The organism is Geodermatophilus dictyosporus (assembly GCF_900115505.1).
GTDB lineage: Bacteria > Actinomycetota > Actinomycetes > Mycobacteriales > Geodermatophilaceae > Geodermatophilus > Geodermatophilus dictyosporus.
In genome coordinates this window covers 57,672-115,342 of sequence record NZ_FOWQ01000005.1, presented here as the reverse complement: position 1 = coordinate 115,342, position 57,671 = coordinate 57,672, and the positions used below count along the sequence as shown (strand labels likewise).

49 protein-coding genes and 1 riboswitch (2 of these 50 cut by a window edge) are annotated in these 57,671 nt (G+C 74.7%); of the genes, 34 read left to right on the top strand and 15 right to left on the bottom strand.

The window, feature by feature from the left end; all coding sequences use genetic code 11:
• Together BMZ33_RS13440 and folP are read left to right on the top strand one after the other, a co-directional pair.
• Positions 1-1,359: the 3' portion of a GcvT family protein gene (locus BMZ33_RS13440; protein ID WP_091111273.1), read on the top strand. Its footprint begins 1,110 nt before the window's first position; the window shows 1,359 of its 2,469 coding nt (coding positions 1,111-2,469); the start codon falls outside the window, past its left edge; its stop codon occupies positions 1,357-1,359.
• Between the two features lie 39 nt (positions 1,360-1,398).
• Positions 1,399-2,274 (top strand): dihydropteroate synthase, encoded by an 876-nt coding sequence (gene folP / locus BMZ33_RS13435; RefSeq protein ID WP_091111271.1) that lies wholly within the window; start codon positions 1,399-1,401, stop codon positions 2,272-2,274.
• Positions 2,275-2,344: 70 nt separating this feature from the next.
• Here folP and BMZ33_RS13430 read toward each other — a convergent pair whose 3' ends face one another.
• The gene (locus tag BMZ33_RS13430) at positions 2,345-3,013 is read right to left on the bottom strand and encodes a GntR family transcriptional regulator (RefSeq protein WP_169064289.1); all 669 of its coding nucleotides are present in this window, start codon (positions 3,011-3,013) and stop codon (positions 2,345-2,347) included.
• Between the two features lie 142 nt (positions 3,014-3,155).
• On the opposite strand from BMZ33_RS13430, the gene BMZ33_RS13425 reads away from it, so the two are divergent.
• Both BMZ33_RS13425 and purU read left to right on the top strand, forming a co-directional pair.
• Positions 3,156-4,529, top strand: a complete 1,374-nt coding sequence (locus BMZ33_RS13425; RefSeq protein ID WP_091111267.1) for an L-serine ammonia-lyase — start codon at positions 3,156-3,158, stop codon at positions 4,527-4,529.
• A 10-nt stretch (positions 4,530-4,539) separates the two neighbouring features.
• Complete coding sequence (gene purU, locus BMZ33_RS13420) at positions 4,540-5,388, top strand: formyltetrahydrofolate deformylase (RefSeq protein WP_091111264.1); 849 nt, start codon at positions 4,540-4,542, stop codon at positions 5,386-5,388.
• Between the two features lie 39 nt (positions 5,389-5,427).
• Here the strand turns inward: purU and BMZ33_RS13415 are convergent, their stop codons facing one another.
• Positions 5,428-6,831, bottom strand: a complete 1,404-nt coding sequence (locus BMZ33_RS13415; RefSeq protein ID WP_091111261.1) for a threonine/serine exporter family protein — start codon at positions 6,829-6,831, stop codon at positions 5,428-5,430.
• A 527-nt stretch (positions 6,832-7,358) separates the two neighbouring features.
• Here BMZ33_RS13415 and BMZ33_RS13410 point away from each other — a divergent pair.
• Together BMZ33_RS13410 and BMZ33_RS13405 are read left to right on the top strand one after the other, a co-directional pair.
• On the top strand, positions 7,359-7,799 hold the full coding sequence (locus BMZ33_RS13410) for a heavy metal-responsive transcriptional regulator (protein WP_169064288.1): 441 nt from the start codon (positions 7,359-7,361) through the stop codon (positions 7,797-7,799).
• Positions 7,800-8,092: 293 nt separating this feature from the next.
• On the top strand, positions 8,093-9,304 hold the full coding sequence (locus tag BMZ33_RS13405) for an NAD(P)/FAD-dependent oxidoreductase (protein ID WP_091111254.1): 1,212 nt from the start codon (positions 8,093-8,095) through the stop codon (positions 9,302-9,304).
• 252 nt (positions 9,305-9,556) lie between these two features.
• Here BMZ33_RS13405 and BMZ33_RS13400 read toward each other — a convergent pair whose 3' ends face one another.
• The 5 genes from BMZ33_RS13400 to BMZ33_RS13380 all read right to left on the bottom strand — a co-directional run bounded on the left by BMZ33_RS13400 (position 9,557) and on the right by BMZ33_RS13380 (position 14,186).
• Complete coding sequence (locus tag BMZ33_RS13400; protein WP_091111251.1) at positions 9,557-9,832, bottom strand: type II toxin-antitoxin system RelE family toxin; 276 nt, start codon at positions 9,830-9,832, stop codon at positions 9,557-9,559.
• A complete protein-coding gene (locus BMZ33_RS13395; protein WP_169064287.1) occupies positions 9,829-10,104 on the bottom strand; it encodes a type II toxin-antitoxin system Phd/YefM family antitoxin in 276 nt (91 codons plus the stop codon). Before BMZ33_RS13395 ends, BMZ33_RS13400 begins: the two co-directional genes overlap by 4 nt.
• A gap of 268 nt (positions 10,105-10,372) precedes the next feature.
• Positions 10,373-11,440 (bottom strand): DNA polymerase domain-containing protein, encoded by a 1,068-nt coding sequence (locus BMZ33_RS13390; RefSeq protein ID WP_091111247.1) that lies wholly within the window; start codon positions 11,438-11,440, stop codon positions 10,373-10,375.
• A gap of 65 nt (positions 11,441-11,505) precedes the next feature.
• Positions 11,506-13,065 carry an alpha/beta hydrolase gene (locus BMZ33_RS13385; RefSeq protein ID WP_091111830.1) on the bottom strand — a complete coding sequence of 520 codons (1,560 nt, stop codon included), beginning with the start codon at positions 13,063-13,065 and terminating at the stop codon, positions 11,506-11,508.
• Positions 13,066-13,118: 53 nt separating this feature from the next.
• A complete protein-coding gene (locus BMZ33_RS13380) occupies positions 13,119-14,186 on the bottom strand; it encodes an ATP-dependent DNA ligase (protein ID WP_091111245.1) in 1,068 nt (355 codons plus the stop codon).
• A 103-nt stretch (positions 14,187-14,289) separates the two neighbouring features.
• On the opposite strand from BMZ33_RS13380, the gene BMZ33_RS24490 reads away from it, so the two are divergent.
• Both BMZ33_RS24490 and BMZ33_RS13370 read left to right on the top strand, forming a co-directional pair.
• A complete protein-coding gene (locus BMZ33_RS24490; RefSeq protein WP_280139219.1) occupies positions 14,290-14,415 on the top strand; it encodes a type II toxin-antitoxin system Phd/YefM family antitoxin in 126 nt (41 codons plus the stop codon).
• Positions 14,416-14,417: 2 nt separating this feature from the next.
• A complete protein-coding gene (locus tag BMZ33_RS13370; protein WP_091111242.1) occupies positions 14,418-14,819 on the top strand; it encodes a DoxX family protein in 402 nt (133 codons plus the stop codon).
• On the opposite strand, the gene BMZ33_RS13365 is transcribed toward BMZ33_RS13370, so the two are convergent.
• The 5 genes from BMZ33_RS13365 to glgX form a co-directional block, all read right to left on the bottom strand.
• A complete protein-coding gene (locus BMZ33_RS13365) occupies positions 14,801-15,523 on the bottom strand; it encodes a dihydrofolate reductase family protein (RefSeq protein ID WP_091111239.1) in 723 nt (240 codons plus the stop codon). The two genes, BMZ33_RS13370 and BMZ33_RS13365, sit on opposite strands and share 19 nt — an antisense overlap.
• A complete protein-coding gene (gene treZ, locus BMZ33_RS13360; RefSeq protein WP_091111236.1) occupies positions 15,523-17,274 on the bottom strand; it encodes a malto-oligosyltrehalose trehalohydrolase in 1,752 nt (583 codons plus the stop codon). The genes BMZ33_RS13365 and treZ overlap by 1 nt, the downstream gene beginning before the upstream one ends.
• Before the next feature lie 112 nt (positions 17,275-17,386).
• Positions 17,387-17,956, bottom strand: a complete 570-nt coding sequence (locus tag BMZ33_RS24485) for a LysM peptidoglycan-binding domain-containing protein (RefSeq protein ID WP_169064286.1) — start codon at positions 17,954-17,956, stop codon at positions 17,387-17,389.
• A gap of 66 nt (positions 17,957-18,022) precedes the next feature.
• Positions 18,023-18,108, bottom strand: a riboswitch (cyclic di-AMP (ydaO/yuaA leader).
• Between the two features lie 302 nt (positions 18,109-18,410).
• On the bottom strand, positions 18,411-20,735 hold the full coding sequence (treY, locus tag BMZ33_RS13350; protein ID WP_091111231.1) for a malto-oligosyltrehalose synthase: 2,325 nt from the start codon (positions 20,733-20,735) through the stop codon (positions 18,411-18,413).
• The gene (gene glgX / locus BMZ33_RS13345) at positions 20,732-22,837 is read right to left on the bottom strand and encodes a glycogen debranching protein GlgX (RefSeq protein WP_091111228.1); all 2,106 of its coding nucleotides are present in this window, start codon (positions 22,835-22,837) and stop codon (positions 20,732-20,734) included. The genes treY and glgX overlap by 4 nt, the downstream gene beginning before the upstream one ends.
• Positions 22,838-23,316: 479 nt before the next feature.
• Here glgX and uvrB point away from each other — a divergent pair, with 479 nt between their 5' ends.
• The 8 genes from uvrB (at position 23,317) to BMZ33_RS13305 (ending at position 33,782) form a co-directional block, all read left to right on the top strand.
• Positions 23,317-25,437 carry an excinuclease ABC subunit UvrB gene (gene uvrB, locus BMZ33_RS13340; protein ID WP_091111225.1) on the top strand — a complete coding sequence of 707 codons (2,121 nt, stop codon included), beginning with the start codon at positions 23,317-23,319 and terminating at the stop codon, positions 25,435-25,437.
• Positions 25,438-25,830: 393 nt separating this feature from the next.
• Complete coding sequence (locus BMZ33_RS13335; RefSeq protein WP_091111223.1) at positions 25,831-26,973, top strand: TerC family protein; 1,143 nt, start codon at positions 25,831-25,833, stop codon at positions 26,971-26,973.
• A 231-nt stretch (positions 26,974-27,204) separates the two neighbouring features.
• Complete coding sequence (locus tag BMZ33_RS13330) at positions 27,205-27,786, top strand: TerD family protein (RefSeq protein WP_091111220.1); 582 nt, start codon at positions 27,205-27,207, stop codon at positions 27,784-27,786.
• Positions 27,787-27,957: 171 nt separating this feature from the next.
• Complete coding sequence (locus BMZ33_RS13325; protein WP_091111218.1) at positions 27,958-29,328, top strand: VWA domain-containing protein; 1,371 nt, start codon at positions 27,958-27,960, stop codon at positions 29,326-29,328.
• A gap of 59 nt (positions 29,329-29,387) precedes the next feature.
• Positions 29,388-30,584, top strand: a complete 1,197-nt coding sequence (locus BMZ33_RS13320) for an HpcH/HpaI aldolase/citrate lyase family protein (RefSeq protein ID WP_091111216.1) — start codon at positions 29,388-29,390, stop codon at positions 30,582-30,584.
• A complete protein-coding gene (locus tag BMZ33_RS13315; RefSeq protein WP_169064285.1) occupies positions 30,581-31,858 on the top strand; it encodes a phosphoribosyltransferase domain-containing protein in 1,278 nt (425 codons plus the stop codon). Before BMZ33_RS13320 ends, BMZ33_RS13315 begins: the two co-directional genes overlap by 4 nt.
• Positions 31,855-32,979: a cysteine protease StiP family protein gene (locus BMZ33_RS13310; protein WP_091111211.1), complete on the top strand. Its 1,125-nt coding sequence runs from the start codon at positions 31,855-31,857 to the stop codon at positions 32,977-32,979. Before BMZ33_RS13315 ends, BMZ33_RS13310 begins: the two co-directional genes overlap by 4 nt.
• Complete coding sequence (locus BMZ33_RS13305; protein WP_169064284.1) at positions 32,976-33,782, top strand: HAD family hydrolase; 807 nt, start codon at positions 32,976-32,978, stop codon at positions 33,780-33,782. Before BMZ33_RS13310 ends, BMZ33_RS13305 begins: the two co-directional genes overlap by 4 nt.
• Here the strand turns inward: BMZ33_RS13305 and BMZ33_RS13300 are convergent.
• The gene (locus tag BMZ33_RS13300) at positions 33,779-35,080 is read right to left on the bottom strand and encodes a hypothetical protein (protein ID WP_091111208.1); all 1,302 of its coding nucleotides are present in this window, start codon (positions 35,078-35,080) and stop codon (positions 33,779-33,781) included. The genes BMZ33_RS13305 and BMZ33_RS13300 overlap by 4 nt on opposite strands.
• 278 nt (positions 35,081-35,358) lie before the next feature.
• On the opposite strand from BMZ33_RS13300, the gene BMZ33_RS13295 reads away from it, so the two are divergent.
• From BMZ33_RS13295 to BMZ33_RS13250, 10 genes are all read left to right on the top strand, one after another.
• A complete protein-coding gene (locus tag BMZ33_RS13295) occupies positions 35,359-36,477 on the top strand; it encodes a DUF475 domain-containing protein (protein WP_169064283.1) in 1,119 nt (372 codons plus the stop codon).
• Positions 36,478-36,613: 136 nt separating this feature from the next.
• Positions 36,614-37,231, top strand: a complete 618-nt coding sequence (locus tag BMZ33_RS13290; RefSeq protein WP_091111206.1) for an AIM24 family protein — start codon at positions 36,614-36,616, stop codon at positions 37,229-37,231.
• A 3-nt stretch (positions 37,232-37,234) separates the two neighbouring features.
• Entirely contained in the window at positions 37,235-37,879 is a 645-nt protein-coding gene (locus BMZ33_RS13285) for an AIM24 family protein (RefSeq protein WP_091111203.1), read from the top strand.
• 10 nt (positions 37,880-37,889) lie between these two features.
• Positions 37,890-38,849 (top strand): AIM24 family protein, encoded by a 960-nt coding sequence (locus BMZ33_RS13280; RefSeq protein ID WP_091111201.1) that lies wholly within the window; start codon positions 37,890-37,892, stop codon positions 38,847-38,849.
• 67 nt (positions 38,850-38,916) lie between these two features.
• Positions 38,917-40,674 (top strand): alpha/beta hydrolase family protein, encoded by a 1,758-nt coding sequence (locus BMZ33_RS13275; protein WP_091111199.1) that lies wholly within the window; start codon positions 38,917-38,919, stop codon positions 40,672-40,674.
• 70 nt (positions 40,675-40,744) lie between these two features.
• Entirely contained in the window at positions 40,745-41,491 is a 747-nt protein-coding gene (locus BMZ33_RS13270; protein WP_091111196.1) for a TerD family protein, read from the top strand.
• 74 nt (positions 41,492-41,565) lie between these two features.
• Positions 41,566-42,780, top strand: a complete 1,215-nt coding sequence (locus BMZ33_RS13265; RefSeq protein WP_091111194.1) for an alpha-hydroxy acid oxidase — start codon at positions 41,566-41,568, stop codon at positions 42,778-42,780.
• Between the two features lie 45 nt (positions 42,781-42,825).
• Entirely contained in the window at positions 42,826-43,827 is a 1,002-nt protein-coding gene (locus BMZ33_RS13260) for an acetamidase/formamidase family protein (protein WP_091111191.1), read from the top strand.
• 22 nt (positions 43,828-43,849) lie between these two features.
• Positions 43,850-44,602: an SDR family NAD(P)-dependent oxidoreductase gene (locus tag BMZ33_RS13255; RefSeq protein WP_091111188.1), complete on the top strand. Its 753-nt coding sequence runs from the start codon at positions 43,850-43,852 to the stop codon at positions 44,600-44,602.
• A 188-nt stretch (positions 44,603-44,790) separates the two neighbouring features.
• Positions 44,791-45,219 (top strand): ester cyclase, encoded by a 429-nt coding sequence (locus BMZ33_RS13250; RefSeq protein ID WP_091111186.1) that lies wholly within the window; start codon positions 44,791-44,793, stop codon positions 45,217-45,219.
• A 19-nt stretch (positions 45,220-45,238) separates the two neighbouring features.
• Here the strand turns inward: BMZ33_RS13250 and BMZ33_RS13245 are convergent, their stop codons facing one another.
• Positions 45,239-45,895: an MBL fold metallo-hydrolase gene (locus BMZ33_RS13245; RefSeq protein WP_091111183.1), complete on the bottom strand. Its 657-nt coding sequence runs from the start codon at positions 45,893-45,895 to the stop codon at positions 45,239-45,241.
• 48 nt (positions 45,896-45,943) lie between these two features.
• Between BMZ33_RS13245 and BMZ33_RS13240 the strand changes: the two genes are divergently transcribed.
• Positions 45,944-47,386 (top strand): amidase, encoded by a 1,443-nt coding sequence (locus BMZ33_RS13240; protein ID WP_091111181.1) that lies wholly within the window; start codon positions 45,944-45,946, stop codon positions 47,384-47,386.
• A gap of 139 nt (positions 47,387-47,525) precedes the next feature.
• Entirely contained in the window at positions 47,526-50,423 is a 2,898-nt protein-coding gene (uvrA, locus tag BMZ33_RS13235) for an excinuclease ABC subunit UvrA (RefSeq protein ID WP_091111178.1), read from the top strand.
• Between the two features lie 56 nt (positions 50,424-50,479).
• Here the strand turns inward: uvrA and BMZ33_RS13230 are convergent, their stop codons facing one another.
• Positions 50,480-51,115 carry a copper resistance CopC family protein gene (locus BMZ33_RS13230; RefSeq protein WP_169064282.1) on the bottom strand — a complete coding sequence of 212 codons (636 nt, stop codon included), beginning with the start codon at positions 51,113-51,115 and terminating at the stop codon, positions 50,480-50,482.
• Between the two features lie 187 nt (positions 51,116-51,302).
• On the opposite strand from BMZ33_RS13230, the gene BMZ33_RS13225 reads away from it, so the two are divergent.
• The 6 genes from BMZ33_RS13225 to whiA all read left to right on the top strand — a co-directional run.
• A complete protein-coding gene (locus BMZ33_RS13225) occupies positions 51,303-51,590 on the top strand; it encodes a hypothetical protein (protein ID WP_091111175.1) in 288 nt (95 codons plus the stop codon).
• Between the two features lie 74 nt (positions 51,591-51,664).
• Positions 51,665-52,576: an alpha/beta fold hydrolase gene (locus BMZ33_RS13220; protein WP_091111172.1), complete on the top strand. Its 912-nt coding sequence runs from the start codon at positions 51,665-51,667 to the stop codon at positions 52,574-52,576.
• A gap of 58 nt (positions 52,577-52,634) precedes the next feature.
• On the top strand, positions 52,635-54,737 hold the full coding sequence (gene uvrC / locus BMZ33_RS13215; RefSeq protein ID WP_091111169.1) for an excinuclease ABC subunit UvrC: 2,103 nt from the start codon (positions 52,635-52,637) through the stop codon (positions 54,735-54,737).
• Complete coding sequence (gene rapZ / locus BMZ33_RS13210; protein ID WP_169064281.1) at positions 54,734-55,717, top strand: RNase adapter RapZ; 984 nt, start codon at positions 54,734-54,736, stop codon at positions 55,715-55,717. Before uvrC ends, rapZ begins: the two co-directional genes overlap by 4 nt.
• Entirely contained in the window at positions 55,717-56,721 is a 1,005-nt protein-coding gene (locus tag BMZ33_RS13205) for a gluconeogenesis factor YvcK family protein (protein ID WP_091111167.1), read from the top strand. The genes rapZ and BMZ33_RS13205 overlap by 1 nt, the downstream gene beginning before the upstream one ends.
• Before the next feature lie 43 nt (positions 56,722-56,764).
• A protein-coding gene (whiA, locus tag BMZ33_RS13200; protein ID WP_425283686.1) for a DNA-binding protein WhiA crosses the window boundary here: on the top strand, positions 56,765-57,671 show its 5' portion. 68 nt of this gene lie beyond the right edge of the window; only the first 907 of its 975 coding nucleotides appear in the window; it begins with the start codon at positions 56,765-56,767; its stop codon lies beyond the right edge, outside the window.

Here is a 57,671-nt window from a genome sequence, read left to right as displayed (position 1 = left end):
GCCCAGCTGCTCGTCGACGGCCGCAGCGAGGTGGACCTGCACGGCTGCGACGTGCACCGCTTCGAGGAGGTCCAGCTCGCGCCGGAGTACGTCCGTGAGACCTCACAGCAGAACTTCGTCGAGGTCTACGACGTGATCCACCCGCTGCAGCCGCGACTGTCTCCCCGTGACCTGCGGCTCAGCCCCTTCCACACCCGGCAGCGGGAGCTCGGCGCGGTCTTCCTCGAGGCCGCCGGCTGGGAGCGGCCGCACTGGTACGAGGCCAACGCGCACCTGGTGGGCGAGCTGCCCGCGGAGTGGGTGCCGCCGGAGCGCGACGCGTGGGCGGCGCGGTTCTGGTCGCCGATCGCGGCGGCCGAGGCGTGGCGGACCCGCACCGCCGTCGCGCTGTACGACATGACGCCCCTCAAGCGGCTCGAGGTCAGCGGCCCCGGCGCTCTGGCGCTCCTGCAGCGGCTCACGACCGGGGAGATGGACAAGTCCGTCGGGTCGGTGACCTACACGCTGGCCCTCGACGAGGGCGGCGGCATCCGCAGTGACCTCACCGTCGCCCGGCTCGGCGAGCAGCTCTTCCAGGTCGGCGCCAACGGCCCCCTCGACCACGACCTCCTGCTGCGCGAGGCGCCGGACGACGGCAGCGTGCAGGTCCGGGACGTCACCGGCGGCACGTGCTGCATCGGGCTGTGGGGCCCGCGCGCCCGCGACCTGGTGACGCGGGTCAGTGCCGACGACTTCACCAACGACGGGCTGAGGTACTTCCGCGCCAAGCGGGCCCGGATCGGGGGAGTGCCGGTGACGGCGATGCGGCTGTCCTACGTCGGGGAGCTCGGCTGGGAGCTCTACACCAGCGCCGACCACGGACAGCGGCTGTGGGACGTGCTGTGGCGCGCCGGCCAGGACCTCGGCGTCGTCGCGGCCGGCCGGGCGGCCTTCAACAGCCTCCGGCTGGAGAAGGGCTACCGCGCCTGGGGCCACGACATGACCACCGAGCACGACCCCTACGAGGCCGGTCTCGGGTTCGCGGTGCGCAAGCAGAAGACCGCGGACTTCGTCGGACGGCAGGCGCTCGAGGGGAGGGGCGACGACACGGTGAGCCGCCGGCTGTCGTGCCTGACGGTCGACGACGGCCGCAGCGTCGTCCTCGGCCACGAGCCGGTGTTCGTCGACGGGCGCCCGGCCGGCTACGTGACGAGCGCGGCCTTCGGGCACACCGTCGGCCGGCCCGTCGCCTACGCCTGGCTGCCGGCCTCGGCGACCGTCGGCACGAGCGTCGAGATCGGGTACTTCGGCGCCCGCATCCGCGCGACGGTCGCCGCCGAGCCGCTCGTCGACCCCGGGATGTCCCGGATCCGGGGCTGAGGGAGGACCTGCCGGACGCCGAGGAGACGGAGCAGCCAGATGACCGGCACGGCGTTGGCCGACCGCACGCCCGCGGCCACCGGCACCTCACCGCACCCCCTCGACCGGGTGCTCGCGACCAGAGCGCCGCTGGTCTGCGGCGTCCTCAACGTGACCCCCGACTCCTTCTCCGACGGCGGGCGCTTCGTCGACGTCGACCGGGCCGTCGAGCACGGGCGCACCCTGGCCGCCGAAGGGGCCGACCTCGTCGACGTCGGCGGGGAGTCCACCCGACCCGGCTCGCGCCCGCCGACCCTCGCCGAGGAGCTGGACCGCGTCGTCCCGGTGGTCGAGGCCCTGAGCCGGCAGGTCCCGGTACCGCTCTCCGTGGACACCTCGCGTCCCGAGGTCATGAGGGCAGCCGTGGCGGCCGGGGCGAGCATGGTCAACGACGTCCGGGCGCTGCGGTCGCCGGGAGCTCTCGAGGCCGCGGCGGAGCTGGGCGTGCCGGTGTGCCTCGTGCACGTGCAGGGGTCGCCGGAGACCATGCAGGAGGACCCGCGGTACCGGGACGTCGTCGTGGACGTGCGCACCTTCCTGGCCGAGCGGGTGCGTGCCTGCCTCGGTGCCGGCATCCGGCAGGAGCACCTCGTGGTGGACCCGGGGTTCGGGTTCGGCAAGACGCTGACGCACGACGTCGCACTCCTGGCGTCGCTCGACGCGTTCACCTGCCTGGGCGTCCCGGTCATGGTGGGGCTGTCCCGGAAGTCGGTGCTCGGGCAGCTCACCGGGCGGACCGTGGCGGACCGGCTGCCCGGCTCCCTGGCCGCGGCCGTCGTGGCGGTCCAGCGAGGAGCCACCCTGCTCCGCGTGCACGACGTCGCGGCCACGCGGGACGTCCTCGCCGTCCTCGACGCCGTTGCTCCGGCCCGGTGACGTGCTGGAACGGCCCCCTGCAGGGTCCTGCCGCGAGCTTGCGAGCGGTGGGGGGCAGGGGGGTCCTTCCTCAGATCACCGCGCGGATCGCCTGCTCGAACCCCAGCACGTGCTCACGGGCGAGGTCGTCGGCCCGGTCGGCGTCGCCGGCGGCGATCGCGCGGAGCAGCTCGACGTGCTCCCCGACGTGCTCGTCGACCGTGGGCAGCCGGTCGAGGAACAGGCAGAAGATCCGCGTCGCCAGGTTGTCGTAGCGGATCAGGACGTCCTCCAGGTGGGGGTTGCCGGCGGCCCGGTAGATGGCCCGGTGCACGGCGAGGTCCCAGCGCATCAGCTCGGTCCGGTCGGTCCGGGCGACGTCCAGGTGCTGGATGCGTGCGGCCAGCTCCTCCAGCTCGGCGAGCGACGTGCGCACGGCACGCTCGGCGGCACGGCGCGCCGCCAACGGCTCGAGCTGGGCGCGGATGTCCGAGATGTGCGCCAGGTCGGAGATGTCCATGCCGGTCGCGAAGGTCCCTCGCCGGGGGTAGGACACCACGAGCCGGTCCCCCTCGAGCCGCTTCAGCGCCTCACGGACCGGCGTCCGGCCCACCCCGAGGTCCTTGGCCAGCTCGTCGTCGTCGATCGGGTCGCCCGGGCGGATGGCGAGCATGATCAGCCGGTCCCTGATCGCCACGTAGGCCTTGTCCGCCAGCGACGCGACGGCGGACGAGTCGAGATCCAGGGGCGCAGCGGTCACGAGCAGATCGTAGAGGCTGTCGGCCGACGGGCCTTGCCTCGTCAGAGGGATCGACATACCGTGACTCTACATCTGATATACCAACTGTGTACCTGGCTCCGCAGGGGGTGGCGGCGCACCGGCGGGGGAGAGGGAGGCACGGGTGACCATCAGCGCCTTCGACCTGTTCAAGGTCGGCATCGGCCCGTCGAGCTCGCACACGGTCGGCCCCATGCGCGCGGCCTGCACCTTCGCCTCCCGGCTCCGCGACGAGGGCCTGCTGGGACGGGTGAGGGGGGTGCGCTGCGAGCTGTTCGGGTCGCTGGGAGCGACCGGGCACGGACACGGCAGCGTTCCGGCGGTCGTCCTCGGCCTCGAGGGGGAGCAGCCCGACCTGGTCGACCCGGTCGCGGCCGGGCCGCGGGTCGACGCCGTCCGCCGCGCGGGCGAGCTGGCGCTGGCCGGAGAGCACCCCATCGCGTTCTCGGTCGACGACGACGTCGTGCTGCACCGTCGCAAGCGGCTGGACTTCCACAGCAACGGCATGCTCTTCCGGGCCCTGGACGCCGGAGGGGACGAGGTCGACCGGCGCGAGTACTACTCGGTGGGCGGCGGGTTCGTCCTCGACGAGGACGACGCCGGCAACCCGGCCGTCGTCGAGGACGCCACGCCCGTCCGGCACCCGTTCCGGACCGGTGAGGAGCTGCTGGCCCGGACGCGGGAGACGGGCCTGCGGATCAGCGACGTGATGCTGGCCAACGAGCTGGCCTGGCGGGGCGAGGCGGAGGTCCGCGCCGGCCTGCTGCACGTCTGGTCGGTGATGCAGGAGTGCGTCGAGCGGGGCACGCGGACCACCGGCGTCCTCCCCGGCGGGCTGAGGGTCCGCCGGCGCGCGGCTGCGCTGCGCGCGCAGCTGGACAGTTCCCCGGACGAGGCCGACCCGCTCCGCGCGATGGACTGGGTCACCCTCTACGCACTGGCGGTCAACGAGGAGAACGCCGCCGGCGGCCGCGTGGTGACCGCACCGACCAACGGCGCCGCCGGCATCGTGCCCGCCGTCCTGCACTACTACCGGGACTTCGTCGACTCCTACGGCGAGGACGGCGTGGTGCGGTTCCTGCTCACCGCCGCGGCGGTCGGGCTGCTGTTCAAGGAGAACGCCTCCATCTCCGGTGCCGAGGTCGGGTGCCAGGGCGAGGTGGGCTCGGCCTGCTCGATGGCCGCAGCGGGCCTCGCGGAGGTGCTCGGGGGGACGCCCGAGCAGGTGGAGAACGCCGCCGAGATCGGCATCGAGCACAACCTCGGACTCACCTGCGACCCGGTGGGTGGGCTGGTGCAGATCCCGTGCATCGAGCGCAACGCCGTCGGCTCGGTCAAGGCCATCACCGCCGCGCGCATGGCCGTGCGGGGGGACGGCCGGCACCACGTGCCGCTGGACAAGGCGATCAAGACGATGCGCGAGACCGGTGCGGACATGAAGGACAAGTACAAGGAGACCGCCCGTGGCGGGCTGGCGCTCAACATCGTCGAGTGCTGAGGAGGCACCCGTGTCCCACCCGTTCACCCTCACGCTCAGCTGCCAGGAGCGCCCGGGCATCGTGCACGCGGTCAGCTCGTTCCTGTTCCAGCACGGCTGCGACATCGTCGAGCACCAGCAGTTCGACGACCCCGTCCGCGGCCAGCTCTTCCTGCGCACGGCCTTCGTGTGCGCCGAGGACACCGACTGCGAGCGCCTCTCGGCGGACTTCCGGGCGGTGGCCGACGAGTTCGGCATGGGCTACCGGGTCAGCGGGGAGCAGCCGCAGCGGGTGGTGGTCATGGTGTCCAGGCTCGGTCACTGCCTCAACGACCTGATCTTCCGGTGGCGGGCCGGCAGCCTCGGCGCCCAGCTCGTCGCCGTGGTGTCCAACCACGAGGACCTGCGCCCGATGGCGGAGGCCGCGGGTCTCCCGTTCGTCCACCTGCCCGTGACGCCGGCGACCAAGCGGGAGGCCGAGGCCCGGCTGCTCGAGCTGGTCGACGAGTACCGGGCCGACCTGGTCGTGCTGGCCCGCTACATGCAGATCCTCTCCGACGAGACGTGCGCCGCCCTGTACGGCCGGGCGATCAACATCCACCACTCCTTCCTGCCGGGGTTCAAGGGCGCCAAGCCCTACCACCAGGCCTTCGACCGCGGGGTCAAGCTGGTCGGCGCGACGGCCCACTACGTCACCCCCGACCTGGACGAGGGCCCGATCATCGAGCAGGAGGTCATCCGCATCGACCACACCTACGACCCCCGCGCACTGGCGACGGTCGGCCAGGACGCCGAGGCGCTGGCGCTGTCGCGTGCCGTCCGGTGGCACAGCGAGCAGCGGGTGCTCCTCAACGGGAACAGCACCGTGGTCTTCCGGTGAACCGGCCGCCGGGTCCCCCTCCCGGACCGGGCGAGGGGCTCACTCGGTGGTCATCGCCCGGCGGCGGACGCGCTCGTCGTAGCGGTCGCGCTCGCCGCTGAGCGGCCTGCCGAGGTACTCGCCCAGCGTGACGCCGGCGGCGAGGGCGAGCCCGACCGCGCCGGCTCCGACGAGGGCGCCGAGCCCGTCGTCGATCCGTGCGTCGACGACGATGGTGAACAGGCCGTGGTAGATGGCCAGCCCGGGCAGCAGGGGGACGATGCCGCAGACCGCGACGAGCTGCGGGGGGATGCGGAGCCGCTCGGTGAGCACCTCCCCGCAGAACCCGAGGACGACGGCCGCGACGCCACTGGCCAGCGCGGGACCGGCGCCCAGCTCGCCGGCCACCCGGAACGTCGCCCAGGCCAGCGCCCCGGCGGCCGCGGCGAGGGCGACGGCGCGTGGCCGGGCGTGGCTGGCCAGGGCCCAGAACCCGGCGATACCGGCTGACGCGGCCAGCGCGACGCCGAAGCGCACCGGGGTCGGTGTGGTGTCGACGACGGCCAGCGGGAGCTGGGCGCGCTGGGCCAGGTCGAGCACGCCGGCGATGCCCACGACGATGCCGGCGGTCAGCGTCACCACCTCGAAGGCCCGCGCCGCGGCGGTCACCGGGAACCCGCTGATGGCGTCCTGGGCCGCGCTGACCAGGGAGAGTCCGGCGAGGAGCACGACGATGCCGGCGGCGACGACCAGGGAGGTCCGCACGTCGACGTCCGAGGCCAGGAGGAGGACGGCGACGCCCGTCGCGAGCGCGGCCCCGGCCACCTGCTGGAAGAACAGCGGCAGGCTCCGCCGGTTGAGCACCCGCAGCACCTGCTCGACCAGGGCGGTGGTCAGGGCGGCGAGGAGGGCCTCCCGCCAGCCGCCGCCGAGGACCAGTCCGAAGCAGGCGGCGACGCCCGCCCAGCCGAGCGCGGTCACGCTCCGGCGGTAGGTGGCGGGTGCCGAGACCACGCGGTCCAGCCGGCGGTGCGCCTCCTCGACGTCGAGGTCGCCGGCGCCGACCGCACGCGCCAGGTCGGTGATGCCCTGCAGGCGGGGGTAGTCGAGTCGGCTCGCGGTCACGATCCGCATCGCGGTGAGCGGCACCGCGTTCTCGCGGTCGTAGCTGACCGTGATCGAGGTGAAGGTGATGTCGATCTGGCAGCTGGTGAGCCCGTAGGCGGCGGCGACCCGCAGCACGGTCGCGGTCACGTCGGCCGCGGAGGCCCCGACGGCCAGCATCGACGCCCCGATGCGCAGGGCCAGCCCGAGCGCGGCGTGCGCGGTGAGGTCGTCCATCCGGCTGGCCTGGGCCCGCAGGCCGATCGGTGCGGTCGGCGGGCTGGTCCCGGCGATCGCCCGCCAGGCCCGCTCGGGGATGCGCGCGTACGGCACGTGACGGTTCGGGGGCCAGGTGGGCACGCCTCCACGGTAGGTGCGGTCGGCGCGCCCACCGCGCGACTGGCCGGCTCGTCCAGCGACGCCGGCCCGTCACGGTCGGTCAGCCGGCGGCTGGAGTACTCGACGCTCTCGCCACGAGACCGCGCCGGTCATCAATCGGTGGCCGGGGCAGGCTTGCGGGCGCGGCTGGGCTGGACCCGCAGCGGCTCGCCCGGCATCTTCGGGGAAGCGAACCGCGAAAGCGCTGTTCAGAGCGGCAGAACCGCAGGTGGAGCTGAGCGTGAGTGGGTGGGTCATCGGGCGAGTCCCCACCTCTCGCGCCCGCATGGGCAGACACTCGTCGTGCTCCATCGCTGACCCGACTGCGTGGGGAGGTGATCCGCTGGGACCGACGCGTGCTCTGAGATCAGCACTCGCGGCGAGAGCACCCGGGGCTGTTGCTGAGTGCGGCCCACGGCCAGGCGCGCGGGTCGGTCGAGGTCCGGAGGATGCGGCGAGCTGGCTCAGGCTTGACCTTGGACCCTGCTCCAAGGTCTAGCGTTCTTGCCGTGCTTCCCACCGTTGCACGAGCGCTGCGCGTGTCGGAACTGGGTTCGGTCGTCGGGGTGCGGCCCGACACCATCCGCTACTACGAGCGGGTGGGCCTCCTGCCGCCTCCGAACCGCACCCCGGGTGGCTACCGGGCCTACGACGCCGCCGCCGTCGACCGCCTCCGGTTCATCCGAGGCGCGCAGCGGCTCGGGCTGCGCCTCGTGGACATCCGACACCTGCTGGCGGTCCGGGACACGGGGATCTGCCCCTGTGAACCCGCCGAGCACCTCCTCCGGCGCCGGCTCGCGGAGGTCGATGCAGAGATCGCACGACTGACCGCGCTCAGGACGGAGATGGCCGCGATGGCCGCCGCGTTGCCGGTCACCGGATGCCCTCCGCCGAGCCCCGGTACCTGGTGCCCGTCGATGGAGGGAGGTGACCCCACGTGTTCGTGCTGACCTGCGTCTGCGACCCCGACTGCGACGACTCGTGTGACTGCGACTGCGGCTGAGCGCCGGTGGGTGACGGCGGGTGCCGGACCCGGGCCGGTACCTGTCCGGAGGACCGGTGAGGACGCGCCCTCGCTGCGGACCGCAGAGCTCTCGGTCGCTCCCCATGGGTCCGGAGTCGCATGTTCCCGTCCTGCCGGGCGCTGTGACCAGGATGACTCCGCGGCGATCCGGCACCACACCTCCACACGCTGGACCCGCGACGTCCGCGGTCGCCAGCTCCACCGTCTGGGCGGTGCGACGTGCATGAGAACCAGTACGACGTGATCGTTGTCGGCGCTCGGTGTGCCGGCTCCTCCACCGCGATGCTGCTGGCCCGCTACGGCCACCGGGTCCTGGTCGTCGACCGTTCGACCTTTCCCAGCGACACGATCTCCACCCACCTGATCCATCCCCCAGGGATGGCGGCGCTGCAGCGCTGGGGCCTCCTCGATCGTGTCATCGCCACGGGATGTCCGCCGATCGACACGTACGCATTCGACTTCGGACCCTTCACCCTCTCCGGTTCACCTGCAGCCCCGGGGTCCCCCGTCGCGTACGCCCCGCGGCGGACGGTGCTGGACGAGCTGCTGATCGAGGCAGCGGCCGACGCGGGCGCCGAGATCCGTGCAGGCTTCACGGTCAGTGAACTGGTCACTGAGGACGGCGCAGTCGTCGGGATCCGCGGCCACGGCAGGAACGACCGCCACACCGTCGAGGAGCGCGCCGGGGTGGTCGTCGGCGCGGATGGCCTGCACTCGCTCGTGGCCCGCCTCGTGCGACCGGATCGGTACCACGAGCACCCGCCGTTGCTGTGCGGCTACTACACCTACTGGAGCGGCCTGCCGATGGGCGGCCGATGGGAGGCGTACGACCGGCCGAATCGAGCCTTCGCCGCCTGGCCCACGAACGACGACCTGACGTTGGTCATCGCCGGGTGGCCTCACCGGGAGTTCGAGGTCAACAAGAAGGACCTCGAGGGCCACTACCTGCAGACGCTCGAATCGGCTCCGCTGTTCGCCGAGCGGCTCCGCTCGGCCACCCGCGAAACCCGCCTCGTCGGCGCCGTCGTGCCCAATTTCTTCCGTAAGCCCTACGGGCCCGGCTGGGTCCTGGTAGGCGACGCCGGTCACAACAAGGACTTCGTGACGGCGCAGGGCATCCAGGACGCCTTCCAAGACGCGGAGCTGTGCGCCGTCGCGTTGCACGAGAACTTCTCGGGAGGACGTTCCTTGGACGCCGCCTTGGGCGAGTACCAGTCGCGACGGGATGAACGCGTCCTCCCGATGTACGAGTTCACCCTGGAACTCGCGGCTCTGGAGCCGCCGCCGCCTGAGCTACTGCGCCTGCTCACGGCCGCCCATGGCAACCAGGAGGCGATGGACCAGTTCGCGCGGGTCAACGCGGGAGTCGAGTCACCGGCGGACTTCTTCGCACCGGACAACGTCGAACGCATCCTGGCCGCAGCTGAGTGACCACCGGTCGTCGCGCGTCTGACGGTCCGGTCGGGGTCAGCTGACGAGCCGGTCGGCTCCGTCGTGAACTGTCTCGCCCCCTTCGCGCAGATGCCCGTCCCGTGTCCTCCCGGTCCTGACGCCGTCGAGCCGGCCACTCAGCGGTCTCGCGTGGGGCGTGGAGGGGGGCACCGGCCACGGGCCTCCCTGCTGTGTCCGAGGGGGAGGAGCACAGCGCTCCGCAGGTGCCGGTGCCGGTGCCGGAGGTGCCGGTCAGCCGTAGACGTCGGCGCGGTGCGAGATGCGGACCACCCGGACGAGGACCTCGTCGTCGTGGATCGAGTAGACGACGCGGTACTGGCCCCGTCGCGCGGACCAGTAGCCCTCGAGATCGAAGCGCAGCGGCTTCCCGACGCGGTGCGGGTCCGCAGCCAGCGGCCCGTAGAGGAAGTCGACGACCGCGACAGCCACCGGCTCGGGGAGGTCGCGCTCGATGGCCCGCTTGGCCGCTGCCGAGAGGACGACGGTGTACCGAGGAGGGCCGGTCACCGCCGGCGGGCCGCGAGTGCGGCCCGCACCTCGGCCTCGCCGTAGACCTCGCCAGCGGCCATCGCTTCCTCCGACTGCCTGATCTCCGGGCGCGCTCGGGGGTCGGAGAGGATCTCCAGGGTCTCCATGAGGGACTCGTAGTCCTCGACGGCGAGGATGACCGCGACCGGGCTGCCGTTCCTGGTGACGGTGACGCGCTCGTGCGTGCCGGCGACCTCGTCGATCACCTGACTGAAGTGCGCCTTGACCGCCGCCAGGGACCGCGTCGCCATGACCACAATCATGGTCAGTCAGGGGGCGGCGGTCAAAGAGCTCGGCCGGGAGGCCCGGCAGCTCGTCGGGCACTTGCTCGCGGCCGAGGGGCGATCAGCGAGCAGGAGGAACAGTGGACGCTCCAGCCGCTGCGCTCGATGGTCCACGGTGTGTCGAAACTCGGTCCCAGGAGCCCGGGGAGGCGACCGGAGGAGTACGCCCGATTCACTGCAGGACGTGGGTTGTCCGTCGAGTGATCGCTGTGCTCCCCTGACGTTGAGCGCCGACTCATCCGTCCGCGCCGGTGGGACGCCTGGCGCGGCTCGGCTGGACCCGCATCGGCTCGCCCGGCATCTTCGGGTAGTCGGGGGGATAGGGCAGGTCACCCAGACCGTCGTCCGCGGCCTGGCGCTCGGCGAGCTCGAGCAGCGGCTCGATGCCGAAGGCGTGCCCGGCCAGGCCGGCGTGCTTGTCGCCGACCGCCCGGAACCGTTCCGGCATGGTCAGCACGGTGAAGTCGGTGGGGTGGACGTCGGGCAGCTCGTCCCAGTCCAGCGGCGCGGACACGGGGGCGTGCGGCCGGGGCCGGATGGAGTACGCCGAGGCGATCGTGCGGTCCCGGGCCATCTGGTTGTAGTCGATGAAGATCTTCTCGCCGCGCTCCTCCTTCCACCACGACATCGTCACGCGGTCGGGGAGGCGTCGTTCCAACTCGCGGCCGAAGGCGATGACCGCCCGGCGCACGTCGGTGAAGGTCCACCGCGGCTGGATCGGCACGTACACGTGCACGCCGCGCCCGCCGGAGGTCTTGGGCCAGCCCTCCATGCCGAGCTCGTGCAGCAGCTCGCGCACGTGCGGGGCCACCCACACCGCGTCGGAGAAGTCGGTGCCCGGCTGCGGGTCGAGGTCGATGCGGATCTGGTCGGGCGACTCGACGTCGGTCTTGTCCACCGGCCACGGGTGGAACGTCAGGGTGCCGAGGTTGGCGCACCAGGCGACGACGGCGACCGAGTCCGGCGCGATCTCGTCGGCCGTCCGCCCGCTGGGGAAGGTGATGTGCGCCGTCGGCACCCACTCGGGCGCGTTCTTGGGCACCCGCTTCTGGTAGAAGGCGTCGCCGGTGTTGTCCATCCGCGTCGACAGCCGGGCGCCCTCGAACACCCCGCCGGGCCAGCGCTCGAGCGTCGTCGGCCGGTCCCGCAGGGCGAACAGGACCCCCTCACCGACGGCGAGGAAGTACTCGACGACGTCGATCTTGCGGATCCCGCGCTCGGCGAAGTACGGCTTCTCCGGGTTGGAGACCCGCACCTCGTGCCCGTCGACGGTCAGGACGACGGCGTCCTTGCTGCTGGCCATGGGCTCCTCGTCTCGGGCGCGGCGGGCCGGGCTCCGGTCGGGCCCCGAGGGCCGGGCCGGAGAGGTCAGGCGGGGCAGGTCAGGCCGTCCTGCGGCACGGTCAGGTCGATCAGGTAGGCGTTGACCGCGTCGGTGACGCAGGGCGTCTTGGGGTAGGCGGTGTGCCCCTGGCCCTGCCAGGTCAGCAGCACGCCGGCGTCGAGGTCCTCGGCCATGTCGACCGCGCCGGGCAGCGGCGTCACCGGGTCGCCCTCGTTGCCGACGACGACGATCGGCGCGCTGCCCTCGGCGTCCCGCTCGGGCAGCGGGGTGCGCGGGGCGTCCCACGCGCCGCAGGTGTAGAGGCTGGACGCGGCGCCGGCGCCGAACAGCGGGTAGCGCTGGCCCCAGTCCTGCGCCAGCTGCAGCACCTGCTCCTCCGAGAAGGCCTCGTCCTCGGGGGTGTCGGCGCAGGTGATGGCCAGGTTGGCGTCCTGCAGGTTGGTGTAGCTGCCGTCCTCGAGCCGGCCGTTGTAGGCGTCGGCGAGGGAGAACAGGCCGGCGGAGTCCCCGCTGCCGGCCGCGGCGAGGCCCTGGGAGAGCTGCGGCCACGAGCCCGGGTCGTACATCGCGGCGAGGACGGCGGTCAGGACGACGCCCGGGGTCGCGGTGCGGGTCTCGCCCGCCGCGCTGCTCGGGACCGGGTCGGCGGCGGCCGCGGTGAGCAGGTCCTCGACGAAGCGGCGCGGGTCGTCGCCGATCGGGCAGCCGGAGACCAGGCCGGTGCAGTTCGCCGCGAAGGCGTCGAAGCTGGCCTCCAGCCCGGCCGCCTGCGACTCGGTCCGGGCCTGCCGGTCGGCGTCGGGGTCGACCGCGGCGTCGAGCACCAGTGCCCGCACCCGGTCGGGGTAGAGCTCGGCGTAGGTGGAGCCCAGCGTGGTGCCGTAGGAGTAGCCGAGGTAGGTCAGCTGCTCGTCGCCGAGCGACTCGCGCAGCAGGTCCATGTCGCGGGCGGTGTCGACGGTGTTGAAGGTGCCCAGGGCCTCGCCGTACTCCTCCTCGCACGCGGCGGCGACCTCGTCGGTCAGCGCGAGCACCTCGTCCATCTGCTCCTGCGTCGTCGGCCGCGGCTCGGCGGCGAGCGAGCGGTCCTTGAGCTCGGCGGGGATGCACTCGACCGGCGTCGACAGGCCCACCCCGCGCGGGTCGAAGCCGACGAGGTCGAAGCGGCGCAGCACGTCCTCGGGCAGCGACAGCGCCAGGCCCAGCGCGGCGTCCGCGCCGGAGCCGCCGGGCCCGCCCGGGTTGACCAGCAGCGAGCCGATCCGGTCGGTCTGGCCGGCGAGCTTCGCGCGGACGAGGAACAGCGGCAGCGTCTCGCCGTCGGCCTCGTCGTGGTCGATGGGCACCTCGGTGCGGCCGCACTCGAAGGCGATGTCGCGCTCGCTGCCCGGCGTCCCGGCGATGAGCCCGGTGATCTGGGCGTCGCAGTCGGTCCAGGTGATCGGGGCGGCCTCCGGCTCGGCCGGGGTCGTCGTCGCGGCCGACGACTCCGAGGCCGACATCGACTCGGAGAAGGAGGTGCACCCGGTGACCGCGAGGAGCAGTCCGGTCGAGGCGGCGAGCAGGCCGCGGCGCAGACGCATGATCACGAGGTTATGAGCCGTGCGGCGCGAGCGCAGGCGTCGTGTCCGGTCTCTCAACCGTCGAACACCTCGGCCAGGTCGTAGCGCACCGGGACCTCGAGCTGGTCGTAGGTGCAGCTGCGCGGGTCGCGGTCGGGCCGCCAGCGCAGGAACTGGCCGGTGTGCCGCAGCCGCCGGCCCTCCAGCTGGTCGTACTTGACCTCGACGACGAGCTCGGGGCGCAGCGGCACCCAGGACAGGTCCTTCCTGGCGTTCCACCGGCTCTGCGCGCCCGGCATGCGGTGCTCGCCGTCGGCCTGCTGCTCGGCGTCGGCCCACTCCCGCCAGGGGTGGGTGTCCAGCGCGTCGGTCCGGTAGGGCGCCAGCTCCTCGACCAGCTCCGCGCGCCGGGCCATCGGGAAGGACGCCGCGACGCCGATGTGCTGCAGCCCGCCGTCGTCATAGAGGCCCAGCAGCAGCGAGCCGACGATCGGCCCGCTCTTGTGCCACCGGAACCCGGCGACCACGGCGTCGGCGGTGCGGACGTGCTTGACCTTGACCATCAGCCGCTGGTCGGGGCCGTAGGGCAGGTCGGGGGCCTTGGCGACGACGCCGTCGAGGCCGGCGCCCTCGAACTCCTCGAACCAGCGCTGCGCCGTCGCCACGTCGCGGGTGACGGCGGTGACGTGCACCCGCTCGGTGGCGGTGACCGCCTCGTGCAGCCGGGCCTGCCGTTCGGCGAAGGGCGTCTCCAGCAGCGACTCGTCGTCCAGCGCCAGCAGGTCGAAGGCGACGAAGTGGGCCGGCGTCTGCTCGGCCAGCAGGTCCACCCGCGACTTCGCGGGGTGGATGCGCTGCAGCAGCGACTCGAAGTGCAGCCGGTCGCCCTGCGGGACGACGATCTCGCCGTCGACGACGCAGCGCCCGGGCAGCGCCTCCTTGACCGCGGCGACCACCTCGGGGAAGTAGCGGGTCAGGGGGCGCTCGTTGCGGCTGCCCAGCTCCACCTCGTCGCCGTCGCGGAAGACGATGCAGCGGAAGCCGTCCCACTTCGGCTCGTAGAACAACCCCTCGTCGGTGGGCAGCTTCGTGACGGCCTTGGCCAGCATCGGCTTCACCGGCGGGAGGAGGGGCAGGTCCATGCCGGTCAGTCAATCAGCGGGGGACGACCGCGCACACGACGACGTCGACCGGACGGGTGGCCGGACCCCCTGGGGAGCGACGGCCCTCGGTAGGTTGGCCGACGTGACCAGGACGGTCGGGGTGCACGAGGCCGGGACGCACCCGTCCCGGCTGCTCGAGCAGGTGGCCGCCGGCGAGGAGGTCGGGACCGCCGATCGCGGACGCGTGGTCGCCCGACCGGCCGGCTGACCGTGTCCCGCCCGAGGACGGAGGACGCGGCGGCGTGGGCGCTGGCGGCGCTCATGGTGGGCAGCGGGGTCACCCACTTCACGAGGCCCGGCTACTACCGGGGGCTGGTGCCGTCGTGGCTGCCGGCGCGCTCGGCACTGGTCGCGGTGAGCGGGCTGGCCGACGTCGTCGCCGGTGTCCTCGTCGCGGTGCCGGCGACCCGGGCGGCCGGCGCGCGGGCGACCGCCGCGCTGATCACGACCTACCTGCCCGCGCACCTGGAGCCGCTGCGCCACCGCCGCACCGCGCAGCGCGCGTTCGACCGGCCGGCCGGTGTCGCGGCACGCGTGGCGGTGAACCTGGGCTACGTCGCCTGGGCGGTCGGGGTCGCCCGGCGGGGGAGCGGTCAGCGGTCGACGGCGTAGCGGGTGAACAGCACCCCGTCCTCCTCCAGCACCTGCAGCAGCCGGGGGCGGACGACGGCGGGCAGCGCGCCGGTCACCAGCCGGCCCTCCCCGCCGACGAGGGCGGGGGAGACGGTGAGGTCCAGCTCGTCGACCACCCCGGCGGCCAGCGCCGCGGTCAGCAGCGCCGGTCCGCCCTCGCAGACCAGCTGCGCCAGGCCGCGGTCGGCCAGCCGGTCCAGTGCCAGCGGCAGGTCGACGTCGTCGTCCCCGCAGACGAGCACCTCGACCCCGGCGCCGGCCACCGCGGCCCGGCGGGCGGTGTCGGCCGCCCCGCAGGTGACCAGCACCGTCGACGGGACGGCCAGCCGGTCGCCCGGTGCCAGCGACGCCCGCCGCGAGACGACCACGACCGGTGCCGTGCCCGGCCGGCCCAGCGCCGCGCGCAGCCGCCCGACGGCGGAGTCGGCGGACACCGGCCGGTAGCCCTCGGCGGCGGCGGTCCCGTGCCCCACCAGCACCCCGTCGGCCAGTGCGCGCAGCACCCGGAACACCCGCTTGTCGCCGGGGGAGCCCAGCCCCGCGCTGCGACCGTCCACGGTGACCGCGCCGTCCAGCGAGGTCACGAAGTCCACCCGCACAAACCGGCCCGGCGGCAGCGCGTACGCCGCCGCCAGGTCGTCGTCGGAGAGGTCCTCCGCGTTTGACGGGTGCAGCCGGCGCATCAGGTGGTCAGGACGACGGCGCTCTCGGCCGGCACGGTCACCGCCGTCCCGTCCAGCCCGGGGGAGTCCCCGGTGGCGAACAGCACGCCGGTGACCGCCCGGTCCAGGTCGACCTCCCGCGGCTCGCCCGACAGGTTGGCCAGCACCCGCAGCGACCCGCGGTGCACCACCAGCACGCGGTCCTCGTCGTCCCAGCCGGCCTCGACCGCGGAGAGGTCCGCGTCGACCAGCTCGGGCCGGGAGTGCCGCAGCGCCAGCAGCGTGCGGTGCACCTCGAGCAGCCGGGCGTGCGGCTCCCGCCCGACCTCCGACCAGTCGAGCTTCGACCGCCGGAAGGTCTCGGGGTCCTGCGGGTCGGGCACCTCGTCCTCGTCCCACCCGTGCTCGGCGAACTCGCCCTTGCGCCCCTCGGCGGTGGCCCGGCCGATCTCGGGGTCGGTGTGGCTGGTGAAGAACTGCCACGGCGTCGAGGCGCCCCACTCCTCGCCCATGAACAGCATCGGGGTGAACGGGCTGGTCAGCACCAGCGTCGCGCCGACGGCGAGCAGGCCGGGGGACAGCGACGCCGAGACGCGGTCGCCGACGGCGCGGTTGCCGATCTGGTCGTGGTCCTGCAGGTAGCCGAGGAACTTCCAGCCCGGCAGCGCCGCGGTGTCGACCGGCCGGCCGTGGTGCCGGCGGCGGAAGCTCGACCAGGCGCCGTCGTGGAGGAAGGCGCCGGTGAGGGTCTTGGCCAGCCCGCCCAGGCCGGCCGCCGCGAAGTCGGCGTAGTAGCCCTGGCCCTCGCCGGTGAGCGAGGCGTGCAGCGCGTGGTGGAAGTCGTCGCTCCACTGGGCGGACATGCCCAGGCCGCCGGCCACGCGCGGCGTGACCATCCGCGGGTCGTTGAGGTCGCTCTCGGCGATCAGCGTCAGGGGCCGGCCGACGGCGACCGACAGCCGGTCGACCTCCTGTGCCAGCTCCTCGAGCACGTGGGTGGCCCGCTCGTCGACCAGCGCGTGCACGGCGTCGAGGCGCAGCCCGTCGACGTGCATGTCGCGCAGCCACATCAGGGCGTTGTCGATGACGTACCGGCGCACCTCGTCGGAGTCGGGGCCCGAGAGGTTGACCGACTCGCCCCAGGTGTTCGCGCCGCCCTCGGCGAAGATCGGCATGAACAGCGGCAGGTAGTTCCCCGACGGGCCGAGGTGGTTGTAGACGACGTCCTGGACCACGCCCAGGCCCCGCTGGTGGCAGGCGTCGACGAAGCGCTGGTAGGCCGCGGGCCCGCCGTAGCTCTCCTGGACCGTGTACCAGAGGACGCCGTCGTAGCCCCAGTTGTGGGTGCCGTCGAAGCCGTTGACCGGCAGCAGCTCGACGAAGTGGACGCCGAGGTCGACGAGGTGGTCGAGCCGCTCGATCGCCGAGTCCAGCGTGCCCTCGGGGGTGAAGGTGCCGACGTGCAGCTCGTAGACGACGCCGCCGGCGAGCGGACGGCCGGTCCAGGCGCGGTCGCCCCAGTCGTACGCGGCCGGGTCGAAGCGGCGGGAGAGCCCGTGCACGCCCTCGGGCTGGCGCCGGGAGCGCGGGTCGGGCCGCGGGGTGTCGTCGTCGCCCAGCAGGTAGCCGTAGTCGGCCTCCGGGCCGGCCTCGACCTCGGCCCGCCACCAGCCGGCGTCGTCCCGGCGCATCTCGTGCACCGAGCCGTCGACCTGCAGCCGGACCCGCTGGGGGACCGGTGCCCAGACGGCGAACTCGACGGGTGCGGACATGCGGGCGCCTCCAGGGGACAGGGGGGTGACCGGTGGGTCTTGCCCGCGTGCCGCCCGGCCAACCACCGGCGGCGGCAGCCGGGGGAGCGCGTCCCCCGGCTGCCGCCCCGGATCACGGCAGGTGCAGGTGCTGGCCGGCGAAGATCCGGTTCGGGTTGCCCAGCACGTCGCGGTTGGCGGCGTACAGGGCCCGCCAGCCGCCGTCCACGCCCTGCGACCGGGCGATCTTGCGGAGCGTGTCGCCCCGCTCGACGGTGTAGCTGCCGCCGTCGGCCTCGGCGGAGGCCGGCGCCGCCGCCGGGGCGGCGGCGGGAGCGGCGGCCGGGGCGGGAGCGGCGGCCGGGGCGGGAGCCGGGGCCGGGGCGGGAGCCGCGCCGGCCTCGGGAGCGCTCGGGTCGAGGCTCTTGCCGCAGGTCGGCCAGGCGCCGGGGCCCTGGGCGTCGAGCGTGCGCTCGGCGACGGCGATCTGCTGGGCCTTGGTGGCCAGGTCGGCGCGCTGCGCGTACTCCAGGCCGCCGAACGCCGACCAGGTGCTGGCGCTGAACTGCAGGCCGCCGTAGTAGCCGTTGCCGGTGTTGATCGACCAGTTGCCGCTGGACTCGCACTGGGCGACGGCGTCCCAGTCGTTGGGCGCGGCGGCCGAGGCGGGGCCGGCGGCCACACCGAGGGCGACGGCGGTCACGCCGGTCGTGAGGAGGGCACGGCGAAGCAGGGACGAGGACATGGCTGTACTCCGATCCGCCGCCGGCGAGGTGAGCTGTCGGGTTCGGAGCGATCGGTGCCCCGGCCGCACGACGTGCGGCTTCACCCCGAGACGGTGCGGCTCGGCCCCCGTGACCACGGCCGCGCCCCGTCGAAGTGGTTCCCCCACCCCCGTCCTGGCTGTGCAGGAGGAACGGACACCGGCGGACGGGGTTGGGCGGACCGGCTCCGGCACCCCGCTCTCGGTCGGCCGGGTGCGGGGGCAAAGGTAACGGCCGGATCACGGCACGGCACGTCCCGCCCCACGGACCCCAGGCGTGTCGCGCCCCGTCCCCGGGTCGGCGCGGGACGTCCGCGCAGGTCACGTCCCCGTCGACGACGGGGACGTGACCTGCGTCGCACCCGGCCTCACCGGGCGGCGGCGAGGCCCGTCGTCAGTCGCGGACGAGCAGGGCCACCGGCAGTCGCGCGAGCAGCTCGCCGACCGGCGCGCCGCCGGCGTCGGAGACCACCCGCGTGCCGGTGAGCACGTCGCGCCAGGCGCCGGTCGGCAGCGCCAGCGCGGTGCCGCCCCAGCCGGTGCCGGACAGGCCGACCGGCAGCCGGGTCGCGACGGTGACCGCCCCGCCCCGGTGGAAGGCGACGAGGTGCCCGGCCGCCTCCCCGGTCACCTCGACCGGCGTGTAGCCGCTGAACAGGTCCGGCCGGTCGCGGCGCAGCCGCAGCACCCGCGACACGACCAGCAGCTTGGCCGCGCCGCCGTCGTCCACCTCCGGCACCTCGCCGCCGTCGAGCCGGGCCAGCAGCGCGCGGCGGGCGGCGTAGTCGACCGGCCGGCGGTTGTCCGGGTCGACGAGCGAGTGGTCCCACAGCTCGGTGCCCTGGTAGACGTCCGGGACCCCCGGCATCGTCAGCTGCAGCAGCTTCTGCGCCAGCCCGTTGGACCGCCCGGCCGGACCGATCCGCGCGACGAACGCCTCGATCTCGCGGTGCGTCGCCTCGTCGTCGTAGGCGGCGTCGACCATCGCGTGCAGCCGGGTCTCGAACGCCTCGTCGACGTCGGTCCACGTGGTGGAGGTCCCCGCCTCCCGGGCGGCCTTCTCGGCGTAGGCGTGCGCCCGCTCGCGCGACAGCGGCCAGGCGCCGACCAGGTTCTGCCACACCAGGTGCGCCAGCGGCCGGTCGGGCAGCGGGTGCCGCGACAGCCAGCCGCGGACCAGGTCGGCCCACTCGGTGGGCACCTCGGCGAGCACGGCCAGGCGGGCCCGGGTGTCCTCGCTGCGCTTGGTGTCGTGCGTGGTCAGCGTGGTCATCGACTCGGCCTTGCGCTCGAGCCGCCGGACCTGGGCCTCGTGGAACTCCGCCGCGGTGCTGCCGAACCGCGCCGGGTCCCCGCCCACCTCGTTGAGCACCGCGAAGCGCGCCCACCGGTAGTAGGCGCTGTCCTCGACGCCCTTGGCCATCACCGGGCCGCTGGTCTGCTCGAAGCGGGTGGCCGCCTCGGTGCCGGCCTGCGCCAGCACCGGGTGCAGCGCGTCGACCGCCGCGACCAGGTCGGGCCGGCGGTCGCGGACGGCGGCCACCGCGGCGTCGAGGTGCTCGCGGCCGTCGGGCAGGTAGGTGCGGTACACCGGGAAGCCCGCCAGCAGCTCGGCCAGCGCCTCGACCTGCTGCTCCCGGTCGATGCCGGGCAGCTCGCCCATCACCCGCACCAGCCGAGCGACCTCCGAGCCCAGGCTGCCGTCGGTCACCTCGCGCTTGCAGTCGTGCACCAGCTGCGCGTAGTCGACCTCGCGGCCCGACAGCTCGGTGTCCAGTGCGGTCAGCGCTGCCTCGCCGGCCGGGTCGACCAGCACGTCGTCGACCTCGGCGAGCGCGTCGTAGCCGGTGGTGCCCGCCGTCCGCCAGCTCCCGGGCAGGTCCTCGCCGGGCTCGAGGATCTTCTCGACGACCGTCCACCGCCCGCCGGAGGCCTCGGCCAGCCGGTCGAGGTAGCCCTTCGGGTCGGCGAGGCCGTCGGGGTGGTCGATGCGCAGCCCGTCGACCGCGCCGTCGGCCACCATGCGCAGCACCAGCTCGTGGGTCGCGTCGAAGACCGCCGGGTCCTCCACCCGCAGTCCCGCGAGGGTGTTGATGGCGAAGAAGCGGCGGTAGTTCAGGTCGGAGTCCGCGCGCCGCCAGTCGACCAGCTCGTAGTGCTGCCGGTCGTGCACCTCCTGCGGCGTCCCGTCCCCGGTGCCGGGGGCGAGCGGGAAGCGGTTGTCGTAGTACCGCAGCTCCCCGTCCACCACCTCGAGCTTCTCGACGTCGTCGGCCGAGCCCAGGACGGGGATGCGGATCCGACCGCTGCCTGCGTCCCAGTCGACGTCGAACGCCGGCGCGTGGGCGCTGTCGCGCCCGTGCTGCAGCACGTCCCACCACCAGGGCGCCTCGGCCGGGTCGGCCACGCCCATGTGGTTGGGCACCAGGTCGAGCACCAGGCTCAGGCCGTGCTCGTGGAGCGCGGCCACGAGCCGGTCGAAGCCCTCCTGCCCGCCGCGCGACTCGTCGACGTGCGCGTGGTCGACGGTGTCGTAGCCGTGCGTGCTGCCCGCCGCCGCCCGCAGGAGGGGGGAGGAGTACGCGTGGCTGACGCCCAGGTCGGCGAGGTAGCCGGCCACGGCCGCGGCGTCGTCGAGGGTGAAGTCGGCGGTGACCTGCAGCCGGTAGGTCCCGGTGGGGACGGCGCGGCGCCGCTCCTCGGTCAGCGGCTCGCTCACGTCGCCGCCTGCAGGACGACGGTGGCGCGGGCGGCCACGGTGACGACGTCGCCGGCCTTGACCTGCACCGGCTCCACGGCGCCGAACTCGGCGGTGTCGACGACGACGGTCCAGCCCTCGGCGTACTCCGCCGGCGGCACGGTGTAGTCGATCGGCTCGTGGTGGGCGTTGAAGGCGAGGTAGAAGCAGTCGTCGACGACGTCCTCGCCGCGCTCGTCGGTCTCCCGGATGCCGTGGCCGTTGAGGTACATGGCCAGCGACTTGGCGAAGCCGGCGTCCCAGTCCTCGTCGCTCATCAGCTCACCGGCGGGGGTGAACCAGGCGACGTCCTGCACCGGGTCGCCCTCCTCGCGGCGCACCGGCCGGCCGTGGAAGAACCGGCGACGGCGGAACGTCGGGTGTTCGGTGCGCAGCCGGGTGACCAGCTTGGTGAACTCCAGCAGCCCCTCGTCGACGTCCTCCCAGTCGATCCAGGTGAGCTCGGAGTCCTGGCAGTAGCCGTTGTTGTTCCCCCGCTGCGAGCGGCCCAGCTCGTCGCCGTGCAGCAGCATCGGCACGCCCTGGGACAGCATCAGCGTGGTGATGAAGTTGCGCCGCTGCCGCGCGCGCAGCGCCAGCACCTCGGCGTCGTCGGTCTCGCCCTCGACCCCGCAGTTCCAGCTGCGGTTGTGGCTCTCGCCGTCGTTGTTGCCCTCGCCGTTGGCCTCGTTGTGCTTCTCGTTGTAGGAGACCAGGTCGTTGAGGGTGAACCCGTCGTGCGCGGTGACGAAGTTGATGCTGGCCACCGGCCGGCGCCCGGAGTGCTTGTAGAGGTCGGCCGAGCCGGAGATCCGGCTGGCGAACTCGCCGGTGGTGGCGTCCTCGCCGCGCCAGAAGTCGCGGACGGTGTCGCGGTACTTGCCGTTCCACTCCGTCCACAGCGCCGGGAAGTTGCCCACCTGGTAGCCGCCGTCGCCGACGTCCCACGGCTCGGCGATGAGCTTGACCTGGCTGACGACCGGGTCCTGGTGCACCAGGTCGAAGAACGCCGAGAGCCGGTCCACCTCGTGGAACTGGCGGGCGAGGGTGGAGGCGAGGTCGAACCGGAACCCGTCGACGTGCATCTCGGTCACCCAGTAGCGCAGCGAGTCCATGATCAGCTGCAGGGCCTGCGGGGTGCGGACGTTGAGCGAGTTCCCCGTGCCGGTGGTGTCCATGTAGTACTGCTCGTCGCCCTCGACCAGCCGGTAGTACGTCCGGTTGTCGATGCCCTTGAACGACAGCGTCGGGCCCATGTGGTTGCCCTCGGCCGTGTGGTTGTAGACGACGTCGAGGATGACCTCGATGCCCGCCTCGTGCAGCGTCCGGACCATGCCCTTGAACTCCTGCACCTGCTGGCCGTCGGTCTGCTGCGCGTACTCGTCGTGCGGCGCGAAGAAGCCGATCGTGTTGTAGCCCCAGTAGTTGCGCAGGCCCTTCTGCAGCAGCGTGTCGTCCTGCACGAACTGGTGCACCGGCATGAGCTCGATCGCCGTGACGCCCAGCGACTGCAGGTGCTCGATCACCGCGGGGTGGGCGATGCCGGCGTAGGTACCGCGCAGCTCCTCGGGGATGCGCGGGTGGGTCATCGTCAGGCCCTTGACGTGGGCCTCGTAGATGACCGTCTTGTTGTACGGCGTCCGCGGCGGCCGGTCGACGCCCCAGTCGAAGTAGGGGTTGATGACGACCGACTTCGGCATGTGCGGCGCCGAGTCGTCGTCGTTGCGCTCCCCGCTGCCGAACCGGTAGCCGAAGCAGGCCTCGTCCCAGTCGATCGACCCGTCGATCGCCTTGGCGTAGGGGTCGAGCAGCAGCTTGTTGGGGTTGCAGCGGTGCCCGTTCTCCGGGTCGTAGGGGCCGTGCACGCGGTAGCCGTAGCGCTGCCCGGGCTGGATGCCGGGCAGGAAGGCGTGCCAGACGTAGCCGTCCATCTCGGGGAGCCGGATGCGCTCCTCGTTGCCCGCCTCGTCGAAGAGGCAGAGCTCCACCTTCTCCGCGACCTCGCTGAAGAGCGCGAAGTTGGTCCCGGTGCCGTCGTACGTGGCACCCAGTGGGTAGGCGGATCCGGGCCACACCTGGGTCATTCGAGTGTTTCCTCCTGCGCGGGCGTCCCACACCTCAACGGGACGCGACGGCCCCCCGACGCGGCCGTCGGCGGGGGGTCTGGGCGACTGGTGCCCGCCGGTCCCTGTGCCCGATCCGGGCGGGCCCACACGTGGCGCGGCGGAGATCACGCCCGGGCCCGGCCGGGGTCGGGAGACGACGACGCCCTCCGCGGCCGGGGCCGCGGAGGGCGTCGTGCGCAGGTCCGCTGCACCCCGGCGTCCGCCGGGGGGACCTGGTACCGAGCCGCGGGGCGCCGGGGTCCGACCTCGTCCGGGCATCCCGGGTGGCACTGGTCCCCGGCGCGGCACCGCGCCTGCGAGAGGGCACGCTAGCGCAGCACCGGACACGGCACGAGCACAGCGGGGCGCGGGCGCGCAACCGGTCGGGCCCACGCGCCCCTCCGGTGCGCTCCCGTCACACCCGCCGTTCTGTCACCGTCCGGTCGTACCGTCGTCCCGTGCGCGCGACCACCGACATCCGGCCCACCCAGGGGCGCTTCCGCGTCGTCAGCGAGTTCCAGCCCGCGGGCGACCAGCCGGCCGCCATCCGGGCACTGGCGGAGAAGGTGACCGCGGGGGAGCGGGACACCGTGCTGCTGGGCGCCACCGGCACCGGCAAGTCGGCCACCACCGCCTGGCTCATCGAGCAGGTGCAGCGACCGACGCTGGTCATGGCGCCGAACAAGACCCTGGCCGCGCAGCTGGCCAACGAGTTCCGCGAGCTGTTGCCCGACAACGCCGTCGAGTACTTCGTCTCGTACTACGACTACTACCAGCCCGAGGCCTACGTCCCGCAGACCGACACGTACATCGAGAAGGACAGCTCGGTCAACGACGAGGTCGAGCGGCTGCGGCACTCGGCCACCCAGGCGCTGCTCACCCGGCGCGACGTCGTCGTGGTCGCCACCGTCTCCTGCATCTACGGGCTGGGCACGCCGCAGGAGTACGTCGACCGGGCGCTGAAGATCTCGGTGGGGGAGGAGCGCGACCGCGACGAGCTGCTGCGCACGCTGGTCACCGAGCAGTACACCCGCAACGACCTGTCCTTCACCCGCGGCACGTTCCGCGTGCGCGGCGACACGATCGAGGTCTTCCCGGTCTACGAGGAGCTCGCCGTCCGGATCGAGATGTTCGGCGACGAGGTGGAGCGGCTCTACTACCTGCACCCGCTCACCGGCGAGGTCGTCCGCGAGGTGCAGGAGCTGTTCGTCTTCCCCGCGACGCACTACGTGGCCGGTCCCGAGCGGATGGAGCGGGCGATCGCCACCATCGAGGCCGAGCTGGAGGGGCGGCTGGCCGAGCTGGAGCGGCAGGGCAAGCTGCTGGAGGCCCAGCGGCTGCGCATGCGCACCACCTACGACATCGAGATGATGCGGCAGGTCGGCTTCTGCTCCGGCATCGAGAACTACTCGCGGCACATCGACGGCCGCGCGCCCGGCACCGCCGGCGCCTGCCTGCTCGACTACTTCCCCGAGGACTTCCTGCTCGTCATCGACGAGTCGCACGTGACCGTGCCGCAGATCGGCGGCATGTACGAGGGCGACATGAGCCGCAAGCGGACGCTGGTCGACCACGGCTTCCGGCTGCCCTCGGCGATGGACAACCGACCGCTGCGGTGGGAGGAGTTCACCGACCGGATCGGCCAGACCGTCTACCTGTCGGCCACCCCGGGCGACTACGAGCTCGGCCGCACCGCCGGCGAGGTGGTCGAGCAGGTCATCCGCCCGACCGGCCTGGTCGACCCGGAGGTCGTGGTCAAGCCGACCAAGGGCCAGATCGACGACCTGGTGCACGAGATCCGCCTCCGGGTGGAGAAGGACGAGCGGGTCCTGGTCACCACGCTGACCAAGAAGATGGCCGAGGACCTCACCGACTACCTGCTCGAGCTGGGCATCAAGGTGCGCTACCTGCACTCCGAGGTCGACACGCTGCGCCGGGTCGAGCTGCTGCGCGAGCTGCGGCAGGGCGAGTACGACGTGCTCGTCGGCATCAACCTGCTGCGCGAGGGCCTCGACCTGCCCGAGGTGTCGCTGGTGGCCATCCTCGACGCCGACAAGGAGGGCTTCCTCCGCTCGGGCAAGTCGCTGATCCAGACGATCGGCCGCGCCGCGCGCAACGTGTCGGGCCAGGTGCACATGTACGCCGACACGGTCACCCCGTCGATGGCCCAGGCGATCGACGAGACCAACCGGCGCCGCGAGAAGCAGATCGCCTACAACCGTGAGCGCGGCATCGACCCGCAGCCGCTGCGCAAGAAGATCGTCGACATCCTCGACGGCATCTACCGCGCGGCGGAGGACGCCGAGGGCGTCGAGCTGGTCGGCGGCTCGGGCCGGCAGCAGTCCCGCGGGAAGGCGCCGGTTCCGGGGCTGTCGTCCAAGGCCGGCAAGAAGGGCAAGGCCGGGGCGATCGACGTGCAGGGCCTGCCACGCGCCGAGCTGGCCGACCTCATCAGCCAGATGAACGACCAGATGCTGGCCGCGGCCCGCGAGCTGCAGTTCGAGGTGGCCGCCCGGCTGCGCGACGAGCTGACCGAGCTGAAGAAGGAGCTGCGCCAGCTCGACGCCGCGCACGCCTGAGACGGGTCCCGCCGGGCCCGACGGCGGACCGCGCCCGCCCGCGCCCCGCCGGCGGTGTGCGCCCGTGCCCCCTTCAGGCCCCGGGAACCGTGCTCGGCGCACACCGTCGGACCGGCCGGTCGGCCGCGGTCGGTGATGAGAGTTCTCTCATCGCCGGAACACCGCGCATCGCCAGGGCGTCTGTGGGGAAGGGAACCCCCCGACCGCGGCCCGTGAGGCAGGTCCGCCTCGGGGGGTCATCCGTGGAGGGGAGTATCCCCACGCGGCGGTGTCGTCAGCACGAGGTCCCCGAGGGCCTCCGGTACCGCCGGCCACCTCGACCGAGGCGGCGGGAGAGACCTCAGGCCCGACACGCGGCGCGGACGCGTCGCAGAGTCACCGGAGGTACCTGTCTTGGACGTCCCCTTCTGGGTCTGGGCGATCACGGTCGGCGCGATCATCGCCATGATCGTGTTCGACTTCGTCGGCCACGTGCGCACACCGCACGCCCCGTCGCTGCGCGAGGCAGCGACCTGGTCGGCGATCTACGTCGCCATCGCCATCGTGTTCGGCATCGGCGTGTGGGTCTTCGCCGGCGGCCAGTACGGCGGTGAGTACTTCGCCGGCTACATCACCGAGAAGAGCCTCTCGGTGGACAACCTGTTCGTCTTCGTCCTGATCATGGCCAGCTTCGCGGTGCCCCGGGAGCTGCAGCAGAAGGTGCTGCTGTTCGGCATCGCCTTCGCGCTGATCCTGCGGACGGTCTTCATCTTCCTCGGCGCCGCGGCGATCGAGAACTTCAGCTGGGTCTTCTACCTCTTCGGCGCGTTCCTCATCTACACCGCCGTGGCCCAGGCCCGGGCCAGTGGCGACGAGGACGAGGAGTTCAAGGAGAACGGCTTCCTCCGGCTCGTCCGCCGCGTCATCCCGACCACCGAGGAGTACCACTCCGACCGGATGACGACGAAGCTCGACGGCAAGCGGCACATCACCCCGCTGGCCATCGCGCTGGTCGCCATCGGCAGCGCCGACATCCTCTTCGCCGTCGACTCGATCCCGGCCATCTTCGGCCTGACCGAGGAGACCTTCCTGGTCTTCGCCGCCAACGCCTTCTCGCTGCTCGGCCTGCGCCAGCTGTTCTTCCTCATCGACGGCCTGCTCGACCGGCTGGTCTACCTGCACTACGGCCTGGCGGTCATCCTCGGCTTCATCGGCATCAAGCTGCTCATCCACGCCCTGCACGAGAACGAGCTGCCCTTCATCAACGGCGGCGAGCACGTGACGGCCATCCCCGAGGTGCCGACCTGGCTGTCGCTGGCGGTCATCGTGCTCACCCTGTTCGTGACCACCGTCGCGAGCCTCGCCCGCAGCCGCCGCGACGAGCGGGAGGCCGCGGCCCGCGCCGGCCGCACCGGCACCCCGACGGTGGGCACCACCGGCCCGGGCGTCGCGGGCGAGGTGCGCGCGGACGGCGTCCCGACCGACGGCACCGACCGCTCCGGGACCCCGGCACCGGCCGGGTCGAGGGACCCCGGGGACGGGCGCGGCACCGTCTGAGCACCGCCCGGCGACGACGCCGGGGAACCTGTTGCCGCCCGTGCTCGTCGGGCAGTATCCGAGACACGTCCGCTCCGCGGGGCGCCCGACCGGCGCCCCGCGGTGCGGTGCCGGGGGGCGAGCCCGGGCGCACGCGCCCGTGCCGTCGTCCGGCAGCGCCGGCCCGGCCGGCGCCCGGGCGGGGCGGCGACCGCCGACCCGCTTCCGCACGCGACATGGGAGTCCAAACAGATGGGTGTCAGCCTCTCCAAGGGCGGGAACGTCTCGCTGACCAAGGAGGCCCCGGGTCTGACCGCGGTGAACGTCGGCCTCGGCTGGGACGTCAACACGTTCTCCGGCGGTGACTTCGACCTCGACGCGTCGGCGATCATGATCGGCCCCGAGGGCAAGGTCACCCCGGACGACTCGGGCTTCGTCTTCTTCAACAACCTGCGCAGCCCCGACGGCTCGGTGGTGCACGTCGGTGACAACCTCACCGGCCAGGGCGAGGGCGACGACGAGGTCATCCAGGTGGACCTCGCCTCGGTCCCGCCGACCTGCCAGAAGATCGTCTTCCCGGTGTCCATCTACGACGCCGACAGCCGCAAGCAGAACTTCGGCGCCGTCCGCAACGCGTTCATCCGCGTGGTCAACCAGGCCAACGGCTCGGAGATCGCCCGCTACGACCTGACCGAGGACGCCTCGGTCGAGACCGCCATGGTCTTCGGCGAGCTCTACCGCAACGGCGCCGAGTGGAAGTTCCGCGCGGTGGGCCAGGGCTACGCCTCCGGCCTGCGCGGCATCGCCCAGGACTTCGGCGTCAACGTCGGCTGACCTCCGCCGGTCCCGGACCCCCGCGTCCGGGCCCGGCACCCCGGCCGGGCGGCGTCGCCGCCCGGCCGGGTCCGCCGCCCTGCGCCGCACCAGCCCCCGAGACCCGGAGGTCCCCATGGCCGAGCCCGCCCGCCCGTCCACCCCCCGCTCCCGCGGCTGAGCGGCCGCGGCGTGGTCCACGTCCTCACCCGGGGCGGCAACGTCGGCCTGGCGCAGGCCGGCCTGACCGGTCCCGTCGTCGTCACCCTCACCTGGACCCCGGCGCCCGGGGTCGACGCCGACCTGTCGGCGTTCCTCACCACCGGTGCCGGGAAGGTCCGCAGCGACGACGACTTCGTCTTCTACAACCAGCCCTCCGCGGCCGGCGGCGCGGTCCGCCACCTGGGCAGGTCCGCCCGCGGTGGCGCCACCGTTGACCAGGTGCGCATCGACCCCGCCGCGCTGCCGCCCGACGTCGAGAAGGTCGTCATCGGCGCCTCCCTCGACGGCGCGGGCACCTTCGGCGGGCTCTCCGGCCTGGCCGTCGAGGTGGGCCCCGAGGGCGGCCCGGCCGCCGTCCGCTGCGAGCTCGCCGCCGGCCCCGAGACCGCCCTGGTCTTCGCCGAGGTCTACCGCCGTGGGCCGGAGTGGAAGGTCCGCGCCGTCGGGCAGGGGTTCACGAACGGCCTGGCCGGCATGGCCACCGACGTCGGCGTCAGCGTCGACGACGAGCCGGCGCCCGCCGCGCCGCAGGCCGCCGCCCCGCCCCCGGCCGCGCCGCCGGTGAGCACACCGCCGGTCAGCACGGAGAAGCGCCGGCTGGTCGACCTCGAGAAGAAGCTCGCGACGACCGCGCCGCAGATGCTCAGCCTGGTGAAGACCGCCGGCGTCAGCCTGGAGAAGCGGGGCCTGGGCGAGCACACCGCGCGGGTCGCGCTGGTCCTCGACATCTCCGGCTCGATGGCCGCCCTCTACCGCGCCGGCGCGGTGCAGCGGCTCGCCGAGCGGGTGCTCGCGCTGGGGCTGCGCTTCGACGACGACGGTGTCGTCGACGTCTTCCTCTTCGGCAAGCACGTGCACCGGCCCGAGCCCGGGCTGCGCCTGGAGGGCCACCAGCAGTACATCGCCGACCTCACGCAGCAGTACCGGCTGGAGTACGACACCCGCTACGGCGCGGCGATGGCCGCCGTCCGCGCGGCCTACTTCGGCGACAGCCGGGAGCGCGTCGAGCCGCAGCCGGCGCAGGTGCCGGTCTACGTCATGTTCCTCACCGACGGCGCGCCCAGCGACAAGTCGGTGGCCACCCGGCAGATCCGGTCGGCGTCCTTCGAGCCGGTGTTCTGGCAGTTCATGGGCATCGGCCCGGAGCGGCAGTTCTCCTTCCTGCAGCGCCTCGACGACCTCGAGGGCCGCTACACCGACAACGCCGACTTCTTCGCCGTCGCCCAGGACGACCTCATGGGGCGCCGGCCGATCAGCGACGACGCGCTGTTCGACCGGCTGATGACCGAGTACCCCGACTGGCTGCGCCGGGCGCGCGACCGGGGACTGCTCCTCCGGTGAGCCGCCGGCTCGCCGGCACCGCAGGACCCACATCCAGCAGAGGGTGGAAGGGAACGACCGTGCGCCACTTCGCGTACCTGACCGACGACGACCGCGAGCGGCTGTTCGCCGTCCCCCCGGGGGACGTCGGCCCGGCGACCCAGCGCGGCATGCTCGCTCTGGCACTCGGCGCCACGCTCTACAGTCCCGGCACCCGGCCGGCGCTCGACGCCGACGCCGAGCGGGCCGCCTTGATCGGTGCCACCAGCGTGGTCTGGTGCCTGGAGGACGCCATCCCGCACACCGAGGTCCGCGCCGCGGAGGCCAACGTGGTGGCCGCGCTGCAGCGGCTGCACCAGCGGGCCGGCGACGGCGGGGACCCGCCGCTGCTGTTCGTCCGGGTGCGCACCCCCGAGCAGATCCGCTCGATCGCGCTCGCCGCCGGCCCCGCCCTGGCCCGGCTCACCGGCTTCAGCCTGCCCAAGGCCACCGGGGCCACGCTGGGTCCGATGCTGGCGGCGGTGGCCGAGGTCAGCGCCGCGACCGGCCACCCGCTCTACGGCATGCCGATCCTCGAGACCGCCGACCTCGCCTGGCGGGAGACCCGCGCCGGAGCCCTGGCCGCGCTGGCCGACGTCGTGGGGACCCACCGCGAGCACGTGCTGTGCCTGCGCGTCGGCGGCACCGACCTGTCGGGGCTGTTCGGCCTGCGCCGCGACCGCGACACCACCATCTGGGACGTCGCCGTCGTCCGTGACTGCCTGGCCGACGTGGTCAACCGGTTCACCCGGGGCGGCGAGCACGTGGTCACCGGTGCGGTGTGGGAGCACATCCCCGGCCCCAGGCTGTTCAAGCCGCAGCTGCGCTCCACGCCGTTCAGCGACCAGCACGAGGGCCCGCTGCGGCAGCGGATGATCGACGGCGACCTCGACGGGCTGATGCGCGAGGTGGCGCTGGACAAGGCCAACGGCGTGCTGGGCAAGACGGTGATCCACCCGTCGCACGTGTCGGTGGTCAACGCGCTGCTCACCGTCTCCCGGGACGAGTACGACGACGCCCTCGAGGTGCTCATGGCCCGCGGCCGCGGCGGCATCGCGGTGTCCGGCCACGGGCGGATGAACGAGGTCGGGCCGCACGCGCTGTGGGCGGAGCTGGTCAGCCGCCGCGCCGCGGTCTACGGCGTGGTCGCCGACGAGGCCGCGCTGGTCGAGCTGCTCTCGGCCGGGCAGCGCCGCCTGGCCGAGGTGTTCGCGGCGGGGGAGGCCCGGCGCCCGTGACGGCCGTGCTCGCAGGTGCCCCCGGTCTGGGCGGCACGGTCTCCTCGCTGCTCGGGGTCGGCGTGGCCAGCGACCCCACCCGCTTCGCCGCGCTGTGCGGCCTGGCGCTGCGCGACAACCCGCGCCGCGCCCACCTGGTGGTCTCCCGCGTGCTCGGCAAGCACGTGCCGGTGGCCCCTGCCGAGGTGCTCGCCACCGGGCACGCGGTCGGCGACGCCGTGGCCGCCGTCCTCGGCGACGACGTCCCCGGCCTGGTCGTCGGCTACTGCGAGACGGCCACCGGCCTCGGCCACGCGGCCGCGGCGCGCCTCGGCGCGGCCTACCTGCACACCACCCGGCGGGTGCACCCCGGCGTGCCGGTGGCCGCCGCGTTCGAGGAGGAGCACTCGCACGCCGTCGCCCACGCGCTGCAGCCGGCCGGACCGGTCGGGCTCGGCGCCCCCGGCGCGCTGGTCCTGGTCGACGACGAGCTGACCAGCGGCCGCACCGCGCTGAACACCGTCGCCGAGCTGCAGGCCCGCTGGCCGCGCGAGCGCTACGTCGTCGCCACGCTGCTCGACGCCCGCACCGAGGCCGCCCGGGCCGCGTTCGCCGGGCGGGCCGCGGCGCTGGGCGTGCGGGTCGACGTCGCCGCCGTGCTGACCGCCGAGCTGGTGCTGCCCGCCGACGTCCTGGAGCGGGCCGCCGCCGCCCGCGCCGCGCTGCCCGGCCCGGCGCCCGCACCCGCCGGCGCGCCGGGCACCGTCGTCGGCCACGAGGGCCTGTGGCCGGCCGGCGTGCCCACCACCGCCCGGCACGGCCTGACCCCGGCCGGCACCGGGCGGCTGCACGCGGCGGCCGACGCCGTCGCCGCGGCGCTCGCGCCCGCGCTGGCCGGCAGCCGCGGCGTCCTGGTGCTCGGCACCGAGGAACTGCTGTACGCGCCCACCGTGGCCGCCGCCCGGCTGGCCGGCCGGCTGCCCGGCGTCCCCGTCACCACCCAGTCGACCACCCGGAGCCCCGTGCACGCCGCCGACGACCCCGGCTACGCCCTGCGCCGCAGCCTCGCCTTCCCCGCGCCCGACGACCCGTCGCGGCTCTCCCGGGTGCACAACCTCGCCGACCCGGCCGCCGTCCCCGCCGCCGGCCCGTGGTCCGACCTGCGCGCCGACGACGTGGTGGTCGTCGCCGACGCGCCGGCCGCCGACTGCACGTCGCTGGCCGAGGCGCTGCGCCCCTTCGCCGCCCGCGCGGTGCACCTGGTGACCGTGCCGGTCGCGGAGCCCGCCCCGTGACGGCGCTGCAGGCCCTCGCGCCCGCCGTCCCCGGCCGGTTCGGCTCCTATGCGCCCGAGGAGGTGACCTGGTTGCTCACCGACCTGTCCGCGGTCGCCCTCGAGCGCGGCACCGAGGACCGCGAGGAGGCCATCCAGTCGGGCACCCACTACTCGGAGATGCTGCCGGTCGAGTACCAGCCCGACGCGGCCTACCTGGCGCTCTTCGACGCGGCGCTCGAGGCCTCGGCGGGCCGGCTGGCCGACGCCGTCGCCCGGGTCGGCGAGCGGGTGTGGGACGCCGCGGCCGCGCACGGGGAGACCCCGGTGCTGGTGTCGCTGGCCCGCGCGGGCACGCCGATCGGGGTGCTGCTGCGCCGCTGGTACCGCGCCTCCCGCGGGGTCGACGTGCCGCACTACACGATCTCGATCATCCGCGGCCGCGGCATCGACGAGGTGGCGCTGGCGCACGTGCTGGCCCGCCACCCGGCCGCCGCCGTGCGCTTCGTCGACGGCTGGACCGGCAAGGGCGCCATCCAGCGCCAGCTCACCGATGCCGTCGCCGGCTGGGTCGACGCGCACCCGGCGGACGCCGCCCTCGACGACCGGCTGGCCGTCCTCGCCGACCCCGGCGGCTGCACGGAGCTGCACGGCACCCGCGACGACTTCCTGATCCCCAGCGCCTGCCTCAACAGCACGGTGTCGGGGCTGGTGTCGCGCACGGTGCTGCGCGACGACCTCATCGGCCCCGGCATGTTCCACGGCGCGAAGTACTACGCCGAGCTCGCCGGGTCCGACGTGTCGGCGCGGTTCGTGGACACCGTGGCCGCCGCCTTCCCCGCCGCCCTGCCCGCCGGCGATGCCCCGCCCGGCGCGCGCACGCCCACCTGGGCCGGCTGGGCGGCGGTGGAGCGGATCGCCGCGGCGCACGGCATCGCCGACGTCAACCTGGTCAAGCCGGGGGTGGGGGAGACCACCCGGGTGCTGCTGCGCCGCGTGCCCTGGCAGGTGCTGGTCCGCCCCGACCGGGCCGAGGACCTGCGGCACGTCGCCGCGCTGGCCCGCGCCCGCGGGGTGCCGCTGGTCGGCGTCCCCGACCTGCCGTACTCCTGCGTCGGGCTGATCCGGCCGGTGCGCCGGTGACGGCGGTGCTGCCGGCGACGCTGGCCGCCGTCGACCTCGACCGCACGCTCATCTACTCCGCCGCCGCGGCCGGGGACACCGCCGGCCTCGAGGTCGTCGAGTTCCTCGACGGCGCCCCGCTCTCGCACGCCACCCCGGCCTCGTGGGAGCTGCTCGCCGAGCTCGCCGGGCGGGCGCTGCTCGTCCCGGTGACCACCCGCACCGTGGCGCAGTACGAGCGGGTGCGGCTGCCCGTGGTGCCCCGGTACGCGCTGTGCGGCAACGGCGGGGTGCTGCTCGCCGACGGCGTGCGCGACCCCGGCTGGGACGACTGGGCGGCCGGCGTGGCCGGGCGCGCGGCACCGCTGCCGGAGCTGCTCGGCCTGCTCGGGGCGGTGGCCGGGCAGCCCTGGGTCCGCACCGTGCGCGCCGCGGAGGACCTGTTCTGCTACCTCGTGGCGCACGCCCGCGACGCCATCCCGGCCGGCTGGCTGGCCGACACCGCGGCCGCCGCGTCCGCCGCGGGCGCCACGCTGAGCGTGCAGGGTCGCAAGGTCTACCTCGTCCCGGCCGGGCTGTCGAAGGCCGCCGGGCTGCTCCGGCTGCGCCGGCTGCTCGCGGGGGAGGGGCCGGCGCCGCGGCTGCTGTGCGCCGGCGACAGCCTGCTCGACGCGCCGATGCTGCTGGCCGCCGACGCCGCCGTCCGGCCCGCGCACGGCGAGCTGCACGAGCAGGGCTGGACCGGCGCCCGGGTCGCGGTCACCGCGGCCACCGGCGCCGCGGCCGGCGAGGAGATCGTCCGCTGGCTGATCGCCCGGGCCTAGTCGGCCCGGGCGGTGCGCACCAGGCCGGCCAGCCCGCGCTCGATCGAGGTCGCCTCGCGCAGCACCGCGCCGACGTCGGGCCGCTCGGCGCGCGCCGCCTCCTCCAGCGGGGGCAGCCGCCGGGCGAGCTCCTCGAAGGTGCGGCGGAAGCGGCGGGCCCGCTCCTCGGGCAGGCCGGCGAGGAACCGGCGGGCGTCGACCAGCGCGCGCTGCACGTCGGTCAGCAGCGCCCGCGGGTCGGCGGCCACGGCGTCGAGCTGCTCCAGGCGCCCGGTGGCCGCGCGGACCTCGTCGTCGACCCGGCCGGCCGCCGTCCGCACCCGGGCGAGCAGCGCGGCCGCGGCGGGGACGTCGAGCACGCGGGCGGCGAGGACGTCGTCCAGGCCGGCCAGCGCGGCGTCCACCTCGCGGAGCGCCTCGGCCGCCCGCTGCGGCGCCCGCTCGACGTCGGCCCAGGCCGAGAGCGGGTAGCGCCGCCGCAGCTCGCTCATCACCGGCGCGAGCCGCTCGTGCCGGGTGCCCAGCGCCTCCCGCCGGGTGTGCACCGAGGCGGCGCCGCGGCGCACGTCGGCGGCGCGGCCGGGCAGCGCCCGGGCCCGCTCGGCGACCGACGCGGCGGTCCGCCGCGCCTCCTCGGCGGCGGTGCCGGCCGCGCCGGCGCGGCGGGCGGCCAGCTCGGCCTCCGCCGTCGCGGCCGCGGCCCGGGCCCCGGCGAGGGCGGCATCCAGCGCGGGGTCGGCCAGCCCGGCGGCAGCGGCCTCGTCGAGCGCGGCGCGGGCGGTGGCGACCGCGTCGCGGGCCGCGGACACCGTGCGGCCGGCCCCGGCGCGGGCGCTCGAGGCGGCGGTGAGCGCCGCTCCGTACTGCTCGCGGAAGCGCAGCACCTGGGCGAGCACCTCGCGCAGCGCGTCGGCGGCCCGGCCGAGCTCGGCGGTGGCGGCGCGGGCCGGTCCCGACTCGGTCGCGGCGTCCGCGTCGTGGTTGGAAAGCGCCTGCAGATAGTGTCCAATGACCGCGTCGGCGTGGGCGGAGAGGTCCCGCCAGTCACGGGTCAACGAGTCGGGGGCGGATGCGTCGTGGTGGGCCCGGCCTCCGCGCGGCGCCGCCGCGGTGTCCCGGGCAGCCTCCTCCGCACGCTCCTCGGCGACGGCCACCGCGTCGGGCAGGTCGCTGAGGGCCGCGTCGAGCTCCAGCATCGCCGCGGCCGCCGCCTCGCGCGCCGCGGCGGCCCGGCGCCGGGCGGCGTCCGCGTCGCGGCGCCACCAGCGGGGAGCCGCACCGGAACCGAGCCCGGCCATCAGCGCCTCCCGTTGCCGTCCGCCGGGGGCCTGCGCGCCCCGGCGGCCGATGGATACCACGTCCGGCGGCCCCCCGGCGGTGGAGCGCCCGGGCGCGCGGACGGCGGGAGGCGCCCCGGCCGCTGACCCGGCGCCCCGTCCCCTCGCGAGGGGAGTGGGGAACACCGCCTCCCCGGGTCGCGTTGACACCGCGACCTGGGTTCCCGGCCGACCCCGGCCCGGTCGACCCCCAGTCGTCGCCGCCGGAACCCCTCCGGCGGTGGAGAGGAACCCCCCTGATGCTCCGCTACTTCGGCTTCTCCGTCTTCCTGACGGTGGCCGCACTCGTCACCGCCGTGGTCTTCGGCGGCCCGGCCGCCCTGCTCGCGGTCGCCGTCCTCGGTGTGCTCGAGGTCTGTCTGTCGTTCGACAACGCCGTGGTCAACGCCAAGGTGCTGCGCCGGATGAGCCCGCTGTGGCGCAAGCTGTTCCTCTACGTCGGCATCTTCATCGCCGTGTTCGGCATGCGGCTGCTGCTGCCGATCGTGCTGGTCGCCATCACCGCGCAGCTGTCCATCCCCGAGGTGTGGGACCTCGCGCTCACCGACCAGCAGGCCTACGGCGAGAACGTCGAGTCCGCCGCGGAGGCCATCTACACCTTCGGTGGCATCTTCCTGCTGATGATCTTCCTGAACTTCCTCTTCGACGAGGAGCGGGAGATCCACTGGCTGACCTGGCTGGAGCGGCCGCTGGCCAAGGCCGGCAAGCTGCCCTACCTCGGCGTGATCATCGCGCTGGCGGTCATCTACGTCGGCTCGCAGATGGCCGACGACGACAAGTACGCCACCGTGCTGGTCTCCGGCATCGCCGGCCTGTTCACCTACCTGCTCATCGGCGGCATCAACGAGATGCTCGAGGCGCCGGAGATGGACGACGAGGACGACGTGACCGCCACCGGCGGGACCGCCTCCTCTGGCGCCGGTGCCGGCGGGACGGCGACCAAGGCCGTCGCGGGCGCCGGCCTGGCGGCGTTCCTCTACCTCGAGGTGCTCGACGCGTCGTTCTCCTTCGACGGCGTCATCGGCGCGTTCGCCATCAGCAGCGACATCTTCATCATCGCGCTGGGCCTGGGCATCGGCGCCTTCTGGGTGCGGTCGCTGACCATCTACATGGTCGACAAGGGCACCCTCGACGAGTACCGCTACCTCGAGCACGGCGCGATGTGGGCCATCGGCTTCCTCGCCGCGATCATGATCCTCGAGCTGCGCTTCCACATCAGCGAGTACGTCACCGGCCTGACCGGCCTGCTGTTCATCATCGCCGCGGTGATCAGCAGCGTCCTGGCCACCCGCAAGGAGCGCGCCGAGGTGCCCGCCCGCACCGAGCAGGAGCGCGACGAGGTGACCGTCGGGCGCTGACCGGACGGCCCGACCGGCGGCCCCGGGGCAGCAGCCCCGGGGCCGCCGGTGTGTCCGCGGCGCGGGACCTACCGTCCTGGCGGGGCGGACCGATACGGTCCCGCGCGGTCCCCGACCCGTCCCGCGAGAGGAACCCGTGGCACAGCTCACCGCGCACAAGCGCGTCCTGCACGCCGACCTGCAGGGCGACCGCATCCGGGCCGCCAGCGGCTCGATGGTCGCCGTCGAGGGCAACGTCGACTTCAAGAGCGCCGGCATGGGCGGTGGCGGCGGCATGCGCGCGGCGCTCAAGCGCGCCGTCGCCGGGGAGAGCATCTCGCTCATGGACTGCACCGGCCACGGCCGGGTCTACCTGGCCCTCGACGCCATGGACGTGCTCGTCGTCGACCTCGCCGGCGACACGCTCACCGTGGAGAGCGAGCACATCCTGGCGCACACCGAGCAGCTGCGCCTCGACGTCCAGTTCGCGGGCCTGCGCGGCGTCACCAGCGGCCAGGGCCTGGCCACCACCACCGTCACCGGGCACGGCCAGGTGGCGCTCGTCTCCGAGGGCCCCGTCATGGCGCTGGAGGTCGCGCCCGGCCAGGACCTCGTGGTCGACCCCGACGCCTACGTCGGCTCCCGCGGCCAGCTGTCGATGAACCTGGTCAGCGGCGTGTCGTGGAAGTCCCTCGTGGGGGAGGGCTCGGGCGAGCCCTTCTCCCTCCGCTTCACCGGGCACGGCCTGGTGCTCGTCCAGTCCTCGGAGCGCTGACCCGTGCCGTTCGAAGAGGTCAACAGCAAGGTCGTGCGCGCGCGGGTGAGCCCGGCGTCGCCGGTGCTCGCGCGGCGGGGGGCGATGCTCGGCTACTCGGGACAGGTCACCTTCCGCCCGGTCCACGGCCAGGGCCGCGGCATCGGCGGCATCGCCGGCGCCGCGCTGTCGGGGGAGTCCAACCCGATGATGGCCACCGAGGGCCAGGGCGAGGTGCTCTACGGCTACAAGGGCCTGCACGTGACCGTGCTGGAGCTCGACGGCGCCGCGCCGCTGGTCTGCGAGGCCGACCGGCTGCTGGTGCACGACGCCGGCCTGCAGACCAGCGTGCAGTTCCTCGGCTCGGGCGGGATCAAGCAGGCGATCGGCGGCGCCATGACCGGTCAGGGGCTGTTCACCACCAACGTGCACGGCCGCGGGTCGGTGGCGCTGCTGTCCCACGGCGGCGCGTTCCCGCTGCAGCTCAACGGCACCCAGGTCGGCGTCGACCCGCAGGCCTACGTCGGGCACGTCGGGCAGCTCACCGTGGACCTCGCCGCCAGGGTGGGCTTCCGCGACGTGGTCGGCCGGGGCTCCGGCGAGGCCTTCCAGCTGAGGATCGGCGGCTACGGCACCGTGTACGTGCAGGCCAGCGAGCAGAAGTTCTGAGGACGGCGAGATGACGTACCCGCCCGGCAACCCCTACGGCGGCCAGCCCGGCCCCGGCGGCAACCCCTACGGACAGCCGCAGCCCGGCTACGGGCAGCCCCCACCGGGCTACGGGCAGCCCCCGCCCGGCTACGGCCAGCCGCCTCCCGGCTACGGGCAGCCGCCTCCCGGCCACGGGCAGCCCCAGCCCGGGTACGGCGGCCCGCCGCAGCCGGCCGCCGGCCCCACCGGGACCACGCTGAACCCGCAGACCCTCCCGGACGACGACAACGTCAACCCCTACGTCTTCTGCGTCTCGCTCAGCGGCGACTGGTTCATGAGCAAGGGCGCGATGCTCGCCTACTACGGCAACGTGCGCTTCGAGGCCGTCACCGAGTACTCCTCGGTGCAGGGGTGGGTGGCCGCCCGGTTCTCCAGCCCGGTCTACGTGCAGGACTGGGTGGTGGCCACCGGGCACGGCAAGGTGCTCATCGGCGACCGCGGCTTCGACCTCAACGCCTACGACCTCGACGACGGCAACCTGACGATCAAGGCCAACAACCTCTGCGCGTTCTCCCCGCAGCTGGAGCTCAAGCAGTCGATCGTCCCCGGCTTCGTCACCCTCATCGGCACCGGCAAGTTCATCGCCTCGTCCAACGGGCCGGTGATCTTCGTCGAGCCGCCGTTCCGGGCCGACCCCGAGGCACTGCTGGGGTGGGCCGACTGCCCGTCGCCGTCGGTGCACCACGACGCGCAGTGGATGACGCAGAACATCCGCGCCATGGTCTCCGGCGCGCTCGGCCGGGCCTCGGGCGAGGAGCGGCAGTACGACTTCACCGGGACGGGCACGATCCTCCTGCAGTCCTCCGAGGTGGCCCGGGAGGACCCGGCGGTGCTCCGGCTGGTGGAGTCGCAGACCCAGCTGCTCACCCCCAGCCAGGCCGGCTCCCTGGGCCAGCGGCTGGTCGCCCGGGCGCAGCAGCAGCACTGAGCGGTGGCTTCCGCCCCGGCGCGCGTCCCGGGGCGGGGAGTCACCGCTCCACTACCCTCGGGGACCCATGCGGCCCGCCGACCTCGCCCTGCTGCGCACCCCGGGCGTGCCGGCCGTCTCCCCGGACGGGCGCATCGCCGTGGTGGCCGTCGAGCGGCCCGACCCCGGCAGCGACGGGTACCGCGCCCAGCTCTGGGCCGTCCCCACCGACGGGTCCGCGCCGGCCCGGCCGCTCACCTCCGGCGCCCGCGACTGCGCGCCGGCCTTCTCCCCGGACGGCCGGTGGCTGGCGCACCTGTCCGCCCGGCCCGGCGAGCCCGCGCAGCTGCACCTGCTGCCCACCGCCGGCGGGGCGCCGCGCAGTCTCACCGACCTGCCGCTGGGCGCCGGGGTCCCGGTCTGGTCGCCCGACTCGCGCCGGCTGGCCTTCACCGCCCGCCTGCCCGGGCCCGGCGCCGGGACGCCGCGGCTGCTCACCCGCCTGCCGCTGCGGCCGGACGAGGGCCCGCCGCGCCGCGTGTTCGTCGTCGCCCTGCCCGGCGACCCCGACGACGACGCCGTGCCGCTGCCCGCGCCGCGCGAGGTGACCGACGGCGGCGGGGACGACGCCGACGTCGCGTGGTCGCCCGACGGCGGCACGCTGGCCTTCGTCTCCGCCCGGCACGCGCGCGCGGGCCGCGACCTCGTCCGCGACGTCTACCTGGTCCCGGCCGCCGGTGGGGAGCCGCGGCGGGTCACCCGGGGCCGGGGCGAGTGCCGGCTGCCGGCCTTCGGGCCCGACGGCCGCACGCTGTACGCGACCGCCCGCCCCGACCTCGGCCCGGCCGGGCTCGACCTCGGGACCGGCGGGCCGACGCTGTGCCGCGTGCCCGTCGCCGGCGGGGCGCTCGAGCCGCTGCTGGCCGAACCCCGCGCCGACGAGACGCCGACGACGGTGCTGGCCGGCGGCGCGGCGCTGCTCGGCGTCGCCCGGCGCGGGGCGGTGGAGCTGCTGCGGGTGCCGCTGGACGGCGGGCCGGCCGAGACGCTGGTCGAGGGACCCTTCACCGTCCGCGGGGTCGCGGCCGCGGGCGGGGTCGTCGTCGCCACCGTGGCGCACGACCGGTCGGCGGGGGAACTGGTCGCGCTCACCCCGGGCCGGCGGCGGCTGCTCACCGGCTTCGGCCGCGCGCTGGGTGCCACCGGGCGGCTGCACCGGGCGGCCGGGCTCGAGACGCCTCCCGGCGGGCGGGTCACCGTGCCCGGCGGTCCCGGGCCGCACCCGGTGCTGCTGGTGCTGCCCGGCGGCGGGTGGTGCCTGCGCGAGGACGTCCAGGTGCTGGTGTCGGCCGGGTACGCCGTCGTCCAGGGCGACCCGGACGACGTGCCCGCCGCGACGGCCCTGCTCGACGCGGCGGTGACCGGGCGCCCGCTGGACGCCGGCCGGGTCGGCGTCCTGGCCACCGGGGAGGCCGCCGGCACGGCGCTGCGGCTGCTGGCCGGGCCGGGCCGCGTGGCCGCCGCCGTGGTCGAGCGCCCCCCGGCCGGCAGCCTGCCCGACGACCTCGACGCGGTGCGCACCCCGCTGCTGGTGGTCGCCGCCGAGGACGACCGGGACTGGCCGCCCGGGGAGGGGCCGCGGCTGTTCGCCGCGCTGCAGCGCCGGGGCGTGCCGAGCGAGCTGCTGCTCCTGCCCGGGGACCGGCCCGGCGACCGGGCGGCCCGGCTCGAGCACCTGCTGCGCTGGTGGGACCGCTGGCTGCCGGCGGGCCAGGGCGCGGAGCAGGCGCCGGCCGGGGCCTCGCCGGCCACGGGCACCGGCCCGGAGGGGAGCCGGGCCCCCTAGGGTCGGGGGGACACGTCCGCAGCTCGGAGTGCAGGCACCCACCGCCGGGTGACCTGCGAGGAGGGCTCCCTTGGTCGACTACACGAAGCGTCCCAAGTCCCCGGCGCAGCAGCCGCCGCCGGCGCAGCCTCCGGGCCAGCCGTACGGGCAGCCGCCGCCTCCGCAGGCCGGCGGCGTGAACATGAGCAAGGTGTCGCTGACCAAGTCGGCGCCCTCGGTCTCGCTGACCAAGACGGCCGGCACCACGGGGGTCCTGAGGGTCAACCTCAACTGGAACTCCAGGCCCGCCGACGCAGGTGGCGGCGGCTTCCTCAAGCGCCTGGCCTCAGCGGCCGGCGGCGGCGCGATCGACCTGGACCTCGGCTGCCTCTACGAGTACGCCGACGGCTCCAAGGGCGTCATCCAGGCGCTGGGGAACGCCTTCCGCGGGCAGCACTCGCTGGGCGGCGGGCAGTCGATCGCGTGGCTGGACGGCGACGACCGGTCCGGTCGCAGCACCGGTGGCGAGAACCTGATGGTCGACCTGCAGTACACCCAGCTGATCCGCCGCATCCTCGTCTTCGCGCTGATCTACGAGGGCGTGCCCAACTGGGGCCAGGCCGACGCCGTGGTGACGATGTTCCCGGCGAACGGGCCGCAGATCGAGGTGCGCCTCGACGAGCACGACCCCCGCGCCCGCATCTGCGCGATCGCGATGCTGGAGAACCGGGGTGGCGAGCTCGTCGTCAACCGCGAGGTGCGCTACGTGCACGGCGGCCAGGACGTCCTCGACCGCACCTACGGCTGGGGCATGGACTGGACGCCCGGCCGCAAGTGAGCCGCTGACCGGCCCGGGTGCGCTGCCCGCCGCCGTCCTGGCAGGGTGACCGGACGACGACGGAGGGGGTCCCCGTGGTGGAGCGCCGGCTGCCCCGCTGGTCCGAGCTGAGGGAGCTGGCCCGCCCGCGCCCTCGCGCCGGCGACGCCACCGACCGCCGGCTGGCCGGCGCCGCCGACATCGGCGACCTGCGCGAGCTCGCCCGCCGCCGGGCGCCGCGGGCCGTCTTCGACTACACCGACGGCGCCGCCGGAGCGGAGATCAGCCTGCGGCGCTCCCGCGAGGCGTTCCAGCGGGTCGAGTTCCGCCCCAGCGTGCTGCGCGACGTCTCCGCCGTCGACCCCTCGACCGTGCTGCTGGGCCGCCCGTCGGCCCTGCCGCTGGCGTTCGCGCCGACCGGCTTCACCCGGCTCATGCACGCCGAGGGCGAGACGGCGGTGGGCCGGGTGGCCGAGCGGGTCGGCATCCCGCACGCCCTGTCGACCATGGGGACCACGACGATCGAGGAGCTGGCGGCCGCCGCGCCCGGCGTGCGCCGCTGGTTCCAGCTGTACCTCTGGCGCGACCGCGAGGCGAGTGCCGCGCTCGTCGAGCGGGCCGCCGCGGCCGGGTACGAGGCGCTGGTCCTCACCGTCGACACGCCGGTGGCCGGGCCGCGGCTGCGCGACGTCCGCAACGGCTTCACCATCCCGCCGGCGCTGACCGCCCGGACCGTCGCCAACGCCGCCGTCCACCCCCGCTGGTGGATCGACCTGCTCACCACCGAGCCGCTCCAGTTCGCCTCGCTGCGCTCGTGGGGCGGCACGGTCGCCGAGCTCGCCGACCGCGTGTTCGAGCCGGCCGCGACGCTGGCCGACGTCCGTGCGCTCCGGGCGACGTGGGCGGGTGCGCTGGTGGTCAAGGGCGTGCAGACGGCGGAGGACGCGCGGGCGGTCGTGGACGCCGGGGCGGACGCGGTGGTCGTCTCCAACCACGGCGGCCGCCAGCTGGACCGGGCACCCACGCCCCTGGAGGAGCTGCCCGCGGTGGTGCGGGCGGTCGGCGACCGCGCCGAGGTCTACCTCGACGGCGGGATCCTGGACGGCGCCGACGTGGTGGCCAGCGTCGCCCTCGGGGCCCGCGGCTGCCTGGTGGGCCGCGCCTACCTCTACGGGCTCATGGCCGGGGGCGAGCGCGGGGTGCAGCGGGCCGCCGACATCCTGGCCCGGGAGGTCACCCGGACGCTGCAGCTGCTCGGCGTGACGTCGATCGCCGAGCTGACGCCGGACCGGGTGCGCCTGCGCGCCTGAGCCCGCCGGTTGCCGCACCCACCTGCGGGTTCCTAGGGTGCGGCGATGGACGTCGTCGAGGTCGTTCCCACGTTCGAGCAGTACGCGTTCACCTTCGGGGGCGTCGCCCCGCTGATGCGGATCAGGCCCGGCACGGCGCTGCGGGTCTGGTCCGACGACGCGTTCTGCGGCGCGCTGCAGAAGCCCACCGACCTCTCCTCCGAGAAGGTCGACCTGCGCTTCGTGAACCCGCAGACCGGCCCCTTCTTCGTGGAGGGCGCCGAGCCGGGGGACACCCTGGCGCTGCACCTCGTCGCGATGGAGCCGGCGCGGGACTGGGGCGCGTCGGCGGCGATCCCGTTCTTCGGCGGGCTCACCAGCACCGACCGGGTGGCCACGCTGCAGGAGCCGCTACCGGACACCACGTGGATCTACGAGCTCGACCGCGCCCGGAACACGGTGACGTTCGCGGCCCGGCACACCGACCTGGAGATCGCGCTGCCCGTCGAGCCGATGCTGGGCACCGTCGGCGTCGCCCCGCCCGGCGGCGAGGTGCGCAGCTCGCTGGTGCCCGAGCGGTTCGGCGGCAACATGGACACCCCGCAGATGCGGCCCGGCGCCACCTGCTTCCTCGGCGTCAACGTCGAGGGCGCGCTGTTCTCCGTCGGCGACGGGCACTACCGGCAGGGCGAGGGCGAGGCCTGCGGCACCGCCGTCGAGGGCGCGATGACCACGACCCTGGTCGTCGAGCTCATCAAGGGCGGCGCGCCGCTGTGGCCCCGGATCGAGGACGACACGCACTGGATGACCGTCGGCTCGAGCCGGCCGCTGGAGGACGCGTGGCGGATCGGCCAGGTCGAGCTGGTGCGGTGGTTCGGCGAGCTCTACGGGCTGCACCCGATGGACGCCTACCAGCTGCTGTCGCAGATCACCGAGGTGCCGATCGCCAACGTGGTCGACGCGAACTACAGCACCGTGGTGAAGGCCCGCAAGTCGCTCCTGCCCCGGGCGACCGCCTACGGCGGGCTGCACGACGACCTCCGCCGCCGCGCGGCCACCCTGCGCTGACCCACCTCCGAGAGGACCCCGCATGGACCTGCAGCTCACCGGCTCCCGCGTGCTCGTCACCGGCGGCACCCGCGGCATCGGCCGCGCCGTCGTGGAGACCTTCGTCGACGAGGGCGCCGTCGTGGAGTTCTGCGCCCGCGACGCCGCCGAGATCGAGGCGACGGAGGAGGCGGTCGGCGGCCGGGCGACCGGCGTGCAGCTCGACGTCCGGGACGGGCCGGCGCTGACCGGCTGGGTCGAGGCCGCCGCCGGGCGGCTCGGCGGGCTGGACGCCGTGGTGGCCAACGTGAGCGCGCTGGCGGCGGGCCCGGGGGAGGAGAACTGGTACGCCTCCTTCGAGGTCGACCTCATGCACACCGTCCGGCTGGCCACCGCCGCGCTGCCGCACCTGGAGGCCGGCGGGAACGGCTCGATCGTCGCCGTCTCCAGCGTCTCCGGGCGCGAGGCCGACTTCGCCGCCGGCCCGTACGGGACGATGAAGACCGCGATCGTCGGCTACGTCTCCGGCCTGGCGTTCCAGCTGGCCGGCCGCGGGGTGCGCGCCAACGTCGTCTCGCCGGGGAACACCTACTTCGAGGGCGGCTTCTGGCAGGGCATCGAGCACGGGAACCCGGAGCTGTTCGCCGACTCGCTGGCGCTCAACCCGACCGGCCGCATGGGGACGGCGGAGGAGATGGCCCGCGCCGTGGTCTTCCTGTCCAGCCCGGTGTCGAGCTTCACGACCGGCACCAACCTCGTCGTCGACGGCGCGCTCACCCGCGGCATCCAGCTCTGACCGTCCGGGCGGCCCGGGGCCCGGCGAGGGACTCCCGGGTGACAGCCCGTCGCGGCGGCCGTCCTCCGGGGCTCCGGCGCGCCGAGCCGGAGCCGGGACCCGCAGATCCGGAGCGCCGTCGGCCGGCTTCCCCCGCCGGACGGGAGTAGTCAGACACCGCCGGGCCCCGTCGCCGGAGGAGGTCCACGATGTCCGGTAGCGGCGAGCAGGTCAGGACCCTCGTCCGTCGGCTCGAGGAGGCGATGAACGCCCGCCGGCTCGATGCGCTCGACGACGTCCTGACCCCGGACTTCGTCCGGCACTGCCAGGCGACCCCGGACCTGCGGATCACCAGCCGGGAGCAGTTCACCGACTTCCTGCGACAGGACGCCGCTGCGTTCCCCGACAACGTCCAGACGTTCCGGCACATCCTCGTCGACGGGGACATGGCCGCGATCTGGGCCACGTACGAGGGCACCCAGACCGGGCAGCTGGGACCGTTCCCGCCGTCGGGCAGGAGGGCCCGGTTCGACGTCGCGGGCGTCCTGCGCGTCGCCGACGGGAGGATCGCCGAGCTCTGGATCACGTGGGACAACGTGACGGTGCTCGGCCAGCTCGGTCACCTCCCGGGCGCCTGACCGGTGGCCGGGCGCCGCGCTACCAGCCCCGGGCGTGCCACTCCGGCAGCGAGGGGCGCTCGGCGCCCAGCGTCGTGTCCTTCCCGTGGCCCGGGTAGACCCAGGTGTCGTCGGGCAGCGCGCCGAACAGCCGCTCCTCGACGTCGGCGAGCAGGCTGGCGAAGTCCTCCGGCGACCAGGTCTTCCCGACGCCGCCGGGGAAGAGGCTGTCGCCGGTGAACACGTGCGTGCCGGCGTCGCCCGGGCCGCGCCAGACCAGCGCGATGCTGCCCGGCGTGTGCCCGCGCAGGTGCACCACCTCGAGCACCTGCTCGCCGACCTCCACGGTGTCGCCGTGGGCGACGGTGCGGTGCACCGGCACGGGCAGGTCGCCGGCGTCGGCGGCGTGCGCGACGGTGCGCGCGCCGGTGGCCGCGACGACGTCGGGCAGTGCCCGGTGGTGGTCCCAGTGCCCGTGCGTGGTGACGACGGTGCGCAGGTCGGTGTCGCCGACGAACGCGCGCAACCTGTCGGGCTCGGCCGCGGCGTCGACCAGCAGCGCCTGGCCGGTGGCGGTGTCGCGCAGCAGGTAGGCGTTGTTGGCCATCTCGCTGACCGCGACCTTGCCGATCGTCAGCCCGGGCAGCTCCCGCACGTCGGCCGGGCCACCCACCTCGACGTCCCCGGTGTAGCTCATCGGACCTCCGTTCGAGAACTGTCGGCCACCGCGGTTACGGTCGCCCGCATGGACGCTAGCGGAGCTCCCGGCGGCGCCCGGGTCGTCGGACTGCCCGCCACCGAGCTCGCCGCCCGGGTCCGCGCGGGGGAGCTCTCCGCCGTCGCCGTCGTCCGCGCGCACCTGGCCCACCTCGCCGACGTCGAGCCGCGGATCGGCGCGTTCCGCGTGGTCCGCGGGGAGGCGGCCCTGGCCGAGGCGGCCGCGGTCGACGCGCACCCCGACCGGGCGTCGCTGCCGCTGGCCGGCGTCCCGGTCGCGGTCAAGGACAACGTCGCCGTGGCCGGGGAGACCGCCACCGACGGCGGCGCGGTGACCGGGGCGCGGCCCGCCGCGGCCGACCACCCGGTCGTCGCCCGGCTGCGGGCCGCCGGCGCGGTCGTCGTCGGCATCACCCGGATGCCCGAGCTGGGCCTCTACCCCACGACGGACGGCCCGGGCACGGTCACCCGCAACCCGTGGGACACCGCGCTGTCACCGGGCGGGAGCTCCGGCGGGAGCGCCGCCGCGGTCGCGGCCGGCGTCGTCCCCCTGGCGCAGGGCAACGACGGGCTGGGCTCGCTGCGCCTGCCGGCCGCCGCGTGCGGCCTGGTGACGCTCAAGCCCGGCCGCGGTGTGCTGCCCGCCGGGGTCGGCGCCGACGACTGGTCGGGCATGGTCGTCAACGGCGTGCTGGCCACGACCGTCACCGACGTCGTGCTGGGCACCGCCGTCCTGGCCGGGGAGCCCCCGGTGCCGCCCGCGGACCCGGGCCGGCCGCTGCGGATCGCCGTGGCTCGGCGCTCGCCGCTGCTCGGCGTGCGACCCGACGGGCCGGCCCGCGGCGCGGTCGAGCGGACGGCGCGGCTGCTGCGCGAGGCCGGGCACGCCGTCGTCGAGCGCGACCCGGTGGTCCCGCCGGGCGCCGCGCTCGGCGGGCTCGCCCGCTGGTTCGCCGGCGCGGAGGACGACGCGGCGGCCCTGGGCGTCGACCGGTCGGCGCTGCTGCCGCGCAGCCGCACGCACGCGCGGCTGGGCCGGCTCGCCCGCCGGGCCGGCCTGGTCCGGCCCGCGACCGCCGAGCGGTTCCGCGAGCGGACGGCGGCCTTCTTCGCCGACTCCGACCTCGACGTGCTGCTCTCGCCGATCACCAACGGCCCGCCGCTGCCGGCGCGGCCGTGGCACGAGCGCGGGTTCCTGGTGAACGCCGGCGCCGCGAGCCGCTGGGCGGCGTGGGCGCCGGCGTGGAACCTGGCCGGCGTGCCGGCGGTCGTCGTGCCGGTCGGCACGCGCGCCGAGGGGTCGCCGCTGGCGGTCCAGCTGGTCGGCCCCCCGGGCAGCGAGACGCGACTACTCTGGCTCGCCGGGGAGCTGGAGCGACGGCAGCCCTGGCGCCGCCACGCGCCGGTCTTCGACCCCGCCGGCGGCGGCGCCGGAGCTCCTGCCGGAGCGCCGGCCCCGGCTCCCGCCTGAGCACGCCCGCAGCAGGTCCAACGTCGTACTCGTCACGGATTGCACCCGGGCGGTGACGGCGTTGCCCCCATCGACATCTCGACACCACCCCGCAGGGCCCGGCGAGACCGGCCGGCCCGGCTGAACGACAGGGATCACATTGGACCGTCTCGTCGTCCGCGGCGCCCGTGAGCACAACCTCAAGGACGTCCACATCGACCTGCCCCGCGACGCCCTGATCGTCTTCACGGGGCTGTCGGGGTCGGGCAAGTCGAGCCTGGCCTTCGACACGATCTTCGCCGAGGGCCAGCGGCGCTACGTCGAGTCGCTGTCGGCCTACGCCCGCCAGTTCCTCGGCCAGATGGACAAGCCCGACGTCGACTTCATCGAGGGCCTGTCCCCGGCGGTGTCGATCGACCAGAAGTCGACCAACCGCAACCCGCGGTCGACCGTCGGCACGATCACCGAGGTCTACGACTACCTGCGGCTGCTCTACGCCCGCGCCGGCCAGCCGCACTGCCCCAACTGCGGCAAGCCGATCTCGCGGCAGACGCCGCAGCAGATCGTCGACCAGGTGCTCGCCATGGAGGAGGGCACCCGCTTCCAGGTGCTCGCCCCGGTCGTGCGCGCGCGCAAGGGCGAGTACGTCGACCTGTTCAGCTCGCTGCAGACCCAGGGCTTCTCCCGCGTCCGGGTCGACGGCGTCGTGCACTCCCTGACCGAGCCGCCGAAGCTCAAGAAGCAGGAGAAGCACACCATCGAGGTGATCGTCGACCGGCTGACGGTCAAGGAGAGCGCCAAGCGGCGGCTCACCGACTCCGTCGAGACCGCGCTCGGCCTGGCCGGCGGCCTCGTCGTCCTCGACTTCGTCGACCTGCCCGAGGGCGACCCCGAGCGCGAGCGCACCTTCTCCGAGCACCTGGCCTGCGTCGACGACGGGCTGTCGTTCGAGGCGCTCGAGCCGCGCAGCTTCTCGTTCAACTCGCCGTTCGGCGCCTGCCCCGAGTGCACCGGCATCGGCACCCGCAAGGAGGTCGACCCCGACCTCGTCGTGCCCGACCCGGAGAAGAGCCTCGCCGAGGGCGCCATCGCCCCCTGGGCCGGCTCGATGAGCAACGAGTACTTCCAGCGGCTGCTCTCGGGCCTGGCCGACCAGCTCGGCTTCTCCATGGACACCGCGTGGGAGAGGCTGCCGGCCAAGGTGCAGAAGGCCGTGCTGCACGGCTCGCCCGACCAGGTGCACGTCCGCTACAAGAACCGCTACGGCCGTGAGCGCAGCTACTACGCCGCCTTCGAGGGCGTGCTGCCCTTCCTCGAGCGCCGCCACGAGGACACCGACAGCGACTACATGCGGGACAAGTACGAGGGCTACATGCGCGACGTGCCCTGTCCCGTCTGCCACGGCACCCGGCTCAAGCCGGAGATCCTCGCCGTCAAGCTCAACGACCGCTCGATCGCCGAGGTCACCGGGCTGTCGATCGGCGAGGCCGCCGAGTGGCTGGGCGCGCTGGAGCTGGGGGAGCGCGAGCGGGCGATCGCCGACCGCGTGCTCCGGGAGATCCAGGCCCGGCTGTCCTTCCTCGTCGACGTCGGCCTCGACTACCTGTCCCTCGACCGGCCCGCGGCCACGCTGGCCGGCGGCGAGGCGCAGCGGATCCGGCTGGCCACGCAGATCGGCTCCGGGCTGGTCGGCGTCCTCTACGTGCTCGACGAGCCCTCGATCGGGCTGCACCAGCGGGACAACACCCGGCTGATCGAGACGCTGGTCCGCCTGCGCGACATGGGCAACACGCTCATCGTCGTCGAGCACGACGAGGACACCATCAAGACCGCCGACTGGGTGGTCGACATCGGCCCCGGCGCCGGCGAGCACGGCGGCGAGGTGATCGTCAGCGGCACCGTCGACGACCTGCTGGCCAGCGAGCGCTCGCTCACCGGGCAGTACCTGTCGGGGCGGATGGAGATCACCGTGCCGAAGGTGCGCCGGCAGCCGCAGCCGGGCCGCGAGCTGGTGGTCAAGGGCGCCCGCGAGCACAACCTCAAGGGCGTCGACGTGACGTTCCCGCTGGGCTGCCTGGTCGGGGTCACCGGGGTGTCGGGGTCGGGCAAGTCCAGCCTGGTCAACGACATCCTCTACACGGTGCTGGCCAACCAGCTCAACCGGGCGCGGATGGTCCCCGGCCGGCACCGCACGGTCACCGGCCTGGAGCACCTGGACAAGGTCGTGCACGTCGACCAGTCGCCGATCGGGCGGACCCCGCGGTCCAACCCGGCCACCTACACCGGCGTCTGGGACCAGGTGCGCAAGCTGTTCGCGCAGACGTCGGAGGCGAAGATCCGCGGCTACCAGCCGGGGCGGTTCTCCTTCAACGTCAAGGGCGGGCGCTGCGAGGCGTGCTCGGGCGACGGCACGCTGAAGATCGAGATGAACTTCCTCCCCGACGTCTACGTGCCGTGCGAGGTGTGCAAGGGCGCCCGGTTCAACCGGGAGACGCTCGAGGTGCACTACAAGGGCAAGACGGTCGCCGAGGTCCTCGACATGCCGATCGAGGAGGCCGCGGACTTCTTCGCCGCCATCCCGGCGATCGCGCGGTACCTGCGCACCCTCACCGACGTCGGCCTGGGCTACGTGCGGCTCGGGCAGCCGGCCACCACGCTGTCCGGCGGCGAGGCGCAGCGGGTGAAGCTGGCCAGCGAGCTGCAGAAGCGGTCCAACGGCCGCAGCGTGTACGTCCTCGACGAGCCGACCACCGGTCTGCACTTCGAGGACATCCGCAAGCTGCTGATGGTGCTGCAGGGCCTGGTCGACAAGGGCAACTCGGTGATCGTCATCGAGCACAACCTCGACGTCATCAAGAGCGCCGACTGGCTGATCGACATGGGCCCCGAGGGCGGGTTCCGCGGCGGCACGGTCGTGGCCGAGGGGCCGCCGGAGTTCGTCGCGTCGGTGCCCGAGTCGCACACCGGCCGCTACCTGGTGCCGCTGCTCGACCCGGCGGCGGTCGAGGCGGCCGCGGCCGGCCCGAAGAAGCGGGCCACCCGCAAGCGCGCCAGCTGACCTCCGTCGACGGCGCCGGTCCCGGGTCCCGGGCCGGCGCCGTCGTGCGTCCCGGGTCAGCCGCGCCGGCGTCGCCGTCCGCGGACGGTGAGTGCGGCGACGGCGAGCAGCACCACCGCGCCCACGCCGGGCAGCACCCAGCCCGGCAGGCCGTCGGCGTCCGAGGACGCGGAGGCCGGGTCCGTGCCGGGGTCCGCGGGTGACTCCGGAGCCGGCGACGGGGTGGGCACGGCCGTGGTCGGCGACGGCGGGGTCGGCGAAGCCGTCGTCGGCGACGGCGAGGTCGGCAGCGGCGTGGTGGACATCGGCGTGGCCGGCGCGTGCTCGAACGTGAACGTGCCGTCCAGGGGGTGACCGTCGGCGGCGACCGCCGACCAGGTGACCGTGTGCCGGCCCGCCGCGGTCAGGACGACGGGTGCGGTGAGCACCGCGCCGTCGTGCGCCACCGCGCCGGCGCCGACGGGCGTGCCGTCGGGCCCGGTCACCGTGACGTCGCCACCGAGCACGCTCGCGGTGAAGGTCAGGGTGACCGCCTGGGGGGTGGTCGTCACGGTGCTGTCGGCCGCGGGCTCGGTGGCGCGCAGGCCGGTGTGCGCCGAGGCCGTCGCCGGGGCGGCGAGCACCAGCCCGAGGGCCAGCACGACGACGGCGGACAGGCGCGCGAGGGCGGAGCGGCGGGCGGCCGGTGGCACGGGACCTCCAGGGGGAGCGGGTGTCGCGTCCTGGTCGTCCGGGACGCCGTCCTGGTTCCCGGCCGTCCGCGCCGGCCGGTCGCCCGGGCGGGCACTTGAGCGGAACCGACCAGGCCCCGTATCGTCCCGTGTGACGGACGTCACGCCGCGTGTCGGCGTGACGGGTCCTGCGATGGAGGAGACGCCGATGAGCGCGCTCACGCCCGACTGCGACCCCGACCTGTCCCACTGCGGCAAGCCGCCCTCCGGCGGCGGCGTCCGGTCGACCCTCGTGCTGCTCGCCCTGGTGACCGTCTCGGTGCTCGCCGTCACCGGCGACGCCGTCCCGGGTGCCGTGGCGTTCCTGGCCGGGGGCGTGGGTGCGGTCGCGGCGCTCGCGCTCGGCGCGCGCGGTGTCCGTCTGGGGCAGCGCGCCGTCGCCGCGGTGCACCTCCCCGGCCCGACCGGGGTGCACCGGTCCCGTCCCGCCGGCTGACCGGCCGGCCGTGCGGCCGGCCCCGCCGCACGGCAGGGTGACCTCCGACGACGACGTCCGAGGAGGCCAGCCCCATGACCGACCCCACCTCCACCACCGCTGTCGACGGCGCCCGGCTCGCCGAGCGCCGCTGGACGCCCGACGGCGAGGTACGGGCCGTCCTGCAGGTGGTGCACGGGCTGTCGGAGCACGCCGGCCGCTACGGCCGGCTGGCCGCCGCGCTGACCGCCCGCGGGATCGCCGTCGGCGCGCTCGACCAGCGCGGGCACGGGCGCACCGCCGAGTCGACGGGGCCCGGCCGGTTCGGGGACGGGGCTGGCAGCGACGCCGTCCTCGACGACGTCCGCGACCTGGGCGAGCGGCTGGCCGCCGACCACCCCGGCGTCCCGCGGTTCCTGCTCGGCCACTCGCTCGGCTCGGCGGTCGCGCTCGCCTCCGCGGCCCGGGACGGCGCCGGACTGGCCGGCCTCGTGCTGTCCGGGCCGCTGGGCACCGCGCCGGGCCTCGCCGCGGCCGTGCCCGACCTGGAGGCCGCCGTCGCCGCGGGGTCGGGGGAGGAGGCGATGGCGGTGCTCGGGGCGTTCAACGCGCCGTTCGAGCCCGCGCGCACCCCCTACGACTGGCTGTCCCGCGACCCGGCGGAGGTCGACGCCTACCTCGCCGACCCGCTCTGCGGCGACGACGTCCCGCCCACGTACGGCTACGGCGCCGGCATGTTCGCCCTCGTCGCCCGGTCGGCCTCGCCGGGGAGCCTGGACCGGTTGCCCGCCGGCCTGCCCGTGCTGGTGCTCTGCGGCTCCCGCGACCCGGTCGGTGGTGAGGAGGCCGAGCACGTGACCGCGCTGGCCGACCTGCTGCGCGACCGGGGCCTGCCGGTGGAGCTGCACGTGTACCCCGATGCCCGGCACGAGGTGTTCAACGAGACCAACCGCGACGAGGTGACCGCCGATCTGGTGGCCTGGCTGGAGGGCCGGCTGTCCGCGTGAGCGGCGCCGCGGGGGGCGAACCACACCGGTGTCGTCCGCCCGACCTAACCTGGGAGCCATGCCCGACCCGTCGACGTACCGCCCCGCGGTCGGCAGCATCCCGGAGTCGCCCGGGGTCTACAAGTTCCGCGACCCCAACGGCCGGGTCATCTACGTCGGCAAGGCCAAGAGCCTCCGGCAGCGGCTGAACAGCTACTTCGCCGACGTCGCCGGCCTGCACCCGCGCACCCGCCAGATGGTGACGACGGCGGCCGGCGTCGAGTGGACCGTCGTCGGCACCGAGGTCGAGGCGCTCCAGCTCGAGTACAACTGGATCAAGGAGTTCGACCCGCGGTTCAACGTCCGCTACCGCGACGACAAGAGCTACCCGAGCCTCGCCGTGACGCTCAACGAGGAGTACCCGCGGCTGCAGGTGATGCGGGGGCCGAAGAAGAAGGGCGTCCGCTACTTCGGCCCCTACGCGCACGCCTGGGCCATCCGCGAGACGCTCGACACGCTCACCCGCGTCTTCCCCGCCCGCACCTGCTCCACCGGCGTCTTCAAGCGCGCCGGGCAGATCGGCCGGCCGTGCCTGCTCGGCTACATCGGCAAGTGCGCCGCCCCCTGCGTGGGCCGGGTCAGCGCCGAGGAGCACCGCGCGATCGTCGACGACTTCTGCGACTTCATGGCCGGCCGCACCGACCTCATGGTCCGGCGCCTCGAGCGGGAGATGGCCGAGGCCGCCGAGGCCATGGAGTACGAGAGGGCCGCCCGGCTGCGCGACGACCTCGGCGCGCTCAAGCGGGCGATGGAGAAGCAGGCGGTGGTGCTCGGCGACGGCACCGACGCCGACGTCGTCGCCTTCGCCCAGGACGAGCTCGAGGCCGCCGTCCAGGTGTTCCACGTCCGCGGCGGCCGGGTGCGCGGGCAGCGCGGCTGGATCATCGACAAGGTCGAGGAGGTCACCACCGGCGAGCTGGTGGAGCAGTTCCTCCTGCAGGTGTACGGCGGCGTCGACGAGGCCACCGGCGTCGGTGAGGCGGGGGAGGCGGTGCCCAAGGAGGTGCTGGTCCCCGAGCTGCCCGACGACGCCGACGTCTACGAGGACCTGCTCTCGGAGCTGCGCGGCTCCCGGGTGTCGCTGCGGGTGCCCCAGCGCGGCGACAAGCGCAGCCTCATGGAGACCGTCGAGCGCAACGCCAAGGAGGCGTTCGCCCGGCACCGCGTCAAGCGCTCCAGCGACCTGACGGCGCGGTCGCTGGCGCTCTCGGAGCTGCAGGAGGCCCTCGAGCTGCCGGAGGCGCCGCTGCGCATCGAGTGCATCGACGTCTCGCACGTGCAGCAGACCAACGTGGTCGCCTCGATGGTGGTGTTCGAGGACGGCCTGGCCAAGAAGTCCGACTACCGCCGGTTCTCCGTCCAGCACGGCACCGACGACACCGCGGCGATGGCCGAGGTGGTCCGCCGCCGGTTCGCCCGCCACCTCAAGGAGGAGGCCGACCGGCGCGACGAGCAGGGCGTCGCCGCGGAGGAGGGCCGGCCCCGCCGGTTCGCCTACCCGCCGAACCTGCTCGTCGTCGACGGCGGCGCCCCGCAGGTGGCGGCCGCGGCCCGCTCGCTCGACGAGCTGGGCATCGTCGACGTCGCCGTGTGCGGGCTGGCCAAGCGGATGGAGGAGGTGTGGCTGCCCGGGGAGTCCGACCCGGTGGTGCTGCCGCGCACCTCCGAGGCGCTGTACCTGCTGCAGCGGGTGCGGGACGAGGCCCACCGGTTCGCCATCACCTACCACCGGCAGAAGCGGTCGGTCAGCATGCTGGTCTCCCTGTTGGACGACGTCCCCGGTCTCGGGGAGACGCGGCGGAAGGCGCTGATGAAGCAGTTCGGGTCGCTCAAGCGGCTGCGCGCGGCCACGGTCGACGAGCTGGTGGCCGTGCCCGGCATCGGCCGGCGGACGGCGGAGGCGGTGCTGGCGGCCGTCGCCGAGCCCGCGGCCGACGCCGCCGGGCCGGCCGCCGGGGACGCCGTCGCCGAGGACGCCGTCGTCGAGGACGCCGTCGTCGAGGAGCCCGTCGTCGAGGAGACCGTCGTCGAGAGCACCACGGCGCCCGCCGGGCCGGCGGAGCGGGGCACCCCGCGCCCCGGCGCCGGGGACACCGCCGAGGTCGGCCGGGTCGCCTCGTGACCGCCCCCACCGGGTCGGGCGCGGAGACCGCGGCCGGCGGTCCCGCCGCGTCCCCGGGTGACGGTGTCGCCGGGCCCCAGTCGGGCGTGCCCGCCGGGCTGGACCCCGCGAGCACCGAGACCCCGCCGGTCGAGGTCGTCGTGGTCACCGGGCTGTCCGGAGCGGGGAAGAACAGCGCCGGGCGGGTGATGGAGGACCTCGGCTGGTACGTCGTCGACAACCTGCCGCCGGCGCTCCTGCTGCCGATGGTCGAGCTCGGGGCGCGCGGCGACGTCCGCCGGTTCGCCGCCGTCGTCGACGTCCGCAGCCGGGCCTTCTCCAGCGACCTGCAGGAGGCCATCCGGGTGCTGCGCGGCGCCGGCCACCGCCCGCGCGTCGTCTACGTCCACGCCCGCGACGAGGTGCTGGTGCGCCGCTACGAGTCCAACCGGCGCGAGCACCCGCTGCAGGGGAGCGGCCGGCTCATCGACGGGATCACCGCCGAGCGCGAGCTGCTCACCGGCATCGCCGGTGAGGCCGACCTGTGGGTGGACACCAGCGACACGAACGTGCACCAGCTCCGCGCCACGCTGGAGAACGCCTTCGCCCGCGAGGGCCGCACCCCGCCGCTGACGGCGACCGTGCTCAGCTTCGGCTTCAAGTACGGCCTGCCCCTGGACGCCGACCTCGTCGTCGACGCCCGGTTCCTGCCCAACCCGCACTGGCTGCCCGAGCTGCGGCCGCACACCGGGCAGGACCCCGACGTCCGCGACTACGTCCTCGGGCAGGAGGACGCCGGCCCGTTCCTCGACCGCTACACCGACGTGCTGCGCCTGCTGGTGCCCGGCTACCGGCGCGAGGGCAAGCGCTACCTGACGCTCGCGGTGGGCTGCACCGGCGGCAAGCACCGCAGCGTCGCCATCGCCGAGGAGTTCGCCCGGAGGCTGCGGGCCGAGGGCATCGACGCGGTCGCGCGCCACCGCGACCTGGGGCGGGAGTAGTGGGCGGGCCCCGGGTGGTCGCCTTCGGTGGCGGCCACGGCCTGGCCGCGGCGCTGGCGGCCTGGCGCCGGCTCACGACCGAGCTGACCGCCGTCGTCACCGTCGCCGACGACGGCGGCTCGTCGGGACGGATCCGCCGCGAGATGCCGGTGCTCCCGCCCGGCGACCTGCGGATGGCGCTGGCCGCGCTGGCGGGGGAGGAGCCCGCCCGCCAGGAGATGGCCCGGCTGCTGCAGCACCGGCTCGGGGGGACCGGCGTGCTCGCCGGGCACCCGGTGGGCAACCTGCTGCTCACCGGTCTGGTGGAGCTGCACGGCGGGGACACCGTCCGCGCCCTGGACGCCGTCGCGGGGATGGTCGGCGCGTGCGGGCGGGTGCTGCCGATGGCCGACGTGCCGCTGGACCTCGTCGCGCGGGTGGAGACCGCCGACCCCGACGACCCGGCGCGCACCCGCACCATCCGGGGGCAGGTGGCCATCGCCTCCACGCCCGGCCGGGTGCGCGAGATCCTCGTCTCACCCGCCGACCCGCCCGTGCACCCCGACGTGCTCGCCGCCATCGCCGCCGCCGACGTGGTGTCGCTGGGCCCGGGGTCCTGGTACACCTCCGTGCTGCCGCACCTCCTGGTGCCGCGGCTGCGCCGGGCGCTGGCCGAGACGCCGGCCCGGGTCGTGGTGGTGCTCAACCTGGAACCGCAGCCGGGGGAGACCGACGGCTTCTCGCCGGAGGAGCACCTGCGCGTGCTGCAGGCCCACCTGGACGGTGTGGCGCTGCACACGGTGATCGCCGACGCTGAATCGGTGGTTGACCGCTGTGGTCTGCTGTCTGCAGTGCGTGAGTGCGGCGCCGAGCTCGTGCTGGCTCCGGTCGCCGAGCTCGACGGCCAGCCGCGCCACGACCCCGCGCGGCTGGCAGCCGCGATGGCACCGGTGGCCGGGCTGCGGGAACGGGGAGGGGTCCGGAGCGGGACCGAGGTGCCCGGACGGTACGAGGGGGAGAGGTGACGCCGAGCATGGCGCCGCAGAGCAGGGGGTGGTCGTCGTGGCGATGACCGCCATGGTCAAGGACGAGCTGTCCCGGGTGGAGTGCACGCGGACCTCCGAGCGCAAGGCCGAGGTGACCGCGCTGCTGCGCTTCTCCGGGGGGCTGCACATCGTGGGCGGCCGGGTGGTGATCGAGGCCGAGCTGGACACCGGCTCGGTCGCCCGCCGGCTGCGCCGGGACATCAGCGAGGTCTACGGCTACACCAGCGGGGTGAGCGTGCTCGCCGGCGGCAACATCCGCCGCGGCGTGCGCTACCTCGTCCGGATCGCCAAGCACGGCGAGGGCCTGGCCCGGCAGACCGGGCTGGTCGACCAGCGCGGCCGCCCGGTGCGCGGCCTGCCGCCGTCGGTGGTCTCGGGCAGCATCAACGACGCCGAGGCCGCCTGGCGGGGCGCCTTCCTCGCGCACGGCTCGCTCACCGAGCCCGGCCGCTCCTCCTCCCTGGAGGTCACCTGCCCGGGCCCGGAGGCGGCCATGGCCCTGGTCGGCGCCGCCCGCCGGCTGGGCATCGCCGCCAAGGCCCGCGAGGTGCGCGGCGCCGACCGGGTCGTCGTCCGCGACGGCGACGCCATCAGCGCGCTGCTGACCCGCATGGGCGCCCACGACGCCGTCCTGGCCTGGGAGGAGCGGCGAATGCGCCGCGAGGTCCGGGCCACGGCCAACCGGCTGGCCAACTTCGACGACGCCAACCTGCGCCGCTCGGCGCGCGCCGCGGTCGCGGCCAGCGCGCGGGTGGAGCGGGCGCTGGAGATCCTCGCCGGCGACGCGCCCGAGCACCTGCTCGTCGCCGGGCGGCTGCGCCTCGAGCACGGCCAGGCCTCGCTGGAGGAGCTCGGCCAGCGCGCCGACCCGCCGATGACCAAGGACGCCGTCGCCGGCCGGATAAGGCGTCTGCTGGCGATGGCCGACA

Bases quoted from the DNA above. Each gene is read 5' to 3' on its own strand.
- BMZ33_RS13295 (WP_169064283.1), top strand. From the start codon at position 35,359: ATGCTCCGCTACTTCGGCTTCTCCGTCTTCCTGACGGTGGCCGCACTC.
- BMZ33_RS13245 (WP_091111183.1), bottom strand. From the start codon at position 45,895: ATGAGCTACACCGGGGACGTCGAGGTGGGTGGCCCGGCCGACGTGCGG.
- BMZ33_RS13365 (WP_091111239.1), bottom strand. From the start codon at position 15,523: ATGCGCCGGCTGCACCCGTCAAACGCGGAGGACCTCTCCGACGACGAC.
- BMZ33_RS13240 (WP_091111181.1), top strand. From the start codon at position 45,944: ATGGACGCTAGCGGAGCTCCCGGCGGCGCCCGGGTCGTCGGACTGCCC.
- BMZ33_RS13390 (WP_091111247.1), bottom strand. From the start codon at position 11,440: ATGGCCAGCAGCAAGGACGCCGTCGTCCTGACCGTCGACGGGCACGAG.
- uvrC (WP_091111169.1), top strand. From the start codon at position 52,635: ATGCCCGACCCGTCGACGTACCGCCCCGCGGTCGGCAGCATCCCGGAG.
- BMZ33_RS13280 (WP_091111201.1), top strand. From the start codon at position 37,890: ATGACGTACCCGCCCGGCAACCCCTACGGCGGCCAGCCCGGCCCCGGC.
- BMZ33_RS13260 (WP_091111191.1), top strand. From the start codon at position 42,826: ATGGACGTCGTCGAGGTCGTTCCCACGTTCGAGCAGTACGCGTTCACC.
- BMZ33_RS13395 (WP_169064287.1), bottom strand. From the start codon at position 10,104: ATGGCGACGCGGTCCCTGGCGGCGGTCAAGGCGCACTTCAGTCAGGTG.
- BMZ33_RS13330 (WP_091111220.1), top strand. From the start codon at position 27,205: ATGGGTGTCAGCCTCTCCAAGGGCGGGAACGTCTCGCTGACCAAGGAG.
- BMZ33_RS13385 (WP_091111830.1), bottom strand. From the start codon at position 13,065: ATGCGTCTGCGCCGCGGCCTGCTCGCCGCCTCGACCGGACTGCTCCTC.
- BMZ33_RS13275 (WP_091111199.1), top strand. From the start codon at position 38,917: ATGCGGCCCGCCGACCTCGCCCTGCTGCGCACCCCGGGCGTGCCGGCC.
- glgX (WP_091111228.1), bottom strand. From the start codon at position 22,837: ATGACCCAGGTGTGGCCCGGATCCGCCTACCCACTGGGTGCCACGTAC.
- folP (WP_091111271.1), top strand. From the start codon at position 1,399: ATGACCGGCACGGCGTTGGCCGACCGCACGCCCGCGGCCACCGGCACC.
- BMZ33_RS13220 (WP_091111172.1), top strand. From the start codon at position 51,665: ATGACCGACCCCACCTCCACCACCGCTGTCGACGGCGCCCGGCTCGCC.
- treZ (WP_091111236.1), bottom strand. From the start codon at position 17,274: ATGTCCGCACCCGTCGAGTTCGCCGTCTGGGCACCGGTCCCCCAGCGG.
- BMZ33_RS13250 (WP_091111186.1), top strand. From the start codon at position 44,791: ATGTCCGGTAGCGGCGAGCAGGTCAGGACCCTCGTCCGTCGGCTCGAG.
- BMZ33_RS13225 (WP_091111175.1), top strand. From the start codon at position 51,303: ATGAGCGCGCTCACGCCCGACTGCGACCCCGACCTGTCCCACTGCGGC.
- BMZ33_RS13255 (WP_091111188.1), top strand. From the start codon at position 43,850: ATGGACCTGCAGCTCACCGGCTCCCGCGTGCTCGTCACCGGCGGCACC.
- BMZ33_RS13380 (WP_091111245.1), bottom strand. From the start codon at position 14,186: ATGGACCTGCCCCTCCTCCCGCCGGTGAAGCCGATGCTGGCCAAGGCC.
- BMZ33_RS13300 (WP_091111208.1), bottom strand. From the start codon at position 35,080: ATGGCCGGGCTCGGTTCCGGTGCGGCTCCCCGCTGGTGGCGCCGCGAC.